This is a genomic window from Massilia sp. LXY-6, assembly GCF_051233485.1.
Lineage (GTDB): Bacteria > Pseudomonadota > Gammaproteobacteria > Burkholderiales > Burkholderiaceae_D > Telluria.
The window spans coordinates 1-52,516 of the sequence record NZ_JBKFGF010000022.1 but is presented as its reverse complement, the minus strand read 5'-3'; the positions used below and the strand labels follow the sequence as shown (position 1 = coordinate 52,516).

Sequence of the window (52,516 nt, the reverse complement as noted above, 5' to 3'; positions counted from 1 at the left end):
AACTCGGCGTCGGAAAAACTCGTTTGCTTCATCGGTGATGCTGGAAAGATGGGATGCATCATTGTGCCAGTTGCGCCGGCGGCCGGGGGAGCTCGGCGATTAAATCAGCGCTTCCTTAGCTCGCATTTGGCGGTCGGCTCGCACACCCGCCGCGAGCGAAGTCAGAACGTAGCCCGTTCGCTCCTAAAACGTCCACTTTAGGTCCGATTTCAGCCGTACGTAGCCACGGTCTTGCCGTTAACATGGACGGCCTGCTCTTAGCCGGACTGATGCTATGGCCAAAGCCCCCGTTCCCGACGAGCTCTGATTGATGCCGCCAGCGTAGCTTCGCCGCGTGGCGGCGAGCATACCGTCCGGAAACCAACTGATCGGGGAAGCCCGGCTGCAAACATCACCTCCTGGTCGATCAGCGTGGCTTGCCGTTGGCAGCCCCGGTCCCAGGTGCGCAAGTTCACGATTCCCGGCTGCCCCTACCGATTGTCGAAGCAATCCCGGCCATTAAAAGCTTGTCAGGCCGCGCTCGCAAACGCCCAGGAAAATTGCACGCCGACCGTGGCTATGCATCACGAGCGCACCGGGCCCGGCTGCGCCGGCGAGGTTGCTGCTCGCATCGCGAGATACGGCGTCGAGTCACGCGGACGGCCTGGGTGCTGGCGTTGGGTCGCGGACTTACCGGACTGAACTGGACAACCCGATACATCAAGGGTTTCCTTGAAGCATTCCGGGTGTGTCGCAGAGCCGTGTTTTGAAAATCCTTGTGTCCGTGGTTCGATTCCGCCCCGGGCCCCCAAGAACATCCCTCCAAAACGCCCACTCATGCAAGTGGGCGTTGTCGTTTACGCCGCCGGCGATCCTGGTGTCCCATCGATCTCCGGTATCGGGGTGAAGCCGCAAAGAAAGCAAGGACGTCGACCAGCTCGTCCGATCGCCCCCCATGCCAGGAATCCGGCCAAGGAGCGATGACCGCCGCGCAGAACGCAAGGGACCGGCGCCCCGCCATGGCGAATGCCGGCTGCGCAATCCGTTGCAGGTCGCCTGCGGTGTCATGCGCATGGCATGCCCCGTTTGACATACATCACACTTATCTGAAATTTATAAATCCAACACATCACAGGTTCTAACCATCCTATATCGTGATATTTCTACAGCATGAAACCATCCTAAATCCTCAGGAAACCAGCGCGCATGTCTCAAAATATTCGAAATAAATTCTCTTTCGTGATACATCACGCTCTTGTAAAACTTAGATAACTGATGTCTAATCAATCCATGACAAACCTATCCATACCACTGAAGGCCGTAAGCAGCCCCTTGCTGCGTGAGTCGATTTACGAACAGTTGCGCGCCGACATACTGAAGTGCCGCATTCCCCCCGGCGGCGATATCCGCGAGGCCGAACTGGCGGAGCGCTTCCAGGTCAGCAAGTCGCCTGTGCGCGATGCCCTGATGCGCCTGGAACGCGAGGGCCTGGTGATCACGATTCCCCGGCAAGGGTATCGGGTCGCCCCGATCTCGCTGGCCGATGTCGAAGACATGTTCCACCTGCGTATCGCCCTGGAGCGTGCGTGCATGGAGCGCATCGTGCGCCGTGCCAGCGACGAGCAACTGGCGACGCTGGAGCCGTATCGCGTTTTCGACGCCAAGGACTGGGAAGGCGGATTCGTCGACTACAACCGCTCCTTCCACCGCCACCTTGCCGAGCTGGCCTCGAATGCGCGCATGCGCGACCAGCTGGGGGACTTGATCGACCAGATGGAGCGGGCGGTGCTGGTGAGTGTCAACAACATCAAGCATGGCAGTTCCGCCACGGTCGTGGCCGAGCATTGCCAGCTCATCGATGCCCTGCAGGAGCGCAAAGCCAAGCGGGCAGAAAAAATCGCCCAGGATCACATCGACGCGGCTGCAAAACGGTTCACCAGTGCCGTTTCGCTGATGGTGATCCGCGGCTGATTCATTCATACCTACATAACCACAAGGAGACAGCATGTCGAGCAGCAATGCAGCACAAGTAATGAACCTGGATGTCGAAGTGCATGGCCTGTTCATCGACGGCGTGGAGGTCGCGGCCAGCCGCAGCGACCTCATCGACGTGATCAACCCGGCGACCGGTGACATGCTGGCCCGGATCGCCCACGCCAGCGACAGCGATGTCGACCGCGCAGTCAAGAGCGCGGCAGCGGCGTTCGAAAGCCCGGAATGGGCGAATATGTCGAACCGCACGCGCGCCAAGCTGATCAACAAGCTGGCCGACGTGATGGAAGCGAATATCGAGCAGTTCTACCGTCTCGAAACGCTCAACAATGGTCGCTCGCTCAACGAAACCCGCGCTCAGGTCTCGCGCCTGCCGGATTTCCTGCGCTATAACGCCGGCCTGGCGATCGCGCGGCGCGATTCCGTCATCCCGGTCGATGGCAACTACCTGAACTACACCCTGCGCACGCCGGTCGGCGTGGTCGGCAATTCGACCCCGTTCAACCATCCGCTGATGATCCTGATGAAGAGCCTGGGTCCGGTGCTGGCCTCGGGCTGCACCACGGTCGTCAAACCGTCGGAGTACACGCCGCTGACGACCCTGCTGCTGGCGAAGATGTTCGTCGAGGCAGGCCTGCCGCCGGGCGTCTTCAATATCGTCACCGGCCTGGGCCCGACCACCGGCAAGGCGCTGGCGGAGCATCGCCTGCTGGACAAATGGGTGCTGACCGGCGGCACTGAAGCCGGCCGCATCACCGGCGCCGTCGCCGGCAGCAATTTCGCGCACCAGACGCTCGAGCTCGGCGGCAAGACCCCGGTGCTGGTGTTCGACGATTTCGATGTCGACCAGGCCGTCAACTACGCCGCCTTCGGAGCCTTCATCGGCGCTGGCCAGACCTGCATCTGCGGCAGCCGCCAGATCGTGCATGAGCGCATCTATGACGAGTTCGTGGAAAAACTGGCCGCCAAGGCGAAGACCATCCGCATCGGCAATCCGATCGATCCGTCGGTGCAGCTCGGCCCGGTGGTCTCCAGCCGCCAGCAGCAGCGGGTGCTGAACTACGTCCGTATCGGCCTGGAAGAAGACCGCGCGCGCCTGGTCGCCGGCGGCAGGGTGCCCGCCGATCCGTCGCTGGCCAACGGTTTCTTTGTCGAGCCGACCGTGTTCGCCGATGTCACCGCCGACATGCGCATTTTCCAGGAAGAGGTGTTCGGGCCCTTCGTGTCGGTGTCTAAGTTCTCCACCGAAGCCGAAGCCATCGCCATGGCGAACGATTGCCAGTTCGGCCTGGCCGGCGCGGTCCGCACCAACGACATCACCCGCGCGCACCGGGTCGCCGCCAAGATCAAGTGCGGCATCGTCTGGATCAATGACCACCACCGTCTCGACCCGGCTTCGCCGTGGGGCGGGGTCAAGGATTCCGGCATCGGCCGCGAGTGCGGCACCGAATCCTTCGACCAGCACTTCGAGACCAAGAGCGTGATGGTGCGCCTGGATGATGCGCCGTTCGATTGGTACAAGGACACCGCAGCACAGCCGCGCCTGAACTAAGCGGCACCCCTCGTATTCCCAGCATGCCGCATTGGCTCTTGCGGCATGTCTTTGCTGTACCAGCGGTTAATAAGCGCAAAGCGCAAAAACGACACAAGCGGTCAATAACAACCATGGAGACAACATGAGCACAATCGTCAACGCAGGGGGCCGGCTGGACAGGCTTCCGATATCCTCTTTCCACCGTCGCATCATGATGCTGATTGGCATCGGCATGTTTTTCGACGGCTTCGACATCTATATTGCCGCGACCGTCCTTGGCGCCACGCTGCACAGCGGTTTCTCGACCATGCCGCAGAATGCCCTGTTCGTCTCCACCACCTTCATCGGCATGATGATCGGCTCGTTCATGACCGGCTTCCTCGGCGACCGTTTCGGCCGCCGTTTCACTTACCAATTCAACCTGCTGCTGTTCGGCGGCGCCTCCATCCTCGCCGCTTTTGCCCCCAACATGATCACGCTGATCGTGCTGCGCCTGTTCATCGGCATCGGCCTGGGCGCGGAAAACGTGGTCGGTTATTCCACCCTGACCGAGTTCGTGCCCGCCAAGGTGCGCGGCAAGTGGCTGGGCTTCATGGCGGTGTTCGTGGTGAGCGGTCTGCCGGTGGCGGCGCTGCTGGGCACCTACATCATTCCGCATTTCTCGTGGCGCGCCATGTTCATCCTCGGCGGCCTCGGCGCGATCGTCGTGTGGTACATGCGTAAATCCCTGCCGGAGTCGCCGCGCTGGCTGGAGTCGGTCGGCCGCAAGGAAGAAGCCGAAGCCTTGATGCAGAAAATCGAAGCGGAAGCCTCGGGCGGCGCGCAACTGCCGGCGCCGGCCGTACCGGCCGCCGTGCCGCCGTCGCGCAGCTTGGCCAGCCTGTGGACCCCGCCGCTGCTGGGGCGCATGGTCGTCGGCTGCGTTTGCCTGATCGTGATTAACACCCTGCTGTACGGCTTCGTCACCTGGCTGCCCACCTTCTTCGTCAAGCAGGGCCTCACCATTGCAACCTCCTTCCAGTATTCGATGCTGATGTCGATCGGCGCCCCGATCGGTTCGGCCATCGGCGCGCTGACAGCCGACCGCTGGGGCCGCAAGGCGACCATCAGCATCTCCGGTACCCTGGCCATCCTGTTCGGCTGCATCTATCCCTTCGTGCATGACCCGGTGCTGCTGCCGCTCGTCGGTTTCGCGCTGACCGTGCCGATCTATATACTGGTGGCGCTGCTGTTCGCGATCTATATCCCCGAACTGTTCCCGACCGAAGTCCGGCTGCGCGCTTCAGGCATCTGCAATACCTTCGGCCGCGGCGCAACCATCGGCACGCCCTTCCTGGTGGTCTGGCTGTTTTCCACCTACGGGATCACAGGCGTCCTGAGCCTGATGGTGGGACTGCTGTTCGTGATGGTGGTCGTGGTGCTTGCCTTCGGCGTAGAGTCCGGCAAGCGCAGCCTCGAACAGATCGAAGAACAAGAATTTACCAACGTATCCTTCAAGAAGGCCTGACATGAACGCAGTAATGAAAGAAGTCCAAGCGCAGTTCGACAGCATACGGGTATCCTGCGCTGGCGGCACCGTTGCCGCCCGCGTTGGCGGACAGGGCACCCCGGTCGTCCTGTTCCACTCGCTGCTGGCGGACGATACCAGTTTCGACGGCATTGCCGGCGCGCTGGCGCAGACGCATCGCGTGGTGATCCTGAACCTGCCGGGATTCGGCGCATCCGACCGCGTCGATGGCGGACTGGAGCAAGCTGCCGATCGCGTGGCTGCGGCGATACAGGCCATGGACCTGGGCCAGCCCCCTATCCTGCTGGGAAATGGGTATGGCGGCTTCGCCGCACTGATGACCGCCATCCGCCATCCGGGCATTGCCAGCCGCCTGGTGCTGGCCGACTGCGGCGCAGCCTTTTCGGAGCCGGGCCGGGCCGCCTTCCGCGGCATGTCGGCCAATGCCCGCGAAAAAGGCCTGGCAGGCATTTCCGATGTCGCGATGCGCCGCCTGTTCTCGCCTTCCTACCAGGCAGAGCATCCGGAGTTGATCGAGGAACGCCGCCAGCGCTTCCTTGCCGTTGATCCGGAAACTTTCCACGCAGCGTGCGCCGCGCTGGCAAGCCTGGACGTACGCGACAAGCTCGCGCAGGTCACGGTTCCGGCACTGGTGCTGGTTGGCGAGCACGACGAAGCCACGCCGCCGCCGATGTCGCAGGAACTGACGGCCGGCCTTCCCAAGGCGCAATTGCGGATCCTGGCCGGATGCGCGCATGTGCCGCAGTTGCAGGAACCACTGCAGTTCCTGGATGCGATCAGGGACTTCATCGCGTAGCGGGCCCTGTGCTGAAAGCCCTGGACCAAGCCTAAAAAAAACGACATTCCCGCTGCGTCGGGAATGTCGTTTTTTTTTTACGACGCGAAAGGTCTTACTTCGCCGTCGGCATCACGAACTCGGCGCCCTTGGCAATGCTCTGGGGCCAGCGCTGCATCACCGATTTTTGCCGCGTATAGAAGCGCACACCCTCTTCGCCGTAGGCATGCATGTCGCCGAACAGGCTCTTCTTCCAGCCGCCAAAACCATGCCACGCCATCGGCACCGGGATCGGCACGTTCACGCCCACCATGCCGACCTCGATGCGGCGGGTGAATTCGCGCGCCACGTTGCCGTCGCTGGTGAAGCAGGACACCCCGTTCCCGAATTCGTGGGCATTCACGAGTTCGACGGCTTCGGCAAAATCCTTGACGCGCACGCAGGCGAGCACCGGACCGAAGATTTCCTCCTTGTAGATGCGCATCTCGGGCGTCACATGGTCGAACAGCGTGCCGCCGGTGAAGAATCCCTGCTCGCGCCCTTCCACCTGGTGGCCCCTGCCGTCCACGACCAGGCTGGCCCCCTCCTCGGCACCGATCCCGATATAGCCCTCGATGCGCTCGAGTGCCTGGCGGGTGACGATCGGCCCCATTTCCGCCTCGAGGTCCATGCCGTCCCGAATCTTCAGGGAGCGTGCGCGCTCGGCGACCAGGGGGATGATCCGGTCGGCGACATCGCCCACCAGCACCGCCACCGAAATCGCCATGCAGCGCTCGCCGGCCGAGCCGTAGGCCGCGCCGACCAGGGCATCGACGGTCCGCTCGATATCGGCGTCCGGCATCACGATCATGTGGTTCTTTGCGCCGCCCAGGGCCTGCACGCGCTTGCCGAAGTGCGAGCCACGCTCGTGGATGTAATGGGCGATCGGCGTCGAGCCGACAAAGCTGATCGCCTTGACGTCCGGGTGCTCGATCAGTGCATCCACCGCCACCTTGTCGCCCTGCACGACATTGAAGACGCCATCCGGCAAGCCGGCCTGCTTGAGCAGGTCCGCCATGAACAAGGCTGCGCTCGGATCCCGCTCGCTCGGCTTCAGGATGAAGGTATTGCCGGCGGCGATTGCCACAGGGAACATCCAGCAGGGAACCATGCACGGGAAATTGAACGGCGTAATACCTGCCACCACGCCAAGCGGCTGCCGCAGGGTCCAGTTGTCGATGCCGGTCGATACCTGGTCGGTATAGTCGCCCTTCAACAACTGGGGGATACCGCAGGCGAACTCGATGATGTCGATGCCACGCTCCACCTCACCCGCGGCGTCGGTAAACACCTTGCCATGTTCGGCGGTAATGATGGCGGCCAGCGTATTCCGGTGCTCGTTCATCAGCGCCAGGAAGCGGTGCATCACGCGTGCGCGGCGGATCGGCGGCGTGTCGGCCCAGGCCGCAAACGCTTTCTTGGCCGCGGCAACCGCTTCGGCCACGTCCTCCGTCCCGCCAAGCACGACCTGGCGCGCTACCTGGCCCGATGACGGATTGAAGACATCGGCACGGCGGGCGCCCTTGCCTTCGGTACGTTCGCCATGAATGTAGTGCGAGACCGTGTCCTTACTGGTAAATGCGGGGGTGGGGTTCATTTGAATGTCTCCTGATGGGAAGTTTGACCCTGCCGATTCTAGGGGGGCCGCCGCATCGGGACAATGCGCCTACAATACAAACATCGTTTAATTATTTAAACAATCAAGTGATGGACGCGAAAAAAATCGAAGGTCTCTGGCATCACCTGCACTCCCTGGTTGTCGTGGATGCCACCGGAAGCTATACGGCAGCGGCAGTCAGGCTCGGACTCACCAAGGGCGCGGTCAGCCAACGTATTGCCGAACTCGAGCGGGCCTCGGGCGTCGCGCTCGTGCACAGGACGACACGCAGCATGCAGTTGACGGAAGCGGGCAAGATGCTGGTCGACGCGGTACGCACCTCATTCCAGGATATCGAGCGCAGTTTCGCCGGCGTGCGCGACCTCGCGGAGACGCCTGGAGGACTGCTGCGCGTTACTGCGCCGGTGGCGCTCGGCAGGCAGCAAATCGTCCCCAGGATGGCTGCCTTCTTCCGCGCGTTTCCGCAGGTGCGCATCGAGCTCGAACTGTCCGACCGCCTGGTGCCGCTGGCCCAGGAAGGGTTCGACCTGGCGATCAGGCATGCGGCGTCCGCGCCCGAAACCCATGTCGCCTGGACCTTGTGCCGTACCGAAGCGGTGCTGGTCGCCACCGATGCCTACCTGCGCGCGCGCGGCACGCCGTCCACCCCGCAGGACCTAGGCAGCCACGACTGCCTGTATTACTTCCGGCGTGGCGAAGCGCCCAGTTGGAGTTTCGAAACGCGGCGCGGATCGGGCCGACGGCTGAACGTTGCCGTGTCGGGCCCGTTCGCCGCCAACAATAGCGAGGCCCTGCGCGGCGCGGCCCTCGATGGGCTGGGAATCGCGTTGCTGCCGGATTTCAGCGCCAGCGCCGACCTCGCCGCAGGCAAGCTCGTGCAAGTGCTGCCGCAGTGGCGCGCCGTAGGAAGCTTCGGCGACTCGCTGTTTGCATTGCGCCCCTACAGCCCTTATGTCCCCCGCGCCGTGCGCATCTTCGTGGATTTTCTCCGTGATCAGTTTCGCGACGGGTTCGGCTGATAGCTGGGCGCCTAGCCCTCGTACACCAGGATCGCGGCGGCCAGGTCTTCCAGCGCAGTACCGACCGACTTGAACACCGTCCGCACATGCGCCCCTTCCGGTCTGCCGGGCTGCGAACGGCATAGCGACTCCAGCGTACCGGCGACATCTTCCGCGGCAAACACGCCGCGCGACATCGGCCCCAGCAGGTCGCCCGATTTTTGCAGGGCCTCCACGGTGTCGACATACAAACGGCTGCCGGAAAAGCAGGCGTCGTCCGCTTCACGCATCGCTGGCGTGAAGCCGCCGATCAGGTCGAGATGGCTGCCGGGCGCGAGCCACTCGCCCCGAATGATGGGTGTGGTCGCCAGCGTCGCGCACGACACCAGATCGGCCGTGCGTACTGCCTGCTCGAGGTCGGGGCTGGAGCGCACGGCGCATCCTTCCAGGCTCGACTGGCCGGCAAGGCGGCGTGCCGCCTCGGGGTTGCGGCTCCATATCGTGATGTCCTCGATCGGCAGCACGGTCCGGTATGCCTCCGGGATCAAGCTGGCGACGCGCCCGGAACCGGCGACCACCAGGCGCCGTGCGTCGCGCCGCGCCAGATGGCGCGCTGCCAGCGCGGAGGCGGCCGCGGTGCGGCGCGAGGTGATCTCGTCACCGTCCATCTGCGCCAACGGTTCACCCGTCGCGGCGCTGTAGAGGATATAGGTGGAATGCAGGCCCGGCCGGCCGCGCGCGGCGTTGCCGGGGAAGATGTTGACGGTCTTGATGCCCATGTAATCGCCATGCCAGGCCGGCATGATGAGAACAGTGCCCTCGGCGCCCTTGCCGTTGCCGACCGTATGCACGTGCCGGGTCGGCACCTGGCATCCGGTCACGAACATGCGTGCGATCGCCTCGATCAAGGTGTTGAAGGGCAGCGCCTGCCGGGTGCCGGCGCGATCAATTATCTTCATTGCTCATTCGCTTTAATGCTGTGGGATATTGCCTGATGCTGAGATTAGCACGCCGGCAAAGCACCCCTCACACCACGTCGGAATTCGGAGTAGGATGGATCGGGCAAGCGCCGTGCCGCATGCGCTGCCCCGAGCTGTCTGGCCCCCACCGGCACGGCGCAAGCATTACCGGGGGGAACATCATGCGACACACTTTGAAAGCAGTCTTCGACAACCGAAGCGATGCCCAGCACGTGCTGGAAGAATTGCTGGCTTCGGGCTACACGCACGCCGACGTCGCACTCTCGGGCGACACCAGCGAAACGGCAAGCGCCGCACACCACGAAGGGCTGGGCGCCTCGGTCCGGCACGCCTTTGGCAGACTGTTCGGATCGAAGCATCATGACAATCCGATGAGCGATCCGATGAGCGATCCGGCGCAGTCTCCCGACGCGGCCATGCATGGTCAACACATCGTCATGTTCACGACCGAATCCGAACCGGAAGCCGAACGCGCCGCCGGCATCATCGGCCGCTTCGGCCCGGCCGGCATCGAGGAAGGCCACGAGCAGTCGGACCAGGCCAGCGCCGGCACTTACCTGCCCGGCGTCGCCGAGATCAGTGCCTGCCCGCCGGGCACCGAGCCCGGCGCGCTGCAATACCGTAGCCTCGATGACGGCCGCTACTTCGGCACCCAGAATGCCGCCTCTCCGCCATCCGGCAACACCTACCAGGATTCGATGGGCGCGGGCTCGCCCTGGGGCCACCCCGCCGAAGACATGGCCTACCGCTACGGCAAGGCCATGGGCGCCAGCGATACCTACCGCGACAGTTCATGGGAAGAGGCCGAATCCAGCCTGCAGAGCGATTGGGAACAGAAGCACGCGAGCGGCGAGTCGTCGGCATGGCACCGGATCGAGGCGGCCGTGCGCCAGGGATGGGACCGGGTGAAAAACCGGCACGTCCGGTAGGAATAGGGGAAAGCCGTCCCTGCGCCGCGGCGCCCGCCGGCCGGGCGCAGGGTGTGGGCCGGCGCTCAGTGCAGCTTGGCCATCGCCACCAGCGTCAGGGTGACGGTGATCGCGCCGCCGATGCGGGTCGCGATCTGCGCGAACGGCATCAGTTGCATGCGGTTGGCGGCCGTCAGGATCGCCACGTCGCCGGTACCGCCCTGGCCGCTGTGGCAGGCATTGATGATCGCCGCTTCGATCGGATACATGTTTAACTTGCGGCCGACCAGGAAGCCGGTGGCCATCAGGCTGACGACCGTCGAGACGATGATGGTGAGGTTCACGACATTGAAGGCCGAGACCAGCTTGTCCCAGGGCGTCATCGAGGCGCCGATGGCGAACAGCAAGGGATAGGTGACTGCCGTCGAGAAGAATTTATAGACCACGTAGGAGCTTTGCTGCAGCTGCGGCGACACCGCGCGCGACAGCTTGAAGATGACGGCCACGAACAGCATGACCACCGGCGCCGGGAACTCGAACAGCTTGAAACTGAGCACGCCGACCATGTACAGCGAAATCGAGGTGATGCCCGCCGCGGCGATATGGCCGATGTCCATGTGCAGGGGCAGGACTTCCGCCAGCGGCTTGCCGTCGTCCTGGTCGCCCGGCTGCAGGCGGCCTTCGCCGGTCAGGTGCGGATGCTTCTTGCCGATCGCGTTCAGCATGCCCGACAGCAGGATCGCCGTCAGGCTGCCCAGCATCACCGCCGGCAGTACGTGCGCGAAGATGTCGCCCTGCTCCTGGTGCAGGATGCCTGCGTAGCCGATCGACAGCGGAATCGCGCCTTCGCCGACGCCGCCGGCCATGATCGGCGCGACCAGGTAGAAGAAGGTGTGGAAGGCGTCCTGGCCCAGCGCCACGCCGACCGCCGTGCCGACGATGCCCGCCACGACCGAGCCGATCGCGAGCGGTACGAAGATCTTGATGAAGCCCTTGATCAGTACCGAGCGGTCCATGCTGAGGATGCTGCCGACGATGATCGACGAAATGAACAGGTACAGGAAGTTGGTGGACTTGGTGAAGTCGACCACGTTCTTCAGCACCGGCGCCGGAATCAGGTGGCTGAACGCCAGGTAGGAGGGGATGAAGGTGGCGAAAATGGCGGCGGCGCCGATGTTGCGGAAGAACGGCAGGCGCTTGCCCAGTTCCGCGCACGAAAATCCGCCGACGGTCAGGATGGCGATCGATACGCAGATATCGTTGGGCACCTTGCCTGTCGCGACGAATCCGGCGATCAGCGCCACCAGCAGGACATAGGTGGGAAGCGGAACGATGCCGAGGCGGATATCCATCAGTTTCCAGAACGGATGGGGCTTCGGCTGGACGGGTGCTTGCGCGTGGGCTTGTGCCTGGGCATTTTCAAGCGGGAGTCGGTTAAGTTGCGTCATGTATATCACTTATGGCTTTGATGAATATGGCGCAACTCTACCCCCGTCTCCCCTTCATTTAGCTTTCAGTGTGGCGATCAGCCGCTCAGGCGCACTTCGATCCGCTCGATCACCTGGTGCAGGTCTTCGGGCGGCACCGGCGGGCTGAAAAAATATCCCTGGCCGATGTGGCAGCCATGGGCGAGCAGCCAGTTCATCTGCTCCCGGGTTTCCACGCCTTCGGCGACGATGGTCATCTTCAGCGCGTTACCCATCGCGACGATGGCCTGGGTCAGCTTTTCCGCGTTCGGGTCCTGCAGCATGCTGCGGGTGAAGGATTGGTCGATCTTGAGGCATTGCAGCGGCAATTGGCGCAGGTAGCTCAGCGAGGAAAAGCCGGTGCCGAAATCGTCGAGGGCGGTGGCGATGCCGCTCTCGTTCAGCGCCCGCAGCACGCTCTGGGTTTCGCCGAGTTCGCGCATGAAGCAGGATTCGGTCACCTCGATTTCCAGGGCACTCGCTGGAACCTGATATTCCTTCAATAACTCGGTCAGGTAGGCGACCAGGTTCGGCGACAGGATGTCCGCGATCGACAGGTTGATCGCGATCGGCAGCATCGCGTGGCCGTGGGTCTGCAGGCGGGCCTGTTCGGCGATCGCGTGGCGCATCACCCAGCGGTCGATCCGGATGATCTGGTCGCTGTTCTCGGCGATCGGGATGAAGGCGCCGGGGCTGCTCTGCCCCCGGGTCGGGTGGTTCCATCGCACCAGCGCTTCGAGGCCGACCACCTTGCGGCTGATGAGATCTACCTTCGGCTGGAACACCAGCGACAGCTGATTCCGCTCGACCGCCTCGTCCAGGTCGCGCTCGAGCAGGTAATAGTCGCGCTGGTCCGCCGCCATCGCCAGTTCGAAGACGACGCTGCGGCTGCGGCCGCGGTATTTGGCCTGGTACAGCGCGAGGTCGGCGTGGCGCAGCAATTCGCTGACGGTCCGGCCGTGACCGGGCGGAATCGCAATGCCCACCGAAACCCCCAGGCGGAATTGCTGTCCCTTGATGTCGAACGGCCTGGCAACGGCCTGGTGCAGGCGCTCGGCAAACGTCAGGGCGGTGGCGGCATTCGGATGCGGGATCTGCAGCAGCAGCATGAATTCGTCGCCGCCGAGGCGCGCCAGCAGGTCGAATTCCCGCATCACCGCCTTCAGCCGCAGGCTCAATTGCTGGAGCACCTGGTCGCCCGTTTCATGGCCATAGGTGTCGTTGATCTTCTTGAAATGGTCCAGGTCCAGTAGCATCAGCGCGGTGTTGTATTCGCCGTCTTCCAGGCGCCGCGATACCTCGTCCTCCATGGCCCGGCGGTTGTACAGGCCCGTCAGGTGATCGTGGTGGGCCCGCCAGTGCAAGGTCTCCTGCATTTTCCGGTTCACCTGCAGCTTGTTCACCTCGCTCAGGATCTGCAGCAGGTTCTGCAGCGCCTCCGCATCCGACTTCAGCCACGCATCCGAATGGCCCCGCACCGACTCCTGCCACACGGCGAAGGAGCGCCGCGGTTCCAGGCGAATCCGCCCATTCGGAAGCGACACCATCTCCTTGGCGGGCTCGCCGCCCCAGCGCACTTTACGCACCACTTCCGGCCGGGTCATGAAGCAGAAAATGATGTCCTCGTCATGGCGCTGCGCCACCATCAGGCCGGCGGCTTCCGGCAGAAACTTGAGCGTCTTTTTTTGGGACGTCAGCAGATCGTCCCACGTGCTGACCATCGGACGGGCGGTCTGGCTGTCCAGCCGCGCCCCGACCTCGTCGAGTATCTGGTGCGTGGCCCCCTGGCGCCTTCCCGGCCCGCCGACAGAGGCGAGCGTACCGATCTGCACGCCCATGGTACTGGCATTGAACGCCGGCAGCAGCCTGGGCATCCACAGTTCCAGCACAGTGGTGATATCGCCGTCCTGGATCAGGGCTTGATGAAACTGGCTCAGCAAACGATCCAGCGTCAGGCGATGGCGTACCGATTCCAGATGCGACAAGGCCTCGATGCGCATGTTGGCGATTTCCGCCAGCAGTTCGGCCAACTGGCGCATGCCCTCCCTGAGCTGGTATGGCGGCGTCCTGGGGCGATGGTGATGGCAGGCGATCAGCCCCCACAGCTTGCCGTCGCAGACGATCGACAAGGTCAGCGTGGCACGCACGCCCATATTCCGCAGATAGGACAGGTGGACCGGGGACAGGCCGCGCAACATGCTGTGGCTTTGATCGAGCAAGGATCCGTCCGGCAGCGTCGGCGGCACCAGCGTATCCATCGACGCTTCCACATCGGCCAGCACGCGCAACTTGTTGGTCAGGTAGAGCGAGCGCGCCTGACTGGGGATATCGGAAGCGGGAAAGCGCAATCCCAGATATTTTTTCTGGTACGCCGCCGAGGTGTGCTCGGCCACGACTTCACCGGCCCCATCGGGCATGAAGCGGTAGATCATCACCCGGTCGAACGCGCTGATTTCCTGGATCACCTTCACGCACTCGCCAAAGAATGCGTCGAGGCCCTCGGCGCGCCGCAAACGGGCGACGATGGGTCCGAAATCGGCGAATACCTGGTTTTGCCGCCGCAACTCATCCACGCTGGCGTTCACCGGCAGCCACTCGATGATCGCGTACTCCCCGCAGCGGTGCCCGAGGCATTCCCATTGCGAGATACCCGGCTGCATCGGCCCGGCGCAGGTTTGCTCGAACCGGGGACGCCAGGGCAGCGCCAGCGGATGCGTGGCAGGCAGCGCCGCGATGTCGAGCGCGCTGTCTGGTGCGCTGTCGGGTGGTCCCGGGCCTTCCACGGCAGCGACCCACTCGCCCAGCGGCGTGGAGAGCAGCGCCCCTGCATCCGGCAATCCCGGCCAGTGGTGCACGATCCCCGCGGAGACTTGCACGATGCGCCGGCTCGCCACGTCCACGACCATCAGGAAACCGTAGGACTGCACGGTGCCCAGCAGATGAATCGCCTCCTGCGCGCAGGTACTCTCCAGTTCCACCGAAATGGTGTCGTCACGCCCGCCCGGGCTCATGCTTTCCTGCTCCTACATCGCAGCCATCCAGCTTCAGACCTGCGGCATGCGCTTTGGTTCCGATTGGCCCTTCGCCAGCACGGCTTGCGGTTCTGGCCTTACCGTCCGGATACGTGACGCCAAGCATTCGAAACCTTGGCTATACTGAATGCAAGCCATGATCGGCATGCAATGCGATTGCCATTGCGCTTGCAGTCGCCGGTCCATCCTTCATGCTTCAGACTGACAGGAGGTAACATGCAGACGACCTGGATTGTGTCGGCCAACGCCGGCCGAGCGAGGATTTTTTCGGACTACGACCCGGCCGAACCGCTGGAAGAAATCGAGGACCTGGTCAGTTCCGCCGCGCGCATGCGGACTTCGGACATCAACACGGACGAGGTCGGGCGCACGGCCGCCGGCAGCAGCAGCCACAACATCGGCGGCAACGAAGCTGCGGGCTTCGCCCACAACGCCAAGGCCGGCGCCCCGAACAAGGCCTACCAGCCGGCCCAGACGCCGCAGGAGCACGAAGCGGAACAGTTCGTGAAGGACATCTCGAAATACCTGATGGACGCGCACCAGGAAGGCCGTTTCCAGCAACTGGTCATTTCCGCCTCGCCGCAGTTCCTCGGCGCGCTACGCATGTACCTGGATCCGCACATCAAGCCGCTGATCAAGCTCGAGGTCAACAAGGACTACACCCACTCGAACGCGCAGCAACTGCGCGAGCAGATCCGCGAGCAATTGCAGGCCCAGCGGGCCAACAAGCTGCAATAAGGCCGCACGGTCTTGCCAGCACAACGCCAGCCGGTGAGGCTGGCGTTTTTTTACACCATGCACGCAAAGTCATCAATTTCCCGGTAGCGGCGGTGGCGATGCTGCCCGGCGGCCTGCGTCCGGCGCTGCTGTGGAGCGCCCTGGTTGGCGCGACCCTGGTGGCGCTGTTCGTGCTGGACCGCTTCGGCGCCGGCATCGACCCGCAGGTGCTAAGCTGGCGCCGTTACCGACCATCGATCGACGCCATGCCCGTTCCCGTTTCCCGCCTCGCCCTGCTGGCCCTGGGCCTGCTCGGCGCCACCCTCACCGTGCTGGCCGCCGCGCGCGAGCGCCATGAGCACGCCGATCTGGTCCCGATCGACTCCCTCGACGTGCCGCGCTACCTCGGCGCCTGGTACGAGATCGCGAAGTACCCGAACCGCTTCCAGAAGGGTTGCGACGGCTACACCACCGCGCACTACAGCCTGCTGCCGGACAAGACCCTGCAGGTCGTCAACCGCTGCCGGCGCGCCGACGGACGCTTCATCGAGGCCGCCGGCGTCGCCCGCCAGCTCGGCCCGGCCGATTCGCCGAAGCTCGAAGTGCGCTTCGCGCCGGGCTGGCTGTCCTTCCTGCCGATGGTCTGGGGCGACTACTGGGTGATCGACCTCGACCCGGAGTATCAACTGGCCGCGGTCAGCGAACCGAAGCGGGAATACCTGTGGATCCTATCGCGCACCCCGACCGTGCCGCGCCAGGCCTACGCCGCCCTGCTCGACCGGCTCGAACGCCAGGGCTTCGACCTGGACCGGCTGGAGGCGACCAGGCAGGCGCGCTGACGCCGCTTACCAGGTGAAGTCGTCCGGGATCTTGAAGTCGGCGTAGGGATCGTCTTCCTCGACCGCTTGCGGCGCGGCCTTGGCGACGCGCACCACGATGTCGGGCGCGCGCTCGGCGATCTTGTCGGCGATCACGCGCGGCACCAGCTCGAAGCCGCCCCCAATGCTGACGATGCTCAGGCGGCCCGCCACCAGGTGCTCGCGCACCTTCTCGGACACGTGGATCCGTTCGATCTTGGTACCGATCGTGAAGTTGTAGGGAATGTCGCCGTTGCCCTTGGGCTGGCGGTTGGTCTTGACCATCTGCGCGATCTGCGCGGCGACCGCCTTTTGCGCTGCGGCGGCGTCGCGCTGGGCGTTCAGTTCGCGCGCGCGCTCGGCGTTCTTGCGCTGCACTTCCAGCGCCGCCTCGCGCGCCTCGTTCTGCTTCTCCACGCCGGTGCGAAGCTCGATCTTGTGCTGCTTGCTCTTTTCCTGGTTGGCCGCCTTGACCTTTTTCTTGTCGACCAGGCCGGCCTTCAGCAGCTGCTCTTGCAGGGAAACCATGATGTTGCTCCGTATGTGCGAAGCCGCAAGCATAACAATCCGGGCCGCCGCCAACAAGGGCGGCGGCCCGAGGCTTCAATCGCCAAGGAAAAAGCGCAACATCTCGGCCGAGGCGTTCGGGCCGGACGGATCGGCATACGAGCCGGCCGTGCTGCCGCCCGACCAGGCGTGGCCGGCGCCATGGAGAAGCCAGTGTTCCGCCACGACCCGTCCGGCGTCGTCCAGCGCCATGACGCGGGTATGCCCCTGGCCACGTTCTTCGCGCTGCTCCAGCCCGCGCCCGCCTGCGTCCTGCGTGAACTGGTGGAAGGCGGCCTGGCCGTTGGACGGGTGAACGATGGCGTCACGGTCGCCGTGGAAGACGATCACCGGCACCGGCTTGCCGAGCTTCGCGCCTGCGCGCATCTTCTTCGGCGCGCCCTTCATCGCGTTCAGTCCGGACATCAGGTCGTGCGCCCCGCCGGCCGGCAGCCCCGAATGCACACCGGCGGCGGCGTACAGCTCGGGATAGGCCGCCGCCATCACGGCCGCCATCGCGCCGCCGGCCGACAGGCCCGCCACATACACGCGTCCCGGGTCGCCGCCATGCTCGCGCACGACTTGCCGCGTCATGCCGGCGATCAGCGAGGGCTCTCCCTGGTCGCGCTGTTGATGTTTCGCTTCGAACCAGTTCCAGCACTGCGAATGGTTGGCGCCGGCAGCCTGCTCCGGGTACAGCACCAGGCAGCCGCTCTCTTCGGCCAGCAGGTTCATCGTGGTGCCGGCGGCGAAGTCTTCCGGATCCTGCTTGCAGCCGTGTAGCATCACCACCAGGGGACGCGGCCCGGACGCCGGCTTGGCCGGCACGTACAGCCGGTAGCGGCGGGTGCCGGCTTCGTTGGTGAAGCTGCCTTCCAGGAACTGGCCGGGGCCATGCGTGGCGGGATCGACGCTCCTGTCGCGGCCGGGCATGCCCTGTCCGGGCAGCCCCGCTTTCAGGCGCGCCATCCAGTCCTGGAGTCCGCTTGCGCTTGCGCCTGTGCTTGCGCCTGTGCCGCCATCCGGCCCGGCTGCGCGCCGGCGCGCGCCCGGCGACCAGGCCGGCGGCGGGTTCAGGTCGACGAAGGGCGCCTTGCCTGCCGGCTCAGTTGCACGGGTCGGCGGCGTGGCCGCGCCCATCAGGCCGGCCGCCTGCAGGGCCTCCTGGATGATCGCCGTGGCGGCGGCCGGGTTCTTGCCCTGGCTGGAGCGCACTGCGCCCAGGATGTTCTCGACAAAATTTTCGTAGGGTTTCATGTTATTCCTCAGGATTGGATGCGGTCGGCAAGCGCCGCCTTGACAGCGTTCGAGGCCAGGAAGGCCCCCAGCACGTGGATGGAGGCGATCGCCTGGCGCGCCAGCTCGGGCGTGACGTCGTCGTCGATGGATGCCAGGCCGAGCACGTGGATCTCGAGCCGTTCGCCGGCGGCGACCGTCTTTTCCAGCTCGGCCTTCGCGTAACGCTGCATGCCCATCACGTAGCGCTTGCGCGTCACGGTCTGGCGGATCGCCTCGCCGTGCAGCTGCAACTGGTTGCGGATCGCCATGCGCACGAAGTCGGTCCGGTTCGTATAAAAGCCTTCCTCGACCAGCAGGTCCATCTGCGCGAGGTCGACCAGGCCAAGGTTGATCGTGACCTTTTCGGTGTCGGGAAATTTTGGCTTTGCTTCGACAAGTTTCATAAAATACTCTCCTTATACGCCATATGGAGTATAGCCGGAGTATTTCAAGCGCTATCTTGCTTATCGGCGGAAAAACCACAGCAGCAGCGAGACCACCACCGAGATGACCAGGCAGGTCACGATCGGGAAGTTGAAGCTGAAACCTTCGCGGACGATGTGGATGTCGCCGGGCAAGCGGCCCAGCGGCAGGCGGCGCAGCCAGGGCCAGGCGAGGCCGGCGGCCAGGAGGATGAGGCCGGAGATGACGAGGAGTTTTTGCATCGTATTCCCGTCGTTCCCGCCTGCGCGGGGACGACGTGTCGTGGAATGGCAATCAAGCCGAGGAAGCCCCACCCTTGTTGGTCGGCGGCGGCACCTTGCCGCTGCTGGGGTCACCCCCGGTCAGTGAAGCTCCCTCGCCGCTGCTGGTGCCAGTCCGGCTGTCGTCGGCGCTGGCCGCTTCGCCCAGGCCGGTGCCGCCGGCCACCGCCGCGCCCGCGCCAGGGCTCAGTTGTTGCCCCTGCGCGGCGCCGTCGGGCTCCTGCCGCGGCGCGCCCGATCCGCCCCGGTTGCCGGCACCGGCCATCCGCGCGCCCGCCGCGGCATCGGTGCCGCCCACCTTGCCCGCGACCTCGCTGCCGACCTTGCCCGACTGCCCCTGCACCGGCTGGGCGCCGCCCGGCGAGCTCGTATCGCTGCGTGAAGCATCTTTTTGCTGGTTTGCCATGTCGATCTCCTGTGCGTCGTTCGCAATGGTGACCATTCTGCCGAACTTGCGGCAGGCAGCGCGCGCCCTAGCCTGCCAGCACTTGGTCACGCACTGCAGTTGCATGTCGGCCACAACTTTGTTATCAATTCCTATATAGAAATATTACGATCTGCGAAGAAAGCCGGGGCAAGTCAACAAAAAAGTTAAAATGACTGCCCCCCATTTTTAAACTTCATCCTTACAGTGAATACTCGATTCCCGCCTTCCCGTCTGGTCCGCTGGCTGCGCCGCAGCCTCGCCTGTGCCGTCCTGTCCGGCGGATTGGCGCAGGCGGCCGGGCCGCAGCCGGTGCTGCTGGGGATCGACGGCGAGTTTGGACTGGACAACAGCACCTCGGCCCAGGCCGTGGAACTGGGCATGCGCACCGCGATCGCCGAGATCAACGCGGCCGGCGGCGTGCTCGGCGGACGCCCGCTCGAACTGGTGACCAAGGACCATCGCTCGATCCCTGCGCGCGGCATCCGCAATATCCAGGAATTCGCGCGCATGCCGGGCCTGGTGGCCGTGTTCGGCGGCCGCTTCAGCCCGGTCATCATCGAGGAGCTGCCGACCCTGAAGTCGACCCGCATCCTGTTCATGGCGCCGTGGTCCTCGGCCGACGCGATCGTCGACAACGACATGCGGCCGAACTACGTCTACCGCCTGTCGCTGCGCGATTCGCTGGCCATGCCCAGGCTCCTGCAGGCGGCGCACCGGCGCCGGCTGGACCGGGTCGGCCTGCTGCTGACGAACACGTCCTGGGGCCGCAGCAACGCCGAGGCGGCCGAGCGGGCGGTGCCCGCCATCCACGGCATGACGATCGCCGGCACGTCCTGGTACAACTGGCGCGACAGTTCGCTGGTCGGCAAATACCAGCAGCTGCGCGCCGCCGGCGCCCAGGCCATCGTGCTGGTGGCGAACGACGACGAGGCGGCGGTGCTGGTGCGCGAGGTTGCCGCGCTGCCGAAGGAGCAGCGGCTGCCGATCCTGAGCCACTGGGGCGTGACCGGCGGCGAATTCGCCAAACTCGCCGGCCCGGCCCTGCAGCAGGTCGATTTTTCCGTGATCCAGACCTTCAGCTTCTGGAAGGCCGACCCGGCGCGCGTGCGGCGCTTCCTGGCCAGCGCCGCCAAGGTGTCGCCGGTCAGGCGCATCGAGGACATCCAGGGCCCGGTCGGCGTGGCCCACGCGTATGACCTGACCCACATCCTGGCGCTGGCGATCGACCGGGCCGGCAGCACCGACCGCCGGCTTGTCCGCGACGCGCTCGAGCATCTGCCGGCCTGGCGCGGCCTGGTCAAGAACTATGCACCGCCCTTCACGCCGGCCCGCCACGAGGCGCTGGGGCCGGGCGAACTGCTGATGGCACGCTACCGCGACGACGGCGTGCTGGTGCCGGCCCAGGAGTAAGGATGGCGCCGGCTTCCCGTCCCGCCGGGCTGTCGCGGCGTTTCGCGATCGCCGCCGCGATCCTGACCGCGGCCGCCATGCTCCTGATTTCGATCGTGTCGCTGTGGCTGATCGACCGCCAGCGCGAGCGCGCTAACGACCTGCTGCAGCAGCGCGAGGTGAGCTTCCACGCCACCACCGTCGGCCACAATCTGGAAGCGCTGAGCACCCGCCTGAAGGACGTCGCGGCCAGTCCGATCCTGGCTACCGCCCTGGTCGACAGCGCCGGCAAGGAAACCTACCTGACACCCTTCCTGCACGGCCTGCGCCAGATGAACGGGATTCCGGTGCAGGTCCTGTTCACCGATTTCGAGGGACAGAAAATCGCCGACAACGGCGGCACCGGCTTCGGCGAGCGCGAAGCCGCCTGGCTGCGCGAGCGCCTGGCCAGCGGCGACGAGCGCCCCGCCCTGCTGGACGGCGAACTGGTCGGGGTCTACCTGCTGCGCTACACGCGCACTCGCACGCCGGAAGGCGCGCTGATGTACAAGATCCGCCTGGCCGACCTCAAGCCGACGCCGTGGGCCGTGCTCGGACCCGGCAATGCGCAGCGGCCGCAGGCGCGCGAGATCAGCGCGCCGGTACCGCTGCCGTCCGGCCTGGCCCACCTCGGGCTGGTGCTGCGCGAGGACGAGCGCCGGCTGGCCGAGCCGCTCGGCACGCCGGCGCCGCAATACCTGCTGGTCGGCGCGATCACGGTCGCGCTGGCGCTGCTGGTGTTCCTGCTGGCGCAGCGCCTGGCGCTGGGCCTGACGCGCGACCTGCGCGGCCTGGAAGCGTTTTCGGCCAGCCTGGGCGACGCCGGCATCAGCCAGCAGCGCGCGCCGCTGGAGGGCAGCCGCGAGGTGGTCAGCCTGGCCGGCGCCATCAACCGCATGCTCGACCGCCTGTACGAGCAGCACGCGCACCTGGAGGCGGAGCGCCGCAAGTTCCACCAGCTGTCGAACAACATCCCGCAGCTGGTGTGGATGGCGGACCCGGACGGCAACATCCTCTGGTTCAACGACCGCTGGTACGAGTTCGCCGGCGCCGAGCCGGGCAAGGTCGCCATCGAGGACTGGCAGAAACTGCACGACCCGAACGTCCTGCCCGAGGTCATGCGCCGCTGGCGCCAGGCCATCGTCAGCGGCCTGCCCGACCAGATGACCTTCCCGCTGCGCGGCGCGGACGGGCGTTACCGCAGCTTCTTCTGTTCGATCGCACCGCTGCGCGACGCCGGCGGGCGCATCCTCCAATGGTTCGGTACCTGCACCGACGTCAGCCAGCTCGAAGAGGCCGAGCGCGCAGTGCGCTACAGCGAAGAGCGGCTGCAACAGGGCCTGGTGGCGGCGCGCATGGCGGTGTGGGAGCGCGATCCGGTCAAGGGCTCGGTCAGCTTCTCGGCCAACCTGCACAGCGTGTTCGGCAAGCACTGGAGCAATGTCGCCGAGCTGTGGGAGCTGGTCCATCCCGACGACCACGCGCAGCTGGCCGAGAGCGTCGAACAGGCCGTGCGCGAAGGCGGCGTCTACCGCGCCACCCCGCGCATCCGCCGCCCCGACGACGGCCGCACCATCTGGATCGACATCCGCGGCCGCCTCGGCCTCGGTCCGGACGGCCGCAGCACGGTGGTCCACGCGATCGCGGTCGACATCACGGAACGCAAGCATGCCGAGGAAGCGCTACAGCTGGCGGACCGCCGCAAGGACGAATTCCTGGCGATGCTGGCGCACGAGCTGCGCAATCCGCTGGCGCCGATCGGCAGCGCGGCCGATATGCTGCGCATCGCCTATTCCGGCGAACCGCGCGTCAAGCAGATCAGCGAGATCATCGCGCGCCAGGTCGCCCACATGCGCCACCTGGTCGACGACCTGCTCGACGTCTCGCGCGTGACGCGCGGCCTGGTCAAGATCAACCGCCAGCCGACCGACCTGCGGCGTGTGGCAAGCGAAGCGGTCGAGCAGTCGCGGCCCCTGGTCGAGGCGCGCCGCCACCAGCTGGAGGTGGCGCTGCCGGACCATGCATTGATGGTCGACGGCGACCATACCCGCCTGGTGCAGGTGGCGGCCAACCTGCTCAACAACGCCGCCAAGTACACCCACGAAGGCGGCCGCATCGCGGTCGTGCTGGACGAACACGAAGGCCGGGCGCGCCTGACCGTGCGCGACAACGGCACCGGCATCGGCCCCGACCTGCTGCCGGTGGTATTCGACCTGTTCACCCAGGGCTCGCGCACCCTCGACCGCGCCCAGGGCGGCCTCGGCCTCGGCCTGGCGCTGGTGCGCAAACTGGTCGAACTGCACGGCGGCCAGGTCGCCGCCAGCAGCCCCGGCCAGGGCCAGGGCAGCACCTTCACCGTGACCCTCCCCCTCGTTTGATGTAAAACAGACCGGGGTCAGAGCCCGATTTTGGGCAATTGCCAAAAATCGGGCTCTGACCCCGGTTTGAAGAAATTGCGGCACGGCACGCGTTTGACCGGGGCAGCGAATCGTTGGAACATGGCCTGCCCATCAACGATTCTGCTGCACTATGTCTCCTGAGCTCGGCCTGGTCTGCATCACGGTATCGAAGGACGTCCGCTACCGCACCGTCACGCGCAAGCGCTTGCTCGAGCAGTCCGACGCCGGACAGCGCAAGGTGCTCGACGATATTTACCGCGACAACATCCAGACCCTCGACGGCGCCCTGCAGTACTGCAAGCGCGAAGGGATCCGCCTGTACCGCCTGCCATCCTCGATCTTCCCCTTCTTCGACGAGGATGTCGGGCGCGAGGTGATGCAGGCGCTGGCACCCAGCCTGGCGCGCACCGGGCAGCGCGCCACCGAACTCGGCCTGCGCCTGGTGATGCATCCCGACCAGTTCGTCGTCCTCAGTTCCGATTCGGCCGAGGTGGTGGCCAACAGCGTCAAGATCCTGCAGATGCACGCCGACATCATGGACCTGCTGCAGCAGCCGCGCTCGCCCTGGGCGGTGCTCGAGATCCACGGCGGCAAGGCGAACCGCAGCGACGCCTTGGTCGAACGCATCAGGGATCTGCCCGACCCGATCCGCCTGCGCCTGTGCCTCGAGAACGACGAGTACGCCTACAATGCCGAGCAGATCCACGACGTCTGCACCCGCGCGCAAGTGCCGATGGTGTTCGACGCCCACCACCACATCGTCAGCGAAAAGCTGTCCAGCTACGATGACCCCAGCGTGGCCGAGATGTTGAAGAAAGCCCGTGCGACCTGGCCGGATCCGGCGCAGCAGCTGGTGCACATCTCGAACGGGCGCGAAGGATTCAACGACCGCCAGCACGCGGACCTGATCGCGATGATGCCGGCGTCCTACGCCCACGCGCCGTGGATCGAGGTCGAGGCAAAGAACAAGGAAGAAGCGATCGCCGGGCTGCGCAACTGGCTGAATTAGCAAACAGTCACGCTGCGCCGCACCATTCAAGGACCATATAGCTGCCATCAGGAATCATAATTAGTCAATCCGCCCCGCCGGGTTCAGAATGGATGTGCTTCTGTTACCGAATAAGACATGATCGTCCGCGACCGTCCTTCCCCGCTGCGCCTGTTCCTGATCATGCGGGGATCGGTCCTGCCGAACATCTGGACAAGCCTGCTCGGCACCACCCTGCTGGCGATCGCCGTCACCTTCACCCAAGGCACGCTGTGGGGCCACAAGATCGCGATCGGCGCGGTCCCCTTCACGCTGATGGGCCTGCCCCTCGCGATCTTCCTCGGCTTTCGCAACAACGCCGCCTACGACCGCTACTGGGAAGGCCGCAAGCAGTGGGGAGAACTGGTCCTGCGCAGCCGCAACCTGGCGCGCCAGTGCCTGTCGCTGGTCGATGAGGATGCGCTGCGCACCCGCATGATCCGGCGCGCGATCGCCTACGCGCACGCGCTGCGCCACCGCCTGCGCCGCAGCGACCCGGCCGCCGACGCCGCGCCCTGGCTGGAGAAGGTCGAATGGGAGCGCGTGCGCCACCTCCCCAACCTGCCGCACGCGCTGATGCTGGAGATGGGCGCCGACCTCGGGACGCTGGCGCGCGCGCGCCGCATCGAGCCGTGCCTGGTCCCGGCCCTCGACGCCAGCCTGTCGGCGATGACCGGCGTGGCCGCCGCCTGCGAGCGCATCCAGGGCACGCCGATCCCGTTTTCCTACACCCTGCTGCTGCACCGCACCGCCTACCTGTACTGCGTGCTGCTGCCTTTCGGCCTGGTCGACGCGATCGGTGACCTGACCCCGGTGGTGACGCTGCTGGTCGCCTACACTTTCTTCGGCCTGGATGCCCTCGGCGACGAGATCGAGGAGCCGTTCGGCACCTCCGACCACGACCTGCCGCTCGAGGCCATCTGCCGCACCATCGAGATCGACCTGCGCACGGCGCTCGGCGACCCCACCCTTCCCCCACCCCTAATGCCGGTCGACTACCGGCTCAGCTAGCACAATGAAGACTGAATACCTGGATCGAATCCGCTGCGCCCGCCTGCGCGCACGCGTCACGGGCGCCGACAACGCCGCCAGCTGGATCAAGGACGGCATGACCGTCGGCATGAGCGGCTTCACCCGCGCCGGCGACGTCAAGCTGGTGCCGGCCGCGCTGGCCGAGCGCGCCCGCCGCGAACCGATGAAGATCACGCTGCTCACCGGCGCCTCGCTCGGCAACGACACCGACAAGCTGCTCACCGAAGCGGGCGCGCTGTCCCGCCGCATGCCCTTCCAGGTCGATCCGGTGCTGCGCGCCGCCATCAACCGCGGCGAGGTGATGTACATCGACCAGCACCTGTCCGAGACCGTCGAGCAGCTGCGCAGCCACCACATCAAGCCGGTCGACGTGGCGGTGGTGGAAGCGGTGGCGATCACGGAAAGCGGCGCGATCATCCCCACCACCTCGGTCGGCAACAGCGCCAGCTTCGCGATCCTGGCCGACAAGGTCATCGTCGAAATCAACCTGGCGCAGACCACCGGCCTCGAAGGCCTGCACGACATCTGGATCCCGAAGAAACGTCCGATGCGCGAGCCGATCCCGATCATGTCGGTCGAGCAGCGCGCCGGCACTCCCTTCATCGAGATCCCGCCGGAAAAGATCGTCGCGATCGTGATTACCGACCAGCCGGACAGCACCTCCTCGGTGCTGCCGCCGGACGAGGAGACCGCCGCCATCGCCGGCCACCTGGTGCGCTTCTTCGAGGACGAGATCATCAAGGGCCGCCTGACCCCCAGCCTGCTGCCGCTGCAGGCCGGCATCGGCACCATCGCCAACGCCGTGCTGGCCGGCTTCGTCGACAGCCCCTTCCACCACCTCACCATGTATTCCGAGGTGCTGCAGGATTCGACCTTCGACCTGTTCGACGCCGGCAAGCTCGAATTCGCTTCCGGCTCCTCGATCACCCTGTCGCCGGAAAAGAGCGCGCAGGTGTTCCGCGACTTCGCGCGCTACAAGGACCGGCTTGTGCTGCGTCCGCAGGAAGTGTCGAACCATCCGGAAGTGATCCGGCGCCTGGGGATCATCGCGATCAACACCGCGCTGGAAGCCGACATCTACGGCAACATCAACTCGACCCACGTCGGGGGCACCCACATGATGAACGGGATCGGCGGCTCGGGCGACTTCGCGCGCAACGCCTACCTGTCGGTGTTCGCCACCAAGTCGACCGCCAAGGGCGGCCGCGTGTCGTCGATCGTGCCGATGGTGTCGCACGTCGACCATACCGAACACGATGTCGACATCGTCGTCACCGAACAGGGCCTGGCCGACCTGCGCGGCCTGGCGCCGCGCGAGCGCGCCGAGGTCATCATCGAGCGCTGCACGGCCGAGCCGTACAGGACCATGCTGCGCGAGTACGTGAGGGAAGCGCAGCAGCGCGGCGGCCAGACGCCGCACGTGCTGGAAAAGGCGTTTGCCTGGCACCAGCGCTACCGCAACACCGGCAGCATGCTGACCGGCGATTGACGCCTGTGCGTGGTTTAGTGTGCAATAGCAAATGACCACGCATTCCACTTCGACACCCGCACCGACACCGAAACGCCGCCTGCGCAAGCTCCTGCTTGCCATTGGCGGCCTTGTCGCCATCGCCCTTGCGCTCGCCCTCGTGGCCGTGCCGCTGGCGCGCAACATGGAGCACGGTCCGCTCGACGCCAGCGCGCGGCGCCAGGCACCCGGGCAGTTCGTCACGCTGTCGCACGGCATCGTCCACGTGCGCATCGCCGGTCCCGAGCAGGGGCGCCCGGTGATCCTGGTGCACGGCTTTTCGGTGCCCAGCTATGTGTTCGACAAGACCAGCGCCGACCTGGCAGCCGACGGCTTCCGGGTGATCCGCTTCGACCTCTACGGACGCGGCTGGAGCGACCGTCCCAAGGTCGACTACGACCGCGAGCTGTTCGCCAACCAGGTCGTGGAGCTGATGGATACGCTACAGATCGCCAAAGCCGACCTGCTCGGCCTGTCGATGGGCGGGGCGATCGTCGGACGCTTCGCCGCCGAGCATCCGGAGCGGGTGCGCAGCCTGGTGCTGGTGGCGCCCCTCACCCGGCCGCACGACATCGGCGTGATGGCCTGGCCGGGCGTGGGCGAGTGGCTGACGCGCGCCTGGTTCCTGCCCTCGCTGGCGGCCAGCCAGCTCGAGGACTTCGCCCATCCGGAGCGCGTGGCCGGCTGGGCCGAACGCTTCCGGCCGCAGATGCGCTACGACGGCTTCGGGCGCGCAATCCTGTCGACCATCCGTCATCTTTCAGTGGAGTCGTCGGTGCCGGATTTCGAGAAGGTCGGCAAAAGCCGCCTGCCGGTGCTGCTGGTGTGGGGCGAGAAGGACAAGACCGTGGCCTACGCCGAGCACGCGGACGTGCGGCGCGCGATCCCGCAGGCGCAATTCGTTGCGCTGCCCGGCCTGGGCCACCTGCCGGTGGTCGAAGACCCGGCGGCGACGCATCCGGCCATTGCCGCCTTCCTGCGGCAGCATTGAAGCGCCTCCGGCATAAAAAAACGCCAGCCCGCGGGCTGGCGTTTGTCATTGCGCGCTGGCGCGCCAACAATGAGCGAGAGAGCGATTAGTAGCCGCGGCCGCCGGTACCGCCGGTGCCGCCGCTGGTGGTGCTGGTGCCGGTACCGGTGGTGCCGGTGCCGGTGGTGCCGGTAGCGCTGGAGCCGGTGCCCGAGCCCGAGCCCGAGCCGGTGCCGCTCATGCCGGACGAACCGCTCATGCCCGACGAACCGCTCATGCCGGACGAGGTGGTGCCGCCGGCGCCGGTGCTGCCGCTCATGCCGCTGGTGCCGCTCGAGCCGGAGCCCATGCTGCCGCTGGTGCCGCTGGTGCCGGACGAACCGGTGCCCATGCTGCCGCTGGTGCCGCTGCTGCCGGACGTGCCGGTACCCATGCTGCCGCTGGTGCCGCTGCTGCCGGACGTGCCGGCACCCATGCTGCCGCTGGTGCCCGAGGTGCCGCTGCCCATGCTGCTGCCCGAGGTGCTGGTGCCACCCATGCTCGAACCGCTGCCCGAGCTGGTGGAACCGCTGCTGCTCGAGCCCGCGCTGTTGCTATGCTTGCGAGTATGCTTCTTCTTGCTGTGCTTCTTGGTCGACGATTTGCTGGTGGCCTGGTCTGCCTGTGCGCTGGCGTTGGTATCGCCGGTGGTCGAAGCGTTGCTGCTTTGCGCCTGAGCGCTGCCGACACCGAACATTGCCATTGCAACGGTAGCTCCCAGCAGGCCCTTCAGTAACTTATTCATTTTCATGTCGCTCTCCTAATGTATATGGGGCAAAAAGCTCAACAATATCAACAAGATGCATTGAGGACTCGCAGTGTAAAACGGTCCCGGCAAAGCGTGCGCGCGTTAGCCGTACGGCAAAAGAACCGCTCGCGGGAAAGCGACATTTCGTAAGGATTAGTGCATGGTTGCGACTGCCGGCGCACCCGTCGGCGCGGCCACCGCGGCGGCCTGGGCCGCCAGCGTGCCCAGCCTGGTGTACAGTTCCAGTACCTTGCTCTTGTCGTCCGGGTAGACCCGGTTCGACAGCAGTACGTAGAAGGCGCGCGAACCGGGGTCGATCCACAGGACGCAGCCGGTGAATCCGGTATGGCCGTAGCTGCCGACCGGGAACAGGGTACCGCGCGGCCGCACCGCATACGGCGAGGCGATGTCCATGCCCAGGCCGCGCAAGGCCTCGATGCCGGCCGGCGATTGCGCCGTGGTCATCAGGCGCACGCTGTCCGGGCTGAGGATGCGCACGCCGTCCAGTTCGCCGCCCCGCAGCAGCATGCGGGCATAGCGCGCGACGTCATGGGCGGTGGTGAACACGCCGGCCGAGCCGGCCACGCCATCCATGCGGCGCGCGGTCGGATCGTGCACCACGCCCTGCAGCAGCTGGCCGGGCGCGAGGTCGCCGTGGCCCGCGCCGCCGTCCTCCCTGCCCTTCTGGGTCGGCGCGATCAGCGCCGCCGGCACATGCGCGGCGCTGCCGGTGCGGCGCAGCGGAGAATAGCCGGTGTCGCGCATCTGCAGCGGTTCGAAGATGCGGGTGCGCGCGAAGTCGTCGAGCGGCATGCCGGACACCTTCTGCACCAACTGGCCCAGCAGGATGTAATTGATGTCCGAGTAACGGAAGAAGGTGCCGGGCGGATGGGTCACCGCCTGGCTGCAGGCCAGCGCGTGGGCGGCGGCGTCGCCATGCCAGGCCGGTCTGGCCGGCAGGCCGGACGGCAGGCCCGAGCTGTGGGTCAGCAGGTGCCGGATCGTGATGGCGTCCTTGCCGCCGTTCGCGCATTCCGGAAAGTAGTCCACCAGTTTCGCGTCGAGGTCGATCCTGCCCTCTTCCGCCAGTTTCAGGACCGAGGGCGCGGTGGCCAGCACCTTGCTCAGCGAGGCAGCGTCGAACAGCGTGCCGGTGTCGACGGACCGCGCCTCCGGCTCGTAGCTGAGCTTGCCGTAAGCCCGCTCGTAGGACTCGCCGCCGCGCTCGAGGTGGACCACCGCGCCCGGCAGTTGATGGGCCGCGATGGCTTGCAGGACGGCGGCGTCGATCTCCGGGAAGCGCGCGGCATCCAGCTGGGCGGGCTGCGCTCCCGCACCCATCGAGGAGCGCGGCGGCGAGGCGCAACCGGCAAGGAACACGGCGACGGAGGCGGCGGCGAACAGCAGGCGAAGGGAAGAACGTGGCATGGACGGCCCGGGCAGGGATTAACGAAGGGCAATCATAGGCAGGGCACCAAGCGGGGTCAAGCGGGGGCACGGCCGGCGAGAAAAATCCGATCGGCGTATCATGGCCCCATGATTCCTCTCTCAATACTCGACCTCGCCCCCATCGTTGAGGGCGGCACTGCTTCCGATTCCTTCCGCAACTCGCTCGACCTTGCCCAGCATGGCGAGCGCTGGGGCTACCACCGCTTCTGGCTGGCCGAACACCACGGCATGCCGGGCATTGCCAGTGCGGCAACCTCCGTCCTGATGTGCCATGTTGCCAACGGCACCTCGACGATCCGCATCGGCGCCGGCGGCATCATGCTGCCGAACCATTCCCCGCTCGTGATCGCCGAACAGTTCGGCACGCTCGCATCGCTGTTCCCCGGCCGCATCGACCTCGGCCTGGGCCGCGCGCCCGGCTCCGACCACACCACCGCGCGCGCGCTGCGCCGCAACCTGGCGTCCGACGCCGATGAGTTCCCGCAGGACGTGGTGGAACTGATGGATTACTTTGCCGACTCGCCGCGCCGCCAGGTACGCGCCGTACCCGGCGCCGGCCTCGACGTGCCGGTCTGGATCCTCGGTTCGAGCCTGTTCGGCGCCCAGCTGGCGGCCGCCCTCGGCCTGCCGTACGCCTTCGCTTCGCACTTCGCGCCGCAGATGATGATGCAGGCGATCGAGCTGTACCGCGCCACCTTCCGCCCGTCGGCCCAGCTCGACAAGCCCTACGTCATGCTCGGCTTTAACGTATTCGCGGCCGATACCGACGCCGAGGCGCACTTCCGCGCGACCTCGATGCAGCAGGCCTTCATCAACCTGCGCAGCGGCCGTCCGACCAGGCTGAAACCGCCGGTCGAAGGCTATCTGGAATTGCTGAGTCCGCCGGAGCGCTCGATGCTGGACTCGGTCCTGTCGTGCTCGGCCATCGGTGCGCCGGACACGGTCGCCGCCCAGCTCAAGGCCTTCGTCGAGCGCACCGGCGCCGACGAACTGATGATCACCTCGCAGGTCTTCGACCACGCGGCGCGCCTGCGCTCGTACGAGATTACGGCCGGGCTGATGGACAAATCGTAATGTGCTCCGGTCAACCTGGAGTGTGCCGGAATCGTTGTTTCGGTTGACTGGCGAACAGTCGGCAGCGTTCGCCAGGCATACGCTGTAACCATCAGCGGCCGACCGGCTGCCATCTACCGGAGAGATTCCATGAAAGCTCGACTGATTGCCGTATCCCTCGTGATGTCGCTGGCCTCGACCGGCGTTGCTTATGCCAAACCCAGCTGCCTGAAAGGCGCGGCCGTGGGCGCCGTCGGCGGCCACGTGGCCGGCCGCCACAGCGTGCTGGGGGCAGCCGTCGGCTGCGCCGTGGGCCACCACATGTCCAAGAAACAGGAACGCGAGCAGGCGCGCGCCCAGGCGCAGGCCAACGCCCAGGCGCAGGCCGACAACCAGGCCCAGGCCTCGTCCCGCCGTAAATGATGCGCTGCCGCGGCGCCCGCCACCTGCGCGGTGACGGGCCCCGCCGGGCCCTTACCGGCGGGCCGGATCAGGCGTCGCCGGTGCCGGCCTGCAGCGCGTCGATGAGGTCGCGGGTCGAACGCACCCGGCCCATGTTGCGGAACACGTTGTCGCAGCAGTGCTTGTGCGCTTCGGCATTTCCCGAGCTCATCGCGTCTTCCGCGAAGATCAGCTCATAGCCGCGGTCGAAGGCCGCGCGCGCGGTCGACTCGACACCGTAGTTGGTGGCGATGCCGCTCATGATGATGGTCTTGATGCCGCGCCGGCGCAGCAGCTGGTCGAGCTCGGTGCCGTAGAAGGCACCCCACTGGCGCTTGGTGACCACGTGGTCGCTCGCCTGCACCTGGGCTTCCTCGGCCATGTAGGACGCTTCCGGCGGCGGGGTCGGCGTGCCGGGCTTGAACATCGGATTGTCGGCGACCGGCATCATCAGTTCGTCCAACTGCACCCGCACGAAGATCACCATGCCGCCGCGGTCGCGCATTTCGCCGGCCAGCAGCACGCAATTGCCCACCACCCGTTCGGCCGGATGCGGGACGAGGTCGCGCTTCACGTTAAAGTTCTGCAAGTCGATCTGCACGAGGGCCGTGCGACCGATGTCGATATCCAGTGTGTTCATTGATTCCTCCTTGGCCCAGAGTATTCACCAGGCGCGGTTTCGGCGGCGCGCGGCGGAACGTGAATACAGACCACCCCTTGCCTCTGTGATAAATTTCTCTGGATCATACACAGAGACGGCAAACGCCGCACACCATGAAGAAAATCGCCATCGCCGGCACGAGCGTACTGCTGGCGGCCTGCGCCACCACCCAGCCTCCCCTCACCGAGTACAGCCTGGCTTCCGGCGCCCCGCGCAGCGCGGCCCAGCAGGCGCTCGAATTCGACAAGGCCGACCTCAAGCTGCGCATCGAACCGGCCAGCCGCAGCATCCGCGGCGACGTCACGCTCACCTTCGGCACCCGCGCGCCCGTGGGCAGCATCGAGCTCGACCTGGACCGCAACCTGCCGATCGATGCCATCGAGGTCGACGGCCGGCCGCTGGCCGCCGCCAGCTGGCGCAATCCGGAAGGCAAGCTGAGCATCGACCTGCCGCAGACGCTGCAGCCCGGCAGGCAGGTGGCGGTGCGCGTGCAGTACCATGGCCAGCCGCACGTGGCCAAGAAGGCGCCCTGGGACGGCGGCTTCGTCTGGTCGCAGACGCCCGACGGCCAGCCCTGGGTGGCGAGCGCCGTGCAGGGCGAAGGCTGCGACCTGTTCTGGCCCTGCATCGACCATCCGACCGGCAAGGCCAAACTGGTCGACGAGCACATCACCGTGCCGGCCCCGCTGGTCGCGGCCGGCAACGGCATCGCGATGGGCATGGATGAAAAGGATGGCTGGCGCACCTACCACTGGCGCACGAAAAACCCGAGCACCTACGGCATCTCGATCAACGTCGCGCCGTATAAAGTGCTGGAGGGCGAATACCGCAGCCGCTACGGCAACCTGATCCCGCTACGCATGTGGTACCTGCCGCAGAGCGAAAAAGGCGCGAAGGAGCTGTTCGCCGAGTTCCCGCAGATGCTGGACTTTTTCGAAAGCACGATCGGCCCCTACCCCTTCGGCGACGAAAAGATGGGCGTGGTCGAGACGCCGCACAAGGGCATGGAACACCAGACCATCAATGCCTACGGCAACAAATACGCGAAGACCGCGTATGGCTACGACGAGCTGTTGCAGCATGAGTTCGCCCACGAATGGTTCGGCAACCAATTGACCAACGCCAACTGGGACGACATGTGGCTGCACGAAGGCCTGGGCAGCTATATGCAGCCGCTGTACGTACAGGCGCTGCGCGGCGACCTGGAATATTTCGCTTCGCTGATGCACCAGCGCGCCATGATCGAGAACAAGGCACCGATCGTGTCCGGCAAGCCGAGGCTGGAAGAAGACGTCTACGCTACCTCCCGCGGCGGCCCCGGCCAGGACATCTACAACAAGGGCTCACTGGTCATGCACACGCTGCGCGGCCTGATCGGCGACGAGGCCTTCTTCCGCGCGGTGCGCGAAGAAGTGTACGGGACCGCCGACCCACGTCCCGGCAACTTCGCGCCGCGTTATGGCACGACGCCGGAATTCATGGCCATCGTCAAGCGCGTGAGCGGACGCGACCTGGACTGGTTCTTCCAGGCCTATCTGTACCAGAAGGCGCTGCCGGAACTGCAGGCTACGCGCAGCGGCAACAGCTTGCAGCTGGCCTGGAAGACGGAAAAGAACACGCCCTTCCCGATGCCGGTCGAGGTCAGGGTGGGAAATCATGTGGTGAGCGTCCCGATGACGGACGGGCGCGGAAGCGTCGACGTGCCGGAAGGAACGGGCTATACGCTGGATCCGCATTCGAAGGTGCTGCGCAGGGAGCAGCATATCGAGCGGTATCACCAATATCAGGAAGAGCAGAAAAAGAAGAAGGAAAAGGCTTGATTCCCATCGTTCCCGCGCAGGCGGGAACGATGAAATGAGCGGTACAGGTATTACTTCGAAGCAGCGTTCTGCATCTTCTCGCCGGTACGCTCCAGCGCGCGGCCGGTTGCGGCGGTCGCATCCTTGCTGCCTTCCTTCACGTTGTGCGCGGCTTCGTGCGATCCCTGGCGCACTTCGGCGCCGGCTTCACGCATGTTGGCGGCGGTACGGTCAGCGGCGGCGTCGATCTTTGCGCCTGCACGGTCGGTGGCGGCGTCGATTTTCGCGCCGGCGCGGTTGGCCGCGGCGTTGGCGTCGGCTGCGGCTTCACGGCTTTCGGCAGCAACTTTGGCGCCGGTGTCGTCGACGGCCTTGCCTGCGGTCTGGGCCGGGCCCATGTCCTTGTTGGTCGTGGTCTCGGCCTTGTGGCAGCCGGTGGCCAGCACGGCGACAGCGAACAGGATGCTCGACAGGGAAATGGTCGTGGTCTTCATGATGGGCTCCTTTTATTATCAAAAAAGTAATTTCGTAGGCGTATGTTACACCGCTCGTCCATACGCACGATTGGCAATTGTGCCAAACCGTAACAGAAAACCACCCCCTTCCCGAGGCCAGCCCGGCCCGGCCGTTACAACTTCTTGCAACAACAGGCTCAGGGAACGGGATTCCCATCCGCATCGATGCGGCGCACCTCGCCCAGGCCCAGCGCGCGCACCTCGGTCTCGATCTTGCGCATGTCGCCCACCACGATCCACACCTGCTGCTTCGGCAAGATGGTCCGGGCCGCCAGCGCATTCAGCTCGGCCGGCGCCACGCCCAGTACCTTGTCCGTGTAGGTGTTGTAATAGTCCTCGGGCAAGCCGTACTGCAGGATGGTGGCGTAGCCATTGCTGAGCTGGGCGATGGTCTCGAAGGCGCCGGGCAAGCCCAGGGTTTCGTTGTCCTGGGCCGCCTTCAGCTCCGGCTGGGTGATGGGCCGGGCGCCGGCGATGTCGGCGTATTCCCGGACCAGCTCGCGCAGGGCCGGCGCCGTCTTGTCGGTCTGCACCGGCGAAGCGCTGAACAGGATGCGCTGCCCCACCGCCGCCACCAGCGAGGAGCCAACGCCGTACGACCAGTGCTTGTCTTCGCGCAGGTCCATGTTCAGGCGCGAGCTGAAGGTGCCGCCGAACACATCGTTCAGCAGGTTCAGCGCCACCGCATCCGGCGAATTGCGCGGCGGCGCCAGCTGGGCAGCGACGATCTCGCTCTGCAGGGCGCCGGGGCGGTCGATCAGGTAGATGACGCTCCGGTCCGGCTGCGCGACCCGGGCCACATTCTTTTGCGGCACGGCCCCCGCCTGCCAGCCGGCGAAGGCCTTTTCCAGCAAGGGTTTCAGGGTGGCCATGGTGGTGTCGCCGACCACCAGCAGGCTCGCATTGCCCGGCTTGAACCAGGCCTGGTGGTAGCGCACCAGGTCGGCCCGCGTCATGCGCGCCACCGCCGCTTCAAGGCCGGTACCGGTCAGCGGCAGTCCGTAGGCGTGGTCCTTGCCATAGATGAGTCCCGGCAGCACGCGCAGCGCCATCGCGCGCGGCACCGTCTTCTCGCGCCTGATGGCGGCAATGCGGTCGCGCTGCAGGCGTTCGAAATCCGCCTGCGGGAAGGATGGGTGCAGCACCAGGTCGGCATACAGCTCCAGGGCCTGCGGCAGGGTCGGGCTCAGGACGTTCATGTTGACGAAGGCGCCGTCGAGGTTGGTGGCAGTCCCGAACGAGGCCCCCAGCGCTTCCAGCTCGGCGCTGACCTGCAGCGAGGACCGCGTGCGGGTTCCCTCTTCCAGCATGCGCAAGCTCAGGCTCGCCAGGCCCGGTAGTTCATGCGAATCGGAGGCGAAGCCGGCATCGATCATCATCGACAGGTTCACCACCGGCGCGCCGTGGCGCTCGGCCAGCACCACCTTCAGGCCGTTCGACAGGCTTGCCGATTGCATCGGCGGCAGGTGCAGCTGCTCCGGTTTTCCGAGAGGGGGGCCCTTGCTGCGGTCCAGGTCCGTCACCGACGGCGCCAGGCCGGCCGGGAAGGGATCGACCTGCAGGATGTAGTCGCCGTCGCTCAGCCACGCCAGCATGGCCTGGCGTACCATCGCCGGGGTCGCCGCCTGGATGCGCTTCAGGTAGATCTTGTAGCAGTCCGGATTGCCGGTGAAGCTCATGCAGCGCGCCAGCATGTCGCTCTTGCCGCCGAAGCCGCCGACCCGCTCGACGGTGCGCGCGTACTGCGCCAGGATCGCCGTCTTTGCCAGGCGCAGCTCGTCCTCGCGCGGACCGCTTGCGAGGAGGGTCCGCAATTCCTCGTCGGCCACGCGCTCCATGCGCGCCACGTCGGCGCCGGGGCGGGCCGTCAGGTTGATGCCGAACTGGCCGGCGATCTCGCTGGAATCGTCGCTGGCAAAGGCCGAGGTCGCCAGCTCTTCCTTGACCACCAGGCGCTGGTACAGGCGCGAGGTCTTGCTGCCGCCCAGCACGTGGGCGGCCAGGTCGAGCAAGGCCTCTTCCGGCGTATCCGCGCCCGGCACGTTCCAGATGCGGTAGATGCGCGCCTGCGGCACGCGGTCCTGCACGCTGCTGCGATGGGTACCGCTGCGCTTTGCTACCCAGGCACGCTGCGTGGCCACCGGCGGACCGGGCGCAATGTCGCCATAGTATTTCTCGACCTTCTCGCGGGCCTGCGCGGGCGTGATGTCGCCGGCCAGCACCAGCACCACATTGTTCGGACCGTAATTGCTCCGGAACCATTCTGTCACGTCCGTCATGGAAGCGGCGTCGAGGTCCAGCATCGAGCCGATCGTGGTCCAGGAATACGGGTGAGCCGCCGGCCAGGTGTTTTCGGTGACGATCTGCTCGACCACGCCGTAAGGCTGGTTCTCGCGCTGGCGCTTCTCGTTCTGCACCACGCCGCGCTGCAGGTCCAGCTTCTTCTGGTCGAGTACGCCCAGCAGGTGGCCCATGCGGTCGCTCTCGGCGAACAGGGCGTAGTCGAGCATCGAGGTCGGCACCGTCTCGAAGTAATTCGTACGGTCCTTGTTGGTGGTGCCGTTCAGGTCGGTCGCGCCGATGCCCTCCAGTGCCGACAGGAAAGTCTTGTTGAAATTCGCGCTGCCCGAGAACATCAGGTGCTCGAACAGGTGGGCGAAGCCGGTCTTGCCCGGTTTCTCGTTCTTGGAACCGACGTGGTACCAGGTGTTCACCGCCACCACGGGCGATTTGTGATCCTCGTGCACAAGTACGGTCAGGCCGTTTTTCAGTACGAATGTTGTGTAGGGGATATCGGGGATGGGGATGTCGACGGCAGCCTGCGGCGCGGCGGCGGAGAATGAGCTCAACAAGGCCAGCATGACGGCCAGCAGCGGGGCCAGGACCGTTCGTGGAAGAATCGACAGACGCATGCACTACTCCTGGAAGCTGGCTACTCATTCTATGCCACCTGCTGCGCCATCTTGTAGTTCTGGACTGACAGCCCCAAGGGAACTTATCCGCCTGCATGCATCCTGCATGAGGCGTATCATGTCTTCTTGACGAACAGCATAAGGAAAAGCTCATGAACCAGCGACGCTCCTTCCTCAAAAGCTCCGCCATGCTGGCCTCCGTGATCGGCGCGCCGGCAGTCATCAAATCGGCCAAGGCCGCAACCATTCCCGGTACGGCGCCGCCGAACGAGCGCGTCTTGCGCCTGTACAACACCCACACGGGCGAGAGCCTGCGCAGCATTTTCTGGGCCGAAGGCCAGTTCATTCCGGAAGCGCTGCAGGACATTAACAAGTTGCTGCGCGATCACCGCAACAACAAGATCTCGGCCATGGATCCGCAGTTGCTGGTGCTGCTCGACCGCATCAGCGCCCAGTACGGCAGCCATCCGACCCTGCACGTGATTTCGGGCTACCGTTCGCCGGAAACGAATGCGATGTTGCACGAGGATACGCCCGGCGTCGCGAAACACAGCCTGCACATGGAAGGCAAGGCCATCGACGTGCGCATCCCGGGCCAGGACCTGGCCAAGCTGCACAAGATCGCGATGTCGCAGAAGGCGGGCGGGGTCGGCTATTACCCGGACTCGCAATTCGTCCACATGGACGTCGGCCGTGTCCGTTACTGGTAAGCGGTCGGCATGCGGCGCCTGACCGGTTTTCTGCTTGCATTCTCCGTCCTTGCCTTGCCGGCCATTGCGTCGGCGCAGCAAGGGAATGCGGATGTACCGGCAGGCAAGCCGCAGACCGTCACCGTGACCTCGACCCGCGATCCGGTCGACAAGTCCTACCGCAAGATGATCCGGGGTATGGAACGCTTCGAGCGCGAACATGCGCTGGCGCCCCAGGCCACCCTGCGCTTTCACCTGCTGCCGCGCACGCCCGGCGTGAACATGCACGGCATCACGCTGCGCGTGCTCGGCGACCACATCGCCATTCCGGTGCAGGTGGCCGAGGACAATACCTTCGTCCTGCCGCGCAACGAGCAGGCGCTACGCGAAGACGCGGCCGTGGTCGCCAACCGCAAGACCACCAGCATGACCTGGCGCGCCCAGGTCACCACGCCCGGCTTGCCACCCGGCACGCGGCGCCTGGGCGACCTGCGCCTGGAGTGCCTGGTCGGCATGGAGGCCGGCCTGGTGTCGAACAGCTCGCCGCTGTTCGGCTGGATCTCGAATGCCCTCACTACCCCGGAACAGGTCTGCAACAGCCCGGACGGCAATTTCCTGTTCTTCACGGATCGCCCCGTGTTCTCGGTGATCCTGCAGGCCGGCGAGCGCACCGAGATCCTGCCCTTCCGCATGCTGTACGCCGGCGCCGAGCAGACCCGCGAGATGCTGCCCTTCTGCGATTGCCAGGTCCTGCTCGACCGCACCTATTACGCGCCGATCTGGGACCGCAGCTGGCCCGACGACACCCTGGTCAGCTTCGAGTACATGGATGACCCGCCCGCGGAGGGCCCGCCATGAAGTCCGCCATCGCCTTCCTGTGCGCCGCCCTGTTATTGAATGGCTGCGCCACCGGCAACACCGAACCCGGCAAGATCGTTGCCGAAGACCGCTTTGCGCAACTGGTCGTGCCCGGCCGCACCACGCGTGCCGAGCTGCTGGCCGCCTTCGGCCCGACCAAGACGGTCAGCTTCGACAGCGGCTTCGAGACCTGGCTGTACGAGGCCGACGCCGGCGCCGGCCACCACACCGAGCTGGTGCTGCTGCTGGACCGCGACGGCATCGTCCGGAAAATGCGCCGCCGTCCGCCCTACCCGACCGACAAGCCACGTTGACCCGGGCCTGTCCATACAGCCGCCGGCACCGAATCGGTGTACAGTTGAGCATCTTATTTTTTGGAAAGATGCGATGCGCGGGACGATGAAGACAGTGCTGGGGCTGGCGGCAGGCATGGTGGTGCAGGTGGCGGGAGCGCAGCAGGCGGTTCAGGCGCTCAGCCCGGTGGAACAGCAGATCGTGGCCGAGATCCACGCGCATGCGCCGCAAGCCCTGGAGCTGCTCCGGCAAAGCGTCCTCATCAACAGCGGTACGATGAACCAGGCGGGCGTGCGCGCCGTCGGCAAGCTGTTCCGCGACCAGTTCGACGAACTCGGCTTCAAGACGCGCTGGATCGAGATGCCGCCGGAGATGCAGCGCGCCGGCCACCTGCTGGCCGAGCGCGAGCCAGGCGGGCGCCAGGGCGGCGGCAAGCGCCTACTGCTGCTCGGCCACCTCGACACCGTGTTCGAACCGGGCAATACGACGCCGGCCTGGGAACCGCAAACCGGCCCCGACGGCACGGTCAGCCAGATCAGGGGCCAGGGCGTGTCCGACATGAAAGGCGGCGACGTGATCATCGTCGAGGCGCTGCGCGCACTCAAGCGGGTAGGCGCGCTGGATGGCGCCCGCATCGCCGTGATGCTCACCGGCGACGAGGAAGAGGCCGGCAATCCCAAAAGCATGTCGCGTGGCGACATGGTCGCACTGGCCAAGCGCAGCGACGTCGCGCTGAGCTTCGAAGGCAGCATGCCCGGCAAGGACGGCACGCCGGCCGCCACCGTGGGGCGGCGCTCCACTGCCTTCTTCGAACTGGAAATCAAGGCACGCCAGGCGCACTCGATGGGTGTGTTCGGACCGGGCGGCTACGGCGCCGTGTACGAGGCCGCGCGCATCCTCGACGCCTTCCGCCAGCAGGTCGTGGAACCGGGGCTCACCTTCAATCCCGGCGTGATCCTGGGCGGCACCGAAGTGGCCTTCGACGAGGTCAACTCGCGCGGCAGCGCCTTCGGCAAGACCAACGTCATCGCCAATACCGTGACCGTGAAGGGCGATTTGCGCTACCTGGATTACCCGCAGCGCGACCGCGCGCAAGCGCGCATGCGCGAGATCGTGGGCCAGAGCCTGCCGGGCGCCAGCGCCACGATCCATTTCCGCGACTCGTATCCGCCGATGGCGGTCACGCCCGGTAACCTGAAGGTGCTGGAACAGTATTCCCGGGCCAGCCAGGATGCCGGCCTGGGTCCGATCGGCGCGGTGCCGCCGGAATCGCGCGGCGCCGGCGACATCCAGTTCGCCGCGCCCTTCGTCGACAGCCTCGACGGCCTGGGCGCCGCCGGCGGCGGCGCGCATTCGCCGAACGAAACCCTGGAAGCCGCCTCGATCGAACGCAGCGCGATCCGCGCCGCTCTCTTGATCTACCGCCTGACCCGCCAGGACTGACTTTTTATATTTGCCATGGCACGCTTACAGCTCAACTTCCCTGAAGACCAGTATCACTACACGACCTTGCTGACGGTGCGCGTCACCGACATCAACGCCGCCAACCACCTCGGCAACGACTCGATGATCTCGATGATCTCCGAGGCGCGCGCCCGCTTCCTGTTCGAGTTCGGCGTCCCCGAAACCGAGCGCGACGGCACCGGCATCATCGTCACGGACCTGGCCACCACCTACCGCGCCGAAGCCCATGCGCGCGACCAGTTGCTGTTCGAGGTCGGGGTCATGGATTTCAACAAGTACGGCGGCGACATCATCTTCCGCATCACCCGTCCGCGCGACAAGAAGCTGGTGGCGATGGCCAAGCAGGGCTTCGTCTTCTTTAACTACAAGACCAGCCAGGTAGTGGTCATGCCGGACGACTTCCGCGGCAAATTCGACCGTGTGAACTGGATCGACTAAAGGTTTTCGACAACGTCGCGGGTCTGTACGACGATGCGGGATCAGTGGCGGGCGTTGCGCGGCATCGGGCCGATGGTCGACTGGTACCAGTCGTCGATCATCTGCTTGTCGTAGCGCAGCGTGACATTGTCGAAGTAGCGGCTGCGGCGGTCGAGATAGGCCATGTCCGACAGCCGCGCCTCGCCGCTCTTGAGCACCTGCCCGTTCTGCTCCAGCGAATAGCGCAGTTCCATGCGCGGCCAGTCCGTGTTGCGCAGGATGCGCACTTCGCGGACTGCCTGCGGCCGCGGAATCGGACGCCCGGCCAGGTCGACGTCCAGCACGTCGATGCGCAGGTCCTGGCCCGGCGGCAGGCTGCTGCCCAGCCTGTTGAAGTGCTCGGTCAGGTCCTTCAGCGCATCCTCGCGCTCCGGGGACCCGAACGGCAGATCTGTAAAATTGTCCGGGTTCACGTAGGTCACCGTCACGGCGGCACCGGCATTGCCGGCCGCCAGCGCAAACAGACTTGCGAGAGCCATTTTGTGCATGATCGATTTCATGTTCTTGTCCTCTCCTTGACGTTGTCGTTGCAACCATCAATATACGCCCGGTTTACCACCTGTGCTCGCTGATAGCCGAGCTGATTTGTATCGCAATGTTGTGGTCCAAAACAAGAACGCCGGCACAGGCCGGCGTTCCAGGTTTGTCGAAAGGATGCGGGATCAGCGGCGGTCGCGCGGCAGCGGGCCGATGGTCTTCTGGAACCAGTCGTCGATCATCTGCTTTTCGTAGCGCAGCGGTTCGCTGTCGAAGTAACGGGTCCGGTGGTCGAGGTAAGTCATGTCCGACAGTTGCGCCTCGCCGCTCTTGATCACCTGGCCGTTCTGCTCCAGCGAATAGCGCAGCTCCATGCGCGGCCAGTCGGCCTGTCCGCGCAAGATGCGCAGGTCGCGGCCCGTGCGCGCATTCGGGACCGCGCGGCCGGCCAGGTCGATGTCCAGCACCTCGATGCGCAGGTCCTGGCCCGGCGGCAGGCTGCTGCCCAGCCACATGAAGTGCTCGGTCAGTTGCTTCAGCGTGTCCTCGCGCTCCCACGGCGTAAAAGGCAGGTCGCTGAATTTGTCCGGCTGCACATAATTCACCGTCACGGCGGCGCCGGCACTGCCGGCCGCCAGCGCGAACAGGCCCGCCAGGGCTATCTTCTGCATAAACGATTTCATGTCCTTGTCCTTTCAGGGAACTCACCTTCCCGCTACCAATATACGCCCCATTAGATGCTCGTGTCCGCCACCCTGTTTCGCCAGTTTGTAATCAAATGTTAGTCCCCGCACACCTGTTCCAGGCTCTTCCGCTGGACAATCGGTCCGAAGGGAGAAGACCGTGCCGGAAGGACCATCGCTCTATATTCTGAAGGAACAGACCGCCCGCTTCGTGGGCCAGACCATCGTGCGTGCCGAGGGCAATACCTGGGCCATCGACACCGCGCGCCTGCTGAATCAGCCGGTGCTGGCGCTGCGCACCTGGGGCAAGCAGTTTTTTATCCAGATGCCGACCATGGCGGTGCGCATCCACATGCTGCTGTTCGGCACCTACCGCATCAACGAAGAGCGGGACAAGCCGCCGCGCCTGTCGCTGCACTTTGCCGACGGCGGTTTTATCAACTTCTACGCTTGCTCGGTGAAGGAAGTCGACTGCGACCTCGACGCGCTCTACGACTGGGAAGCGGACGTGATGTCCGACGCCTGGAACCCGAAGAAGGCGCGCAAGAAGCTGCGTGCGGCGCCCGACATGCTGGCCTGCGACGCCCTGCTCGACCAGGAGATCTTTTCCGGCGTCGGCAACATCATCAAGAACGAGGTCCTGTTCCGCATCCGCCTGCACCCGCTATCCACGGTCGGGGCCCTGCCACCCGCCAAGCTGCGCGCCCTGGTCGAGCAGGCGCGCCAGTACAGCTTCGACTTCCTGGCCTGGAAAAAGGAATTCACCCTCAAGCAGCACTGGCTGGCGCACGCCCAGAAAACCTGTCCGCGCTGCCATATTCCCTTCCATAAAGCCAATCTCGGCCGCTCGAACCGGCGCAGCTTCTGGTGCGAGCGCTGCCAGAAACGCTATGGCTAAGCGCGCCGTAGATGCCACGCTGTAAATACTGCAGGATTATTACGTTGCAACTTTGTGACTTTATCCCTTGTAATTTCAATATTTCCGGTTGTTAATGGCTACTGCTCATACTACAATCATTTTGAAGCGGTGCTGCTTTAGCGCAAGCTTTTGCTCTTTTCGACACATACCGATACGGATATCGTCTTATGTCATTCCTGTCTTCAGCTGCGCCCAAGCTCGCTCCCTGGAAAGTGTTGCTCGTCGATGACGAGCCGGATATCCATGACATCACGAAACTGACCCTGTCGCGCTTCCGCCTGGACGGCCGCAGCCTCAGTTTCCTCCATGCCTACAGCGGCGAAGAGGCCAAGCAGGTGCTGGCCCGCGAAAAAGACATTGCGCTGGTGTTCCTGGACGTGGTGATGGAGCGCGAAGACAGCGGCCTCGAAGTGGCACGCTGGATGCGCCAGGAGCTGGACAACCAGTTCACCCGTATCGTGCTGCGCACCGGCCAGCCCGGGCAGGCGCCGGAAGAGCGCGTGATCGTCGACTACGACATCAACGATTACAAGGAAAAGACCGAGCTCGACCGCACGAAGCTGTTCACCACCACTTTCGCCGCGCTGCGCGCCTACCGCGACATCATGAAGGTCGAGGATGCGCGCCGCGTGCAGCTGACCTACCGCGAAGGCCTGGAGCGCGTGATCGCCGCTTCCGCGCACATCTTCCAGCAGCGCAACCTGAAAGATTTCGCCAGCGGCCTGTTGCAGCAGGTCGTGGCCCTGCTGCGCCTCGAGCAGAGCATGCTGCTGCGCGTGGCCGGCGCCAGCGTCATCACCGGCGAGAGCCGCTACGAGATCCTGGCCCGCATCGGCGAGATGGGCGAAGACGACATCGGCCCCGAACTGGTGGCCCAGCTGGACGATGCGCGCCACAACCGCATCTCCAAGCTGCATGGCGACACCTATGTCGGCTACTTCCCGAACAACAGCGGCAAGGCGTCGCTGCTGGTGCTGAAGGGCGTCGAAGAGATTTCCGAGATCGACGTCCAGCTGCTCGACGTGTTCTGCTCGGGCGTGGCGATCGCCTTCGACAACATTCTGCTGAACCAGGAGATCACCGATACCCAGGCCGAGCTGATCCTGCGCCTCGGCGACGTGGTCGAATCGCGCTCGAACGAGGCCGGCAACCACGTGCGCCGCATGGCCCAGGTCTGCCACCTGCTGGCCGAGGCATCCGGCATGTCCGAGGACGAGACCGCGGTGCTGATGCACGCGGCGCCGATGCACGACATCGGCAAGATCGCCACCCCGGACGCGGTGCTGCTCAAGCCGGGCCGCCTCACGCCCGAGGAATGGGAAATCATGAAGCTGCACCCGACCGTCGGCCTGCAGATCCTGGACGGCTCGCAGCGTCCGATCCTGAAGGCGGCGGCCGTGATCGCCCACCAGCACCACGAGAAGTGGGACGGCAGCGGCTATCCGCAGGGCCTGAAGGCCGAGCAGATCCACCCGTATGCGCGCATCGTGGCGGTGGCCGACGTGTTCGACGCCCTCACCCACGAGCGCTGCTACAAGCAGGCCTGGCCGATCGGGCAGGTGCGCGACTACCTGCACGAAGTGGCGGGCCACCATCTCGATCCCCATTACGTCGATATCCTCATCAAGAACATCGACAAGGCGGACGAGATCAACCGCCGCTGGCCGGACTGAGTATTACGGGCTGAACAGCCGGACCGGGTGGGGACAAAGCACATGATTGTCGGGTAGACTACGCCCGCCGGAGCATTATTGCCCCGAACACAACTTTGTCCGATGCGCATCCGAACCCGACTGCTGGTCCTCATCCTGGCCATCCTGGTGCCGACCTTTACCGCGGCAACGCTGGCGGTCGGCTACGTCTACCTGGAAGAAAGGCGGGCCCAGGAAAACAGCGTGAAGGAAACGGTCCGCGCCTTCGCACTGCTGGTCGACAACGAGCTGGAGATCAAGGAAGGCATCCTGCGCGCGCTCGCCAGCTCGCCCTCGCTGGCGCGCGGCGACTTCGACGAGTTCTACCGTCATGCCAAGGTCCTGGCGCCGACCCCGGAAGCCGTCATCGTCCTGTTCGACCTGGATGGCCGCCAGCTGCTGAATACCCGGGCGGCACCGGGCACGCCGCTGCCGGCCCGGCGCGCCTCCAACGTGGCCGAGCTGATGACGAGGCACGGACGGGAGCGCACCCTGGTGTCCGACCTGTTCACGGCGCCGGTCGGCGGCCGTCTCGACTTCGTGGTCCAGGTGCCGGTGACGGTCGACGGCCGCATCCGCTACTTCCTCAGCATGGGCGTGAACGCCAGCACCCTGCAGGACCTCATGACGGAGCAGCGCTTCCCCGCCGAGTGGGTGGTCTCGATCATCGACCGCAAGGGCCGGATCGTGGCGCGCTCGCGCGACGCCGACCGGTTCCGCGGCCGCTCGGTGAGCGATCGCGCGCTGCAGAACTTCGCCACCGGCAGCGAGGGCGTGTTCGAAGGCCATAACCTGTCCGGCACGCTGGCCCAGGGTTTCTTCAGCACGGTGCCGGACTCGCAGTGGCGGGTGCTGGTCAGCATTCCCAAGGCCGAGCTGCAGCGCGTGCCGCTGCATGCGGCCGCCTTCCTGGCGGGGATCATGAGCGCGCTGCTGGTGCTGGCGGTGCTGCTGGCGCGCCACTTCGGCCGGCGCGCCATCGGCCCCATCGAATACCTGGGCCGCAGCGCCGAAGACCTCGGCCAGGGCCGTGAGATCGCCTACGAGCCACAGCAGATCGTCGAGATCGACGCGGTGGCGCGCCGCATGGCCGAGGCCAGCCGCCAGATCCGCCGCGCCCAGACCGAGCTGGAACAGCGCGTCGCCGAGGCGGTTGCCGCCAACGAACAGGCGCAGGCGGCCCTGATGCGCGGCCAGAAGCTGGAGGCCCTGGGCCGCCTTACCGGCGGCATCGCCCACGAATTCAACAACCTGCTGCAGACCCTCACCACGGCCCTGCAGATGGCCTCGCTGACCTCGACCCAGCCCAAGGTGCAGGGCCTGATCGACACCTGCAAGCGCACCGTCAGCCGCGCCACCGCACTCACCGGCCAGCTCGGCTCCTTCGGCCGGGTGCAGGACGCCAGGCTGCTGACGGTCGATCCGTACGAGCAGCTGCGCAATTCCGTGCAACTGATCCGCAACGTGCTGCGCCAGGGGATCGCGCTCGAACTCGCATGCGAAGACGATCTCTGGCCGGTGACCGTCGACCCGCTGCAGTTCGACCTCGCCCTGCTCAACCTGGCGATCAATGCGCGCGACGCCATGCCCGACGGCGGCCGCCTGGCCATCGGCGCGCGCAACTGCGTGCTGGAACCGAACCGCGAACGCAGCGGCGGCGGCAGTGGCGGCGGCAGTGGCGGCGATTTCGTGCTGGTGACCGTCCAGGACACCGGAACCGGCATGGCGCCCGAGGTGCTGGCGCGCGCCCTCGACCCGTTCTTCACCACCAAGGAGCCCGGCAAGGGCACCGGACTCGGACTGGCGCAGGCGTATGCCTTCGCCACCCAGTCGCAGGGCGTGCTGGCGCTGTCCAGCACCCCGGGCCAGGGCACCACGGTGGAACTCTACCTGCCGCGCTCCACCCAGCCGCTGTCGCCGCAGCCCGCCCGCGGCGGCCACACCGCGGCGCTGCAGGCCAGCGGCCGGGTCCTGTTCGTCGAGGACGATGTGCTGGTGCGCGAAGCCGTCGCGCACGGCCTGGAGGAAGCGGGTTTCGAGGTGCTGGTGGCGGCCGACGGCGAACGTGCGCTGGCGATGATCGAAGGCGGCCTCGACATTGACGTCGCCTTCTCGGACATCGTCATGCCGGGCAAGATCAGCGGCATCGACCTGGCCGGCATCCTGCGCGAACGCCGGCCCGGCCTGCCGGTCGTGCTGGCGACCGGCTACACCGACCAGCGCGCCACGGTGCCGGGGGTGCAGATGCTGGCCAAGCCCTACGACATCGGCCAGCTGGTCGAACTGCTGTCGGACCTGGCGAACCAGGCCTGATCCGCCGCCGCGGGAAGTGCAAGCCGGTGTCAGCGCAGCCGGGCTTCATTCCTGTCGGAAAAATTTACAGTAAGGCAGGCAATGTTTCCGAATAAACATTTAAGTGATTGTTTATAAAGAAAATTATATTTCTGGCACGAAATGTGCTTAAAGGTAAACATCTTTAACCAACCTTTACTGCCATGAAAATCTCTGCCGCCATTTTCGCCGCTCTCGCATTCGCCACCGCAGGTGCCGCCAACGCGACCCTGATCACTGCTCAGGATAATTTCGATGGTGTCAGTGCTGGCTGGAATGGCGATTGGACGCTTGCAGCGGCCACGGGCAAGAAACCAGCGCCGGCATCGATCACGCAATCGGGCGGCAGCACGGCGCTCGTATTTGCCGCCGATGCGAATAACGCGGCCGTCCGCAACCTGGCAAGCGTCCAGACTACGGATGTGTTCGTCGATTTCACCCTGCAATACTCGGGTGTGTTGGGCACGAACGACTTCGTCGCCCTGTGGTTCGGTGATTCGAATGGCCCGAATATCGGCCTGAAGGCCAATTGCGGGGGGGACCCGAAACAGCCGACCTGCACCAACGACCTGTTCGTGCGCACCTCGGGCCAGGGCGGCTACTTCCTGCCGGGCAGCGATCTCGTTGCGGGCCAGAGCTACCAGGTGTTCGGCCACCTGTACAAGTCGAGCGACAAGGACAACGCGCACTACGACAGTATCGATGCATGGTTCAAGCCAACCGGATCCGACGTCGTCTCGGCGCTCGTCACCGCAACAGGCAATAGCAGCATTGCCTCGTTCGACAGCCTGGGCTTCCGCTCGGCGAACATCGATAACAACGTAAAAGTTACGATCGATAACCTGCACGTTGCCAACGTCCCGGAACCAGGCAGCCTGATGTTGATGGGCGTGGCATTTGCCGGCTTTGCGGCGGCCCGTCGCCGTCGTCCGCGCGGCTGATCCGCTTCGTCAGGAGAGACCGAGCGCCGGCTCTCCCGCCTTCCTGAGCTTGCGCGGGAAGCGCAGGTGATACTGCAGCCCCTTGCCCGGGCTGCTTTCCGCGCGCAGCGAACCGCCCAGCGAGCCGGTCACCAGGTTGTAGAGGATGTGGGCGCCGAGGCCGCTGCCGCCGCTGCCGCGCTTGGTCGTGAAGAAGGGATCGAACAGTTTCGACAGCGTCTCGGCGTCCATGCCGGCGCCGTCGTCGCCGTACTCGAAGGCGACCGTGTCGTCGTCCTCCAGGCGGGCGCGGATCGTGATGTTGCCGGGCTGGCCGCGCTCGAAGCCGTGCACCAGCGAATTGACCACCATATTCGTGACGATCTGCGACACCGCGCCCGGGAAGCTGTTCAGTTCCAGGTCCGCCGGGCAGTCGATCTGCACCTTGACGGGCCGCCCTTTCAGCTTGGGCTGCAGCGACAGCAAAATCTCGCCGACGTACTTGCCCAGGTTGAAATTGCGGATATTGTCCGAGGACTGGTCCACCGCCACCTGCTTGAAGCTGCGCACCAGGCTTGCGGCGCGCTGGGTGTTGGTGGTCATGATCCGCAGCGACTGGTCGACCACGTCGAAGAAGCCGTCCAGGCTCTCTTCCGTCATCTGTCCCGCGGCCAGCTCCTCCTTCGTGAGCTTGAGTTCCTGCACCAGGTGGCTGGTGGCGGTCACGCAGATGCCCAGCGGGGTGTTGATCTCGTGGGCGACGCCGGCCACCATCTGGCCGAGCGAGGCGAGCTTTTCCTGGCGCACCAGTTCGGTTTGCGCTTCCTGTAGCTGGGTGAGCGCCAGGTTGAGGGCCGCGTTCTGCGTTTCCAGGTGCTCCTTGGCGGTGCGGATCGCGCGGTCGGCCTGCATGCGGGCGAGCGCCACCGCCACGTGGCTGGCGATGAAGGCCAGCAGGTCGAGTTCGGTCTTGGTATACAGGATGGCCGGATCGTAGCTCTGCACCACCAGCACGCCGTAGGCCTTGTCGTGCACCAGCATCGGCGCGCCGATCCAGCTGGCGACGTCGATGTTCCCGAGCGGCTCCCTGACCTTGCCGGCGGCGCGCAGGCGCGCGATGCTGCCGGCGTCGTGCAGCTGGGCCTGGCGCGTCTGCAGCACATAGGACACCATGCCGGCGCCGAGCGGGAAGCGCTGGTTGGGGCGGTAGCTGTCCCTCTCGTCGGCGTAGTACGGAACGCTGAGTTCGCCTCTGTCGGGATGGGTCAGCGCGATCAGGAAGTTCTTCGCCACCATCAGCTCGCCGATGATGCGGTGCAGGCTGGCGGCCAGCACATCGGTGTCGAGCACCGAGGCCGACAGGTCGGCGATCTGGTACAGCGCGTGCTGGACCTGCTCGGCGCGGCGGCGCTCGGCCACTTCGCGCGCCAGCGCGGCGGTGCGTTCCTGCACGGCACGCTCGAGGCGGTCCATGCTCTGCATGCCTTGCAGGGCGTTCGAGACATGGTTCGCGATCAGGGCGAACAGCGCCTGGTCTTCCTCGCTGTAGGTATGTTCCGGGATGTAGCTCTGGATCACGATCGCGCCCAGCACCTCGTGCTGCTGGTCGAGCAGCGGGCAGCCCATCCAGTGCTCGGCCACGCTGCCCTGGCCCCAGGTATTGCCGTTCTCCCGCGCACGCTCTTCGTCGGAAGTCATCGACAGTGCCTGCTTGTTGAGCATCACCCAGGCGGTCGGCGACTGCTCGGGCGACGCCAGGGCCACGCGTTCGTCCGGGCTCGGGCCCTGGTCGACGGTGTCGACGAAATACACGAAGCGGACGGTGCCGTCCTCGCGCTCGGACAAGGCGACGTAGAAGTTTTCCGCATACATGATGCGGCCCAGCGCGCGGTGCACGGCGCCGATGAATTCGGTGATGTCGGTACAGCTGGCGGACAGCTGCCCGATTTCGAGCAGCATGGCCTGCACCGCTTCCAGGCGCGCAAGACGGTTTTCCATCGATTCCCCTCACGACAAATAATGCGTTAGGGAAATATTAGCAGTTCAGAGGGCTGCTGGGAGGAAAGTGTCGCTTAAATGCGGAAGCGATTTCAGCGCGGTGCGCGGAAATCGTTCTCCGCCCAGGCCAGCGCCGACGCCGGCGACAGCTTGAAGCCGGGATCGACCCGCACCTGGGCCACCTGCTCGCCCATCTCGTCGATGGCGGCTAGCAGGGCGTACGGATTGTCCTCGTCCGGCACGATGTCGAGCGTGACCTTCAGTTCGCCCTCGGGCGTCGAGATTACGGTGCTCTTGTGCAACTGCGCGTGCAACTGCTGCTCGTGGCGGCGCAGCACTTCGTACGCGGTCTTCACCAGCGTGTTGAAGGCGTTCACGTCGAGCGGTTTCGGGTTCTTCTTGTCGCGGCCCATCGTCCACGGGCCGACCAGGGCCGGTTCGGACTCGCCATCCTTGTACATGGCGACGGCCCAGCCCTCGTCGTCCTCGTTCTTGATGACGCGCGCGGTCCAGCCGTTGTCCTGCCACAGACGCGCCTCCTGTACGGGAGCGTCTTCGTCGTGCTGGTCTGGTGCTTCGTCGTTCATGTCGTCCAATCCAATCGGGGCGCATCGCCCAAAGGACAGATCATAGGAAATTCCGGCGCTCTGGACAAGCACCATCGACAGCGTATGTACGAAAAAGCGGCGGCGCGAAGGGCGCGCTACATGCGCAGGTCGGGCCTGCGCGGCGGAACGATGGGCGGCCCCGGCGAATGCTTGCGGGGGTCGATTGCCGGATTCCGGATCTCTTTGTTAAACGGCGTAATGATGATGGGAGGAATGGCCGGCGGCGCCGATGGCGGATTCTTGTGGCCACCCTTGTCAAGCCGGACATCGTGCGTCCAAGATGGATGATCCTGTAAGTAAAGCATAGGGTTCCCTCCTGCGACAGAGCAGGCTGCCAGTATAGCCCTCGCCTCCCGCATTGCAAGGCTTGATTCTGGCCAACTTCGCCCACCGCGCATTGCCTACCGCTCATCGCCCGCCGGGACAGGTCCGCCCCCGGAAAATGGCAGCCTGTCGCATCCCGATGGAGCGCCCTGGGCGATACGGATACATTGGAACCATACCGAGCCACCAATCATCACGAGGACCATCATGAAAAAGACCGCCGCCTTCGTCATCCTGTTTCTGTTCGCCCTGCTGCTCTGGAACGTGTTCGCATTCGGCTTCAACGGCAGCGGCATGGCCGTCAATGTCAACGGCGACGAGATCGACGGTCCGCTGGGCGCCCTGCTGGCGATGCTGTTCGCGGGCGGCGGCACGCTGCTGGCCGGCCTGGTCATGCTGGTGGTGGGCGCGGTCCTGGCGGTGGTGTTCGCCGGCGTCGGCGTCATCCTGATCGGCGGTCTCGGTATCGGCGCCGTGGTGCTGGCGCTGGCGATCTCGCCGTTGCTGCTGCCCCTGCTGCTGCCGCTGGCCGTGATCTGGTACCTCATGAGCCGCTCGCGCAAGAGCCGCATGGTGCGCGAACCGGCGGTTTGACAACGCGGTCCGATCACAAACCTTCGATCAAACGCATCGCGAATACGATCGGCAAGCCCGCGGCGATCACCTTGCGCGCCGCGGCGCCGTGGTCGTAGGGTACCCGGAAATAGGTGATGTCCCTGGCCTCGTCGTCGAACACCGCATAGCTGGCCGCGTTGTTCTGGTCGCGCGGCTGGCCGGTGGATCCCGGCAGCACGAGGTACTGGTGCTGCGGCTGCAGGGGAATCCGTTGGCCCGCCTCCGGAACATGCAGGCCCATGCGGCCCTCAATGGTGCGGCGATACAAGGCCGGCGCGTGCACATGGCCGGAGAACACGATGCGGCTGCGGCTGGCCTTCAGCGAACGCTCGGCCTCCCCGATGCCGGTCACGTACTCCCAGCGGATCGGGTCATGCGCGCTGGCGTGCACGAAAAAGGCGTTGCCGTGCTTCTGCGTCAGCGGCAGGTCGGCCAGGAAGGCCATCTGTTCCTGGTCGAGCTGGCTGCGGGTCCATTCGATCACTTCCCGTGCCTCGGCATGCATCCGGGGGCGTCCGGGCTCCCGGCTGCCTGGACGGGTCACCGCATAATCGTGGTTGCCCTGCACCGCCACCGCGCCGCGCGCCACGTGGTCCATCACCGTGCGTACCACCCAGGCCGGGTCGGCGCCGTAGCCGACGAAATCGCCCGTGAAGGCGTACTGGTCGACCCGCTGGCCCTCGGCATGCGCCAGGCAGGCCTCGACGGCTTCGCGGTTGGCGTGCAGGTCGGTCAGCAGGGCCAGGCGCATGGGACCGGTTTCAACACATCAGGCGCCGCGGCGTTCCGCAGCGTACTGCGCATAGCCGC

At 65.6% G+C, this 52,516-nt stretch carries 46 protein-coding genes and 1 pseudogene; 28 read left to right on the top strand and 19 right to left on the bottom strand.

Features of this window, described 5'->3' with window-relative positions:
• Positions 1-383 precede the first annotated feature (383 nt).
• The 5 genes and pseudogenes from ACI48D_RS11610 to ACI48D_RS11590 form a co-directional block, all read left to right on the top strand.
• Positions 384-749 (top strand): annotated as a pseudogene (locus ACI48D_RS11610) (transposase); the annotation flags it as partial.
• 520 nt (positions 750-1,269) lie between these two features.
• Positions 1,270-1,950 (top strand): GntR family transcriptional regulator, encoded by a 681-nt coding sequence (locus ACI48D_RS11605; RefSeq protein ID WP_435571375.1) that lies wholly within the window; start codon positions 1,270-1,272, stop codon positions 1,948-1,950.
• Positions 1,951-1,984: 34 nt separating this feature from the next.
• Positions 1,985-3,523: an aldehyde dehydrogenase gene (locus tag ACI48D_RS11600; RefSeq protein ID WP_435571374.1), complete on the top strand. Its 1,539-nt coding sequence runs from the start codon at positions 1,985-1,987 to the stop codon at positions 3,521-3,523.
• Between the two features lie 124 nt (positions 3,524-3,647).
• Positions 3,648-5,012, top strand: coding sequence for an MFS transporter (locus ACI48D_RS11595; RefSeq protein WP_435571373.1), 1,365 nt, complete (start codon positions 3,648-3,650; stop codon positions 5,010-5,012).
• Positions 5,013-5,025: 13 nt separating this feature from the next.
• Positions 5,026-5,829: an alpha/beta fold hydrolase gene (locus ACI48D_RS11590; RefSeq protein WP_435571372.1), complete on the top strand. Its 804-nt coding sequence runs from the start codon at positions 5,026-5,028 to the stop codon at positions 5,827-5,829.
• Positions 5,830-5,923: 94 nt separating this feature from the next.
• On the opposite strand, the gene ACI48D_RS11585 is transcribed toward ACI48D_RS11590, so the two are convergent.
• Positions 5,924-7,444, bottom strand: coding sequence for a CoA-acylating methylmalonate-semialdehyde dehydrogenase (locus ACI48D_RS11585; RefSeq protein WP_435571371.1), 1,521 nt, complete (start codon positions 7,442-7,444; stop codon positions 5,924-5,926).
• A gap of 110 nt (positions 7,445-7,554) precedes the next feature.
• On the opposite strand from ACI48D_RS11585, the gene ACI48D_RS11580 reads away from it, so the two are divergent.
• Positions 7,555-8,484, top strand: coding sequence for a LysR family transcriptional regulator (locus tag ACI48D_RS11580; RefSeq protein WP_435571370.1), 930 nt, complete (start codon positions 7,555-7,557; stop codon positions 8,482-8,484).
• Positions 8,485-8,495: 11 nt separating this feature from the next.
• On the opposite strand, the gene ACI48D_RS11575 is transcribed toward ACI48D_RS11580, so the two are convergent.
• Complete coding sequence (locus ACI48D_RS11575; RefSeq protein WP_435571369.1) at positions 8,496-9,422, bottom strand: ornithine cyclodeaminase family protein; 927 nt, start codon at positions 9,420-9,422, stop codon at positions 8,496-8,498.
• Between the two features lie 182 nt (positions 9,423-9,604).
• On the opposite strand from ACI48D_RS11575, the gene ACI48D_RS11570 reads away from it, so the two are divergent.
• The gene (locus ACI48D_RS11570; RefSeq protein WP_435571368.1) at positions 9,605-10,372 is read left to right on the top strand and encodes a hypothetical protein; all 768 of its coding nucleotides are present in this window, start codon (positions 9,605-9,607) and stop codon (positions 10,370-10,372) included.
• Between the two features lie 65 nt (positions 10,373-10,437).
• Here the strand turns inward: ACI48D_RS11570 and ACI48D_RS11565 are convergent, their stop codons facing one another.
• Together ACI48D_RS11565 and ACI48D_RS11560 are read right to left on the bottom strand one after the other, a co-directional pair.
• Positions 10,438-11,799 (bottom strand): 2-hydroxycarboxylate transporter family protein, encoded by a 1,362-nt coding sequence (locus tag ACI48D_RS11565; protein WP_435571367.1) that lies wholly within the window; start codon positions 11,797-11,799, stop codon positions 10,438-10,440.
• 77 nt (positions 11,800-11,876) lie between these two features.
• A complete protein-coding gene (locus ACI48D_RS11560) occupies positions 11,877-14,828 on the bottom strand; it encodes an EAL domain-containing protein (protein ID WP_435571366.1) in 2,952 nt (983 codons plus the stop codon).
• A 237-nt stretch (positions 14,829-15,065) separates the two neighbouring features.
• Between ACI48D_RS11560 and ACI48D_RS11555 the strand changes: the two genes are divergently transcribed.
• Complete coding sequence (locus ACI48D_RS11555) at positions 15,066-15,587, top strand: host attachment protein (protein WP_435571365.1); 522 nt, start codon at positions 15,066-15,068, stop codon at positions 15,585-15,587.
• Between the two features lie 98 nt (positions 15,588-15,685).
• Positions 15,686-16,405, top strand: coding sequence for a lipocalin family protein (locus ACI48D_RS11550; RefSeq protein ID WP_435571376.1), 720 nt, complete (start codon positions 15,686-15,688; stop codon positions 16,403-16,405).
• 6 nt (positions 16,406-16,411) lie between these two features.
• Here ACI48D_RS11550 and ACI48D_RS11545 read toward each other — a convergent pair whose 3' ends face one another.
• From ACI48D_RS11545 to ACI48D_RS11525, 5 genes are all read right to left on the bottom strand, one after another.
• Positions 16,412-16,951, bottom strand: a complete 540-nt coding sequence (locus tag ACI48D_RS11545; RefSeq protein ID WP_435571364.1) for a DUF2058 domain-containing protein — start codon at positions 16,949-16,951, stop codon at positions 16,412-16,414.
• A 75-nt stretch (positions 16,952-17,026) separates the two neighbouring features.
• The gene (locus ACI48D_RS11540) at positions 17,027-18,226 is read right to left on the bottom strand and encodes an extracellular catalytic domain type 1 short-chain-length polyhydroxyalkanoate depolymerase (RefSeq protein WP_435571363.1); all 1,200 of its coding nucleotides are present in this window, start codon (positions 18,224-18,226) and stop codon (positions 17,027-17,029) included.
• Positions 18,227-18,234: 8 nt separating this feature from the next.
• The gene (locus tag ACI48D_RS11535; RefSeq protein ID WP_435571362.1) at positions 18,235-18,651 is read right to left on the bottom strand and encodes a CopG family transcriptional regulator; all 417 of its coding nucleotides are present in this window, start codon (positions 18,649-18,651) and stop codon (positions 18,235-18,237) included.
• A gap of 60 nt (positions 18,652-18,711) precedes the next feature.
• The gene (locus ACI48D_RS11530; RefSeq protein ID WP_435571361.1) at positions 18,712-18,912 is read right to left on the bottom strand and encodes a DUF2905 domain-containing protein; all 201 of its coding nucleotides are present in this window, start codon (positions 18,910-18,912) and stop codon (positions 18,712-18,714) included.
• Positions 18,913-18,964: 52 nt separating this feature from the next.
• A complete protein-coding gene (locus ACI48D_RS11525) occupies positions 18,965-19,462 on the bottom strand; it encodes a hypothetical protein (protein ID WP_435571360.1) in 498 nt (165 codons plus the stop codon).
• Between the two features lie 120 nt (positions 19,463-19,582).
• Between ACI48D_RS11525 and ACI48D_RS11520 the strand changes: the two genes are divergently transcribed.
• The 6 genes from ACI48D_RS11520 to ACI48D_RS11495 all read left to right on the top strand — a co-directional run bounded on the left by ACI48D_RS11520 (position 19,583) and on the right by ACI48D_RS11495 (position 27,762).
• A complete protein-coding gene (locus ACI48D_RS11520) occupies positions 19,583-20,788 on the top strand; it encodes an ABC transporter substrate-binding protein (protein ID WP_435571359.1) in 1,206 nt (401 codons plus the stop codon).
• A 2-nt stretch (positions 20,789-20,790) separates the two neighbouring features.
• Entirely contained in the window at positions 20,791-23,184 is a 2,394-nt protein-coding gene (locus ACI48D_RS11515) for a PAS domain-containing sensor histidine kinase (protein ID WP_435571358.1), read from the top strand.
• Positions 23,185-23,335: 151 nt separating this feature from the next.
• Entirely contained in the window at positions 23,336-24,214 is an 879-nt protein-coding gene (uvsE, locus tag ACI48D_RS11510) for a UV DNA damage repair endonuclease UvsE (RefSeq protein WP_435571357.1), read from the top strand.
• Between the two features lie 117 nt (positions 24,215-24,331).
• Positions 24,332-25,243 carry a bestrophin family protein gene (locus tag ACI48D_RS11505; RefSeq protein ID WP_435571356.1) on the top strand — a complete coding sequence of 304 codons (912 nt, stop codon included), beginning with the start codon at positions 24,332-24,334 and terminating at the stop codon, positions 25,241-25,243.
• 4 nt (positions 25,244-25,247) lie between these two features.
• The gene (locus ACI48D_RS11500; protein WP_435571355.1) at positions 25,248-26,753 is read left to right on the top strand and encodes an acetyl-CoA hydrolase/transferase family protein; all 1,506 of its coding nucleotides are present in this window, start codon (positions 25,248-25,250) and stop codon (positions 26,751-26,753) included.
• 31 nt (positions 26,754-26,784) lie between these two features.
• Positions 26,785-27,762: an alpha/beta fold hydrolase gene (locus ACI48D_RS11495; RefSeq protein ID WP_435571354.1), complete on the top strand. Its 978-nt coding sequence runs from the start codon at positions 26,785-26,787 to the stop codon at positions 27,760-27,762.
• A gap of 85 nt (positions 27,763-27,847) precedes the next feature.
• Here the strand turns inward: ACI48D_RS11495 and ACI48D_RS11490 are convergent, their stop codons facing one another.
• Both ACI48D_RS11490 and ACI48D_RS11485 read right to left on the bottom strand, forming a co-directional pair.
• Positions 27,848-28,531 carry a hypothetical protein gene (locus ACI48D_RS11490; protein WP_435571353.1) on the bottom strand — a complete coding sequence of 228 codons (684 nt, stop codon included), beginning with the start codon at positions 28,529-28,531 and terminating at the stop codon, positions 27,848-27,850.
• Positions 28,532-28,681: 150 nt separating this feature from the next.
• Positions 28,682-29,956 (bottom strand): serine hydrolase domain-containing protein, encoded by a 1,275-nt coding sequence (locus ACI48D_RS11485; RefSeq protein WP_435571352.1) that lies wholly within the window; start codon positions 29,954-29,956, stop codon positions 28,682-28,684.
• Positions 29,957-30,064: 108 nt separating this feature from the next.
• On the opposite strand from ACI48D_RS11485, the gene ACI48D_RS11480 reads away from it, so the two are divergent.
• Entirely contained in the window at positions 30,065-31,051 is a 987-nt protein-coding gene (locus tag ACI48D_RS11480) for an LLM class flavin-dependent oxidoreductase (RefSeq protein WP_435571351.1), read from the top strand.
• Positions 31,052-31,180: 129 nt separating this feature from the next.
• Entirely contained in the window at positions 31,181-31,453 is a 273-nt protein-coding gene (locus ACI48D_RS11475) for a hypothetical protein (RefSeq protein ID WP_435571350.1), read from the top strand.
• A gap of 67 nt (positions 31,454-31,520) precedes the next feature.
• Here the strand turns inward: ACI48D_RS11475 and ACI48D_RS11470 are convergent, their stop codons facing one another.
• Entirely contained in the window at positions 31,521-32,111 is a 591-nt protein-coding gene (locus ACI48D_RS11470) for an isochorismatase family protein (RefSeq protein ID WP_435571349.1), read from the bottom strand.
• 134 nt (positions 32,112-32,245) lie between these two features.
• Here ACI48D_RS11470 and ACI48D_RS11465 point away from each other — a divergent pair, with 134 nt between their 5' ends.
• Complete coding sequence (locus tag ACI48D_RS11465; RefSeq protein WP_435571348.1) at positions 32,246-33,952, top strand: M1 family metallopeptidase; 1,707 nt, start codon at positions 32,246-32,248, stop codon at positions 33,950-33,952.
• 50 nt (positions 33,953-34,002) lie between these two features.
• Here ACI48D_RS11465 and ACI48D_RS11460 read toward each other — a convergent pair whose 3' ends face one another.
• A complete protein-coding gene (locus tag ACI48D_RS11460) occupies positions 34,003-34,425 on the bottom strand; it encodes a hypothetical protein (protein ID WP_435571347.1) in 423 nt (140 codons plus the stop codon).
• A 158-nt stretch (positions 34,426-34,583) separates the two neighbouring features.
• Positions 34,584-37,358, bottom strand: a complete 2,775-nt coding sequence (locus ACI48D_RS11455) for a M16 family metallopeptidase (RefSeq protein ID WP_435571346.1) — start codon at positions 37,356-37,358, stop codon at positions 34,584-34,586.
• Between the two features lie 152 nt (positions 37,359-37,510).
• Between ACI48D_RS11455 and ACI48D_RS11450 the strand changes: the two genes are divergently transcribed.
• The 5 genes from ACI48D_RS11450 to ACI48D_RS11430 all read left to right on the top strand — a co-directional run bounded on the left by ACI48D_RS11450 (position 37,511) and on the right by ACI48D_RS11430 (position 41,101).
• Positions 37,511-38,068, top strand: a complete 558-nt coding sequence (locus ACI48D_RS11450; RefSeq protein WP_435571345.1) for a DUF882 domain-containing protein — start codon at positions 37,511-37,513, stop codon at positions 38,066-38,068.
• Positions 38,069-38,077: 9 nt separating this feature from the next.
• Positions 38,078-38,905, top strand: coding sequence for a hypothetical protein (locus tag ACI48D_RS11445; protein WP_435571344.1), 828 nt, complete (start codon positions 38,078-38,080; stop codon positions 38,903-38,905).
• Positions 38,902-39,219: a hypothetical protein gene (locus ACI48D_RS11440; protein ID WP_435571343.1), complete on the top strand. Its 318-nt coding sequence runs from the start codon at positions 38,902-38,904 to the stop codon at positions 39,217-39,219. Before ACI48D_RS11445 ends, ACI48D_RS11440 begins: the two co-directional genes overlap by 4 nt.
• An 85-nt stretch (positions 39,220-39,304) precedes the next feature.
• On the top strand, positions 39,305-40,642 hold the full coding sequence (locus tag ACI48D_RS11435; protein ID WP_435571342.1) for a M20/M25/M40 family metallo-hydrolase: 1,338 nt from the start codon (positions 39,305-39,307) through the stop codon (positions 40,640-40,642).
• 15 nt (positions 40,643-40,657) lie between these two features.
• Positions 40,658-41,101, top strand: coding sequence for a thioesterase family protein (locus ACI48D_RS11430; RefSeq protein ID WP_435571341.1), 444 nt, complete (start codon positions 40,658-40,660; stop codon positions 41,099-41,101).
• 41 nt (positions 41,102-41,142) lie between these two features.
• On the opposite strand, the gene ACI48D_RS11425 is transcribed toward ACI48D_RS11430, so the two are convergent.
• Positions 41,143-41,628, bottom strand: coding sequence for a DUF3016 domain-containing protein (locus ACI48D_RS11425; protein ID WP_435571340.1), 486 nt, complete (start codon positions 41,626-41,628; stop codon positions 41,143-41,145).
• A gap of 174 nt (positions 41,629-41,802) precedes the next feature.
• A complete protein-coding gene (locus tag ACI48D_RS11420; RefSeq protein ID WP_435571339.1) occupies positions 41,803-42,300 on the bottom strand; it encodes a DUF3016 domain-containing protein in 498 nt (165 codons plus the stop codon).
• 160 nt (positions 42,301-42,460) lie between these two features.
• Here ACI48D_RS11420 and ACI48D_RS11415 point away from each other — a divergent pair, with 160 nt between their 5' ends.
• The 4 genes from ACI48D_RS11415 (at position 42,461) to ACI48D_RS11400 (ending at position 48,182) form a co-directional block, all read left to right on the top strand.
• Positions 42,461-43,198 carry a DNA-formamidopyrimidine glycosylase family protein gene (locus tag ACI48D_RS11415; protein ID WP_435571338.1) on the top strand — a complete coding sequence of 246 codons (738 nt, stop codon included), beginning with the start codon at positions 42,461-42,463 and terminating at the stop codon, positions 43,196-43,198.
• Positions 43,199-43,386: 188 nt separating this feature from the next.
• Entirely contained in the window at positions 43,387-44,892 is a 1,506-nt protein-coding gene (locus ACI48D_RS11410; RefSeq protein ID WP_435571337.1) for an HD domain-containing phosphohydrolase, read from the top strand.
• Between the two features lie 102 nt (positions 44,893-44,994).
• Positions 44,995-47,223: an ATP-binding protein gene (locus tag ACI48D_RS11405; RefSeq protein ID WP_435571336.1), complete on the top strand. Its 2,229-nt coding sequence runs from the start codon at positions 44,995-44,997 to the stop codon at positions 47,221-47,223.
• 182 nt (positions 47,224-47,405) lie between these two features.
• Entirely contained in the window at positions 47,406-48,182 is a 777-nt protein-coding gene (locus ACI48D_RS11400; protein WP_435571335.1) for a PEP-CTERM sorting domain-containing protein, read from the top strand.
• Between the two features lie 9 nt (positions 48,183-48,191).
• Here ACI48D_RS11400 and ACI48D_RS11395 read toward each other — a convergent pair whose 3' ends face one another.
• Together ACI48D_RS11395 and ACI48D_RS11390 are read right to left on the bottom strand one after the other, a co-directional pair.
• Positions 48,192-50,159, bottom strand: coding sequence for a GAF domain-containing protein (locus tag ACI48D_RS11395; protein WP_435571334.1), 1,968 nt, complete (start codon positions 50,157-50,159; stop codon positions 48,192-48,194).
• A gap of 92 nt (positions 50,160-50,251) precedes the next feature.
• Positions 50,252-50,746 carry a hypothetical protein gene (locus tag ACI48D_RS11390; protein WP_435571333.1) on the bottom strand — a complete coding sequence of 165 codons (495 nt, stop codon included), beginning with the start codon at positions 50,744-50,746 and terminating at the stop codon, positions 50,252-50,254.
• A gap of 552 nt (positions 50,747-51,298) precedes the next feature.
• Between ACI48D_RS11390 and ACI48D_RS11385 the strand changes: the two genes are divergently transcribed.
• Positions 51,299-51,685 (top strand): hypothetical protein, encoded by a 387-nt coding sequence (locus ACI48D_RS11385; RefSeq protein WP_435571332.1) that lies wholly within the window; start codon positions 51,299-51,301, stop codon positions 51,683-51,685.
• A gap of 13 nt (positions 51,686-51,698) precedes the next feature.
• Here the strand turns inward: ACI48D_RS11385 and ACI48D_RS11380 are convergent, their stop codons facing one another.
• Positions 51,699-52,457, bottom strand: a complete 759-nt coding sequence (locus ACI48D_RS11380) for a metallophosphoesterase family protein (protein WP_435571331.1) — start codon at positions 52,455-52,457, stop codon at positions 51,699-51,701.
• Between the last annotated feature and the right edge of the window lie 59 nt (positions 52,458-52,516).

Bases quoted from the DNA above. Each gene is read 5' to 3' on its own strand.
- ACI48D_RS11570 (WP_435571368.1), top strand. From the start codon at position 9,605: ATGCGACACACTTTGAAAGCAGTCTTCGACAACCGAAGCGATGCCCAG.
- ACI48D_RS11485 (WP_435571352.1), bottom strand. From the start codon at position 29,956: ATGCCACGTTCTTCCCTTCGCCTGCTGTTCGCCGCCGCCTCCGTCGCC.
- ACI48D_RS11420 (WP_435571339.1), bottom strand. From the start codon at position 42,300: ATGAAATCGTTTATGCAGAAGATAGCCCTGGCGGGCCTGTTCGCGCTG.
- ACI48D_RS11600 (WP_435571374.1), top strand. From the start codon at position 1,985: ATGTCGAGCAGCAATGCAGCACAAGTAATGAACCTGGATGTCGAAGTG.
- ACI48D_RS11430 (WP_435571341.1), top strand. From the start codon at position 40,658: ATGGCACGCTTACAGCTCAACTTCCCTGAAGACCAGTATCACTACACG.
- ACI48D_RS11480 (WP_435571351.1), top strand. From the start codon at position 30,065: ATGATTCCTCTCTCAATACTCGACCTCGCCCCCATCGTTGAGGGCGGC.
- ACI48D_RS11405 (WP_435571336.1), top strand. From the start codon at position 44,995: ATGCGCATCCGAACCCGACTGCTGGTCCTCATCCTGGCCATCCTGGTG.
- ACI48D_RS11490 (WP_435571353.1), bottom strand. From the start codon at position 28,531: ATGAAAATGAATAAGTTACTGAAGGGCCTGCTGGGAGCTACCGTTGCA.
- ACI48D_RS11555 (WP_435571365.1), top strand. From the start codon at position 15,066: ATGCAGACGACCTGGATTGTGTCGGCCAACGCCGGCCGAGCGAGGATT.
- ACI48D_RS11540 (WP_435571363.1), bottom strand. From the start codon at position 18,226: ATGAAACCCTACGAAAATTTTGTCGAGAACATCCTGGGCGCAGTGCGC.
- ACI48D_RS11495 (WP_435571354.1), top strand. From the start codon at position 26,785: ATGACCACGCATTCCACTTCGACACCCGCACCGACACCGAAACGCCGC.
- ACI48D_RS11525 (WP_435571360.1), bottom strand. From the start codon at position 19,462: ATGCAACTGCAGTGCGTGACCAAGTGCTGGCAGGCTAGGGCGCGCGCT.
- ACI48D_RS11390 (WP_435571333.1), bottom strand. From the start codon at position 50,746: ATGAACGACGAAGCACCAGACCAGCACGACGAAGACGCTCCCGTACAG.
- ACI48D_RS11545 (WP_435571364.1), bottom strand. From the start codon at position 16,951: ATGGTTTCCCTGCAAGAGCAGCTGCTGAAGGCCGGCCTGGTCGACAAG.
- ACI48D_RS11565 (WP_435571367.1), bottom strand. From the start codon at position 11,799: ATGACGCAACTTAACCGACTCCCGCTTGAAAATGCCCAGGCACAAGCC.
- ACI48D_RS11395 (WP_435571334.1), bottom strand. From the start codon at position 50,159: ATGGAAAACCGTCTTGCGCGCCTGGAAGCGGTGCAGGCCATGCTGCTC.
- ACI48D_RS11505 (WP_435571356.1), top strand. From the start codon at position 24,332: ATGATCGTCCGCGACCGTCCTTCCCCGCTGCGCCTGTTCCTGATCATG.
- ACI48D_RS11400 (WP_435571335.1), top strand. From the start codon at position 47,406: ATGAAAATCTCTGCCGCCATTTTCGCCGCTCTCGCATTCGCCACCGCA.
- ACI48D_RS11460 (WP_435571347.1), bottom strand. From the start codon at position 34,425: ATGAAGACCACGACCATTTCCCTGTCGAGCATCCTGTTCGCTGTCGCC.
- ACI48D_RS11605 (WP_435571375.1), top strand. From the start codon at position 1,270: ATGACAAACCTATCCATACCACTGAAGGCCGTAAGCAGCCCCTTGCTG.
- ACI48D_RS11465 (WP_435571348.1), top strand. From the start codon at position 32,246: ATGAAGAAAATCGCCATCGCCGGCACGAGCGTACTGCTGGCGGCCTGC.
- ACI48D_RS11380 (WP_435571331.1), bottom strand. From the start codon at position 52,457: ATGCGCCTGGCCCTGCTGACCGACCTGCACGCCAACCGCGAAGCCGTC.
- ACI48D_RS11455 (WP_435571346.1), bottom strand. From the start codon at position 37,358: ATGCGTCTGTCGATTCTTCCACGAACGGTCCTGGCCCCGCTGCTGGCC.
- ACI48D_RS11560 (WP_435571366.1), bottom strand. From the start codon at position 14,828: ATGAGCCCGGGCGGGCGTGACGACACCATTTCGGTGGAACTGGAGAGT.
- ACI48D_RS11595 (WP_435571373.1), top strand. From the start codon at position 3,648: ATGAGCACAATCGTCAACGCAGGGGGCCGGCTGGACAGGCTTCCGATA.
- ACI48D_RS11530 (WP_435571361.1), bottom strand. From the start codon at position 18,912: ATGCAAAAACTCCTCGTCATCTCCGGCCTCATCCTCCTGGCCGCCGGC.
- ACI48D_RS11475 (WP_435571350.1), top strand. From the start codon at position 31,181: ATGAAAGCTCGACTGATTGCCGTATCCCTCGTGATGTCGCTGGCCTCG.
- ACI48D_RS11440 (WP_435571343.1), top strand. From the start codon at position 38,902: ATGAAGTCCGCCATCGCCTTCCTGTGCGCCGCCCTGTTATTGAATGGC.
- ACI48D_RS11580 (WP_435571370.1), top strand. From the start codon at position 7,555: ATGGACGCGAAAAAAATCGAAGGTCTCTGGCATCACCTGCACTCCCTG.
- uvsE (WP_435571357.1), top strand. From the start codon at position 23,336: ATGTCTCCTGAGCTCGGCCTGGTCTGCATCACGGTATCGAAGGACGTC.
- ACI48D_RS11445 (WP_435571344.1), top strand. From the start codon at position 38,078: ATGCGGCGCCTGACCGGTTTTCTGCTTGCATTCTCCGTCCTTGCCTTG.
- ACI48D_RS11585 (WP_435571371.1), bottom strand. From the start codon at position 7,444: ATGAACCCCACCCCCGCATTTACCAGTAAGGACACGGTCTCGCACTAC.
- ACI48D_RS11515 (WP_435571358.1), top strand. From the start codon at position 20,791: ATGGCGCCGGCTTCCCGTCCCGCCGGGCTGTCGCGGCGTTTCGCGATC.
- ACI48D_RS11450 (WP_435571345.1), top strand. From the start codon at position 37,511: ATGAACCAGCGACGCTCCTTCCTCAAAAGCTCCGCCATGCTGGCCTCC.
- ACI48D_RS11410 (WP_435571337.1), top strand. From the start codon at position 43,387: ATGTCATTCCTGTCTTCAGCTGCGCCCAAGCTCGCTCCCTGGAAAGTG.
- ACI48D_RS11590 (WP_435571372.1), top strand. From the start codon at position 5,026: ATGAAAGAAGTCCAAGCGCAGTTCGACAGCATACGGGTATCCTGCGCT.
- ACI48D_RS11425 (WP_435571340.1), bottom strand. From the start codon at position 41,628: ATGCACAAAATGGCTCTCGCAAGTCTGTTTGCGCTGGCGGCCGGCAAT.
- ACI48D_RS11470 (WP_435571349.1), bottom strand. From the start codon at position 32,111: ATGAACACACTGGATATCGACATCGGTCGCACGGCCCTCGTGCAGATC.
- ACI48D_RS11550 (WP_435571376.1), top strand. From the start codon at position 15,686: ATGCTGCCCGGCGGCCTGCGTCCGGCGCTGCTGTGGAGCGCCCTGGTT.
- ACI48D_RS11500 (WP_435571355.1), top strand. From the start codon at position 25,248: ATGAAGACTGAATACCTGGATCGAATCCGCTGCGCCCGCCTGCGCGCA.
- ACI48D_RS11435 (WP_435571342.1), top strand. From the start codon at position 39,305: ATGAAGACAGTGCTGGGGCTGGCGGCAGGCATGGTGGTGCAGGTGGCG.
- ACI48D_RS11535 (WP_435571362.1), bottom strand. From the start codon at position 18,651: ATGAAACTTGTCGAAGCAAAGCCAAAATTTCCCGACACCGAAAAGGTC.
- ACI48D_RS11385 (WP_435571332.1), top strand. From the start codon at position 51,299: ATGAAAAAGACCGCCGCCTTCGTCATCCTGTTTCTGTTCGCCCTGCTG.
- ACI48D_RS11575 (WP_435571369.1), bottom strand. From the start codon at position 9,422: ATGAAGATAATTGATCGCGCCGGCACCCGGCAGGCGCTGCCCTTCAAC.